Below are 42,149 nucleotides of genomic sequence, written 5' to 3'. Positions count from 1 at the left end.
AGGTTATTGCCTATAGACATTTGAGTGAGTGATTTCAGGAATTGATGAATTAGTTGTTCAAGCAGGGCAAGACTGGGATTCTTAGGAACCCGGATGACGATAATACCTCCCGATTTCTCCGGTGGGAAACGTGTAACATCGGCAAAATCCAGATCCAAAGTCACAAGACATCGCTGCTCAGAACAACATACTTCGTAAAGTCGGTCATCGGCACAACTCTGCAATTCCTGATCGCGAACTGTCAAGACATCATGTCCGCCGGCAAGGAAAATTTGCTGGGTTCGCCTTCCAAAATTCTCGTCGAGCTTGAATTTCATCAGGACGTTTCGGCAGGGACTTCAACATAACGTTCTCTGGACATCTCCGCGCCATAGGCGATAGCAGCCCGGATGTCTTCTTCTGTCAATTGGGGATATTCCTCAAGAAGTTCCTTAACCGTCATTCCGTTTGCAAGAAAATCGAGGATAAGAGATACCCAGATTCGCGTGCCTTTGATGCGGGGCTTGCCAAAACAGATATTCGGATCTATCGAAATACGCTGAAGAAGTGGATTTGCCATCACACATCTCCTAATGAACATATCATACCATATGCTCCCAGGTGGCATCCCCATGAATTTCCTGTACGCTAAAACACCCCTCTGTCTAGCGTCCTATACTGTATCGCCTCCGAGATATGATGCGGCAGGATATCCCCCGATGCTTCCAAATCCGCTATCGTCCGCGAGAGTTTGAGAATCCTTGCATAAGCCCGTGCCGACAACCCGAGTTTATGCATGGCGGTCTCGAGGAGGGAATGCGCCTCAGGATGCAATTTACAGTATTTCTTGATGTGCCTCGTCTTCATATGACCGTTCGCGTAAATCTTGTCGCCCGAAAATCTGTCGAGCTGCATCTTCCTCGCTCTGATCACCCTTTCCCGGATCGTCTCTGACTTCTCCCCTGCGTATTCTGTCGAGAGTTCCTTGTACGGCACCGCCGGCACCTCGATATGGATGTCGATGCGGTCGAGGAGAGGACCCGAGACTCTCCTGCGGTATCTGTGGATCTGACCTGCAGAGCATGTGCATTGATGGCGGGGATCGCCGAAGTATCCGCAGGGACAGGGGTTCATGGCGCTTACGAGCATGAATGAGGCCGGATAAGTAATTGAAGCCACCGCCCTCGATACGGTCACTTCACCATTCTCTATCGGCTGTCTTAAAACTTCGAGGACATTCCTCTTGAACTCGGGGAGTTCGTCAAGGAAGAGCACACCGTTATGGGCGAGACTCACCTCGCCGGGCTTCGGGATCTGTCCGCCTCCGATCAGCGCAACATCTGAAATCGTGTGGTGCGGAGACCGAAAGGATCGCGTGGCGAGCAGCGGCTGTCCGTCTTTCAGTATTCCCGCAACGCTGTGGATCCTTGTTGTTTCGAGGGCCTCGTCAAAGGTCATGGGAGGGAGGATGGAAGCGAGCCTCTTCGAAAGCATGGTCTTGCCCGAACCGGGCGGCCCGATCATGAGGACATTGTGGCCTCCCGCTGCCGCAACCTCGAGTGCCCTCTTCGCGTGCTCCTGGCCCTTGACATCGGAGAAATCATCCTCGTAAAGAGAGTTTTCCTGAAGGGCACGGGAGATATCGATTTCGAAGGGTCGTTTTGAATCCTGGGCAGCCAGAAATTCGAGGACTTCTGGAAGGCTCTCCATTCCAAAAACATTCACCCCTCCGACAACGGCTGCCTCAGGTGCGTTCTCTATGGGGAGGATCAGTCCCTTCAGTCCCATGCTTCTCGCCAAAATAGCCATAGACATTGCACCACGGACAGGCTTTATCCGGCCATCGAGAGAGAGCTCGCCGGTAAAGAGATAATCCCTGAAGAGCGCTGAATCAATGACTCCCTCGGCAGCAATGATGCCGGCGCCGATCGGCAGGTCAAAGGAAGAACCCTCTTTCTTCAAATCGGCAGGCGCAAGATTCACGGTGATCTGTTTGAGAGGGAAATTGAAACCGATGTTCTTCAAGGCCGCGCGGACCCTGTCACGGCTCTCTTTTACCGCAGCGTCGGGCAGCCCGACCATCGAGAAATGAGGCAGGCCCCTGGATGTGATATCGACCTCAACCTCGACTCCGTATGCATCGATACCGACGACACTTGCGCTGAGTATCTTCGCGAGCATGGAGATAATTATATTTTCAAGAGGGATTTAATGCAAGACTTATCTTTTTTGAAAGGAGCGCCTCCCCTTCACGGTACCTTGAAAGTTTGTCATCACAGGGTTAAGCTATTATTGTTGGAAACAGATTCAGCGTCGGCCTAAAGGGCTCTGGAGAAAGGATTACCGGAATGGAGAAATGTGATCTCATTATTATCGGCGCCGGCATCAGCGGCTTGAGTCTGGCTCATTACGCTGCCAGGGCCGGACTCAAGACCCTCGTACTCGAAAAGGCTGAAGAGGCAGGCGGCTGCCTCTCTTCTCACCGCTTCGAAGGGGCGGCCTCGGGCTTCTGGCTGGAACTTGGCGCTCATACCTGCTATAACTCTTACGGGAACCTCCTGGGGATCATGGAAGACTGTAAAATCCTCGACCGCATCATAAGGCGCGAGAAGGCCGGATTCAAGATGCTCGTTGATAACGAAATCAGATCGATCCCTTCGCAAATCGGATTTCTGGAGCTTCTTCTTTCGGCCCCGCGCATCCTTACCCTCAAAAAGGAAGGCCTGAGCATCGAGTCCTATTATTCAAAGATTGTGGGCCGCCGGAATTTCGAGCGGGTCTTTGGACCGGCTTTCAACGCCGTACTCTCTCAAAAGGCAGACGATTTCCCTGCCGAGATGCTTTTCAAGAAGAGGCCCCGCAGAAAGGATATCCTGAAGAGCTTTACCTTGAAAGGAGGGATCCGGACGATCACGGATTCGATCATCTCGCAACAAAAGTTCGTCTTGGAAAAGGGTGTTGATGTCCAGGGTGTAACGTTTGATGGCCACGTCTTCGGTGTCATGACTGCTGACGGGAAACAGTATGAATCACAGGGGCTGGCGCTGGCAACACCGCCCCATGTAGCTGCAAAACTCCTACAGTCTTCCTTTCCTGACGTCTCCTCTCACCTGGCGCAGATCAAGATTGAATCTGTCGACACCGTCGGCGTTGTCGTCAAAAAGAGGGTGCTCTCCGTGGGTCCCTTGGCAGGCATCATAGCCGTCCATGATTCCTTTTATTCTGCGGTATCGAGAGACACGGTCCCCCACGAGCATTGCCGGGGATTCAGCTTCCATTTTAAGGCGGGGCGCCTCGATCATGACGCAAAGATCAAGAGGATAGCTGAGGTCCTGCGAATAGGTAATGCGGAGATAGAAGGCGTCGTAACGAAAGAGAACCTTGTGCCCTCTCTCAGCGTTGGCCATGATAGACTGACTGAAGATACAGACCGCTTCATTGCCGGCAAGAGACTCTTCCTCACCGGCAATTATTTCAACGGACTGGCTATCGAAGACTGCGTTTCACGGTCGCTGTCCGAGTTTACAAGACTCAAGGATGTGTTCAAAGAGACCCGTCAAGGGCTTTCATGAATCTACATTGGCGGTTCAACGGCGTTCTCTGACATGAAGAACTCCTCTGGCCGGTCTATTTTCTGAAGATCACCTCAAGAAATTTCCTCAGATCTTCCCATGACTTCCTGTCGGCTTCCGCGTTATATCCGAGGGGGAGATTGAATTTCTTCGCGTACTCATCGGCATCAGGGTTGGTGAAGCTGTGGATCGCTCCAGGATACGTGATAAACTGAAAATCGGCCCCTGCATCTTTCATCTCCTTCTTGAAGGCCTCGATCTGCTCGGGTGTGACGAACTTGTCATCTGCTCCGTGGAGAACAAGGATCTTGGTTTTCACAGCTCCCGGCTGAGGAGGTTTGACTGCGGAAAGACCTCCGTGGAAACTTGCCACCCCCTTTAGATCGACACCCTGGCGCGCCATATTGAGCACCACTCCTCCGCCGAAGCAGTAACCAATCGCTGCAATCCGGCCAGGATCGACCGTTGGCTGTTTCTTAAGAAACTCCATTGCTCCCATGAACCGAGCTTTCGCAGTGTCGAAGTTCTTCATGAGCTCCGATGAGAACTTGCCGGCGTCATCAGGATGCACTGCCTGCTTCCCGTCTCCGTACATGTCTACGGCGAGGGCGGTATAGCCTATCTCTGCAAGCATTCTCGCACGCTTACGGTCATATTCATTAAGCCCCCACCATTCGTGGACGACAAGAACCCCGGGTCTTCTTCCCGTCATGCTCTTATCATAGGCGAGATAGCCCTTCATAACCACACCCTCGGCGCTGTAGGTCACCTCCTTCCCTTCAACGTCCGGCTTCGCCGAAGCGAATCCCGTCAGTGCCAATACCAGTGAAACTGCAGCCAGCAGCATCATCGGCCTTTTCATCACATCCTCCTTCCTTCGCATGTTCTCCCTGACGTGACCTTCCCGTTGCACAAAACTATCTCCTTCGGGAAGGCAGGCTCGGTGAGAAGCCTTGTATGCGACACAGTTCATGGTTGCCGACCTCCGCTCTCTGCTCGATGCGGAAGGTCACATTCTTGCCTTCCGCTCCTCCACATAATACGCCGCAGCCAATGCGCCTATGCATCCGTCGGCAGCGGCGATCACGATCTGGTTGGCAAACTTCTGCCTGAGATCGCCGACTGCGAAGATACCCCGAATATTCGTCGCACACCTCTCATCGGTGATGACGAACCCCTGTTCGTTCATTCTAACACCGGAGGGGATCAATCGATTATTCGGAGAATACCCGATAAAGATGAAGACCCCCTCAACCTGCAATTCTCCCTTTTCCCTCGTCTCCGTATTGAGGAAAGAGACGCCGTTTACTCCGCCCCCCTTCCCTTTGATCTCTGTGATAACGGTGTTCCAGATTGTTTCGATCCGGGGCTCGCTCATGAGGCGGCTCTGGAGTATCTTGCTCGCCCTCAGCGTATCTCTCCTATGAACAAGGTACACCTTCTTCACGAGTCGTGAAAGGTACAGGGCCTCCTCGACGGCAGTGTCTCCCCCGCCGACAACAACGACGGTCTTATCTCTGAAGAAAAACCCATCGCAGGTGGCGCAGTAGGAAACGCCCGTCCCGAGGTATTCCGCTTCACCGGGGATACCGAGTTTCCGTACAGACCCGCCCGCAGCTAGGATCAGGGCAACAGTCTCGTAGAGATCGCCATTGGCAAGCCTGACCGAGTGGAGATCGGTTCCTGCATTCACTTCCACGACCTCCTGCTGGATTACCTCCAGGTCAAAGGATTGGATATGACGTATCATCTTCTCTGCCAGGTCAAAGCCGGTTATTCCCTCCAGGCCGGGGTAATTCTCCACGTCCTTTGATATCGCGATCTGTCCGCCGAGCAATCCCTTCTCAAAAAGGACGGTCTTCAGCGCAGCCCTCTTACAGTAGAGGCCGGCCGCCAGCCCCGCAGGCCCCCCTCCCACGATGATCACCTCATAGGGTTCATTGTTCGCCATAATCCCTTTTTTCAGATCCTGTACGGTCTGCAATTTGCTGCCCTGTCCACTTCGCAGGACTTTCCGCACTCCTCTGACCTGGGGTGGGGCAGCCTGTGAAAACACTTCGTGCCGGTACAGACGACCGAGTCCTCACAGATGACCTCATTTCCAACCAGGGCCTTTTCGACCCAAACCTCTCCGCTCGTCCGAATCTCGGTCTTGTCCTTTACGACTGTCCAGTAAGGCTGCGAAGCGTCAGGATATGTGACATAGTCTGGTTCACGGATCACCACAGTCTCACCATCCGGCTTCTTCAGGACCACGAGAATCTCTTTCAGATTTTCCATGGGATATCTCCTCTCTTGTTTATATCATACTATAGAATCTGAATCAGGCAACGCGCAGCACTATGAGGACCTTCCTCTGCCGTCATCTGAAGAAACGTATCCCCATCATGGAGAAATTCACCTTTCCCTTCCCATCAGGTACAATAAAGGCATAAGGAGGGCACATGGCGCGACGTGAAAGACAATCGGCCGTTTCCGATAGAAAACCTCTCGAAAAGGAAAGGACCGGCGAGGATCAAGGGGAAGAGGCCGGCGCAGACAGCTGCAGATGCAAGGAAGTTTCAAAAAAGACACCACTTGAGCTTCTCAAGCTCATGATAGACGATCTTGCTTTCTGGAAAAAAGGGAAGCACTCATAGGAAAAATGCTCAAACGGTGATTGAGAGACCTATGATCCTCTTCGGCGGAAAGGGCGGCGTCGGAAAGACTACCTGCTCTGCCGCTGTGGCCCTCCACTTCTCGTCCGCGGGCCAAAGGACCATTATTCTCACCTCTGACATGACGCCGTCGCTCTCTGATATCTTCGAGGAAGAGATCGGCGATACCATCAAGAAAATCGATCGGAATCTTGAGGCGGTCGAGATCAGTCAGGATGCGATCGTGAGCAGCTGGAAGAAGAAATTCGGTCCTGATTTTTCGGATATCCTCTCCCACCTTATCGACCTGGAAGCCCTTGACACTGAATCACGACATCAGCTCCTGGACTATATCGGCTCTGCACCTTCACTCCGGGAAGAGACCATGCTCGACCTGATCGTGGACATGGCCGAGTCGGGAGCCTATGATCGCATTGTCTGGGACACCGCACCGGCGGGTGAAACGTTAAACCTCGTGAACATCCCGAAGTATTTGAGGAGACATCTACGCGCAGGCGCAAGGGTCTTTGAGGGCCTCGACAAGATCGGGAAAAGGATCACCGGCAAGAGGTCTATCGCAGCGATTATGGACAGTTGGGTCCTCGCATCGGAGAGGATCTCCCGGTTTCTCCGTGACCGTTCAACCTTTATTCTCGTCGCGAACCCCGAGACCCTTGTGGTGAAGCAGGTATCGAGGGTCACGGAAACCCTGAAAGACTATGGTATCCCCATCCACGGCATGGTAATCAACCGGGTCATAGAAAGCCCTGACTCAGAATCTCTGAAGGCCCTGCAGAGGATCCAGCAGGAGCGCCTCAATGAACTGGAGAGAATGGCCGAAGGACTCCCCGTTGCGATACTGCCCTATTCCCTTAAAGAGATCAAGGGGAAGAGGGCATTGAGGGAGGCAGGAGAAAGGGTATCCGGACAACTCGGGTTTTGAAAGCGCCTATTTTATCCTAAATTCTTTTGAATCGGCAGGACAATTGTGATAAGATTTCAACAAGTGAGGACGCGAGAGCATAGGGTATGCCGGAAACTATTATAGAATCTTTCAAGGTAAAGCGGCTGGATATTCTCGACGAGTCGGGAAACATCGATGAATCTCTCAGACCACCGCTCTCTGATGATGATATCAGGAAGATGTATGAGTTGCTCGTACTCTCAAGAACCTTTGACCATCGCGCGCTGGACCTCCAACGAGAGGGCAGACTCGGGACTTATGCATCCATTCTCGGGCAGGAAGCGTCGCAGATCGCAAGTGCCTTCGCCTTCGAGAAATCAGACTGGGTCTTTCCTTCATTCAGGGAGATGGGCGTTTATATAACCCTGGGATATCCTCTCCATATGCTCTTCCAATATTGGAGCGGCGATGAGAGGGGACTCAAGACACCCAAGGACATGAACATCTTTCCGATCTGCATCGCTGTGGGGACGCACATCCCCCATGCCGTCGGAGCCGCCATGGCGGCACAATACCGGAGAGACACGATAGCGGCAGCAGCATACTTTGGCGATGGCGGGACGTCAAAAGGCGATTTTCATGAAGGCCTCAATATGGCGGGGACCTTCAGGCTCCCCGTCGTCTTCATCTGCCAGAACAATCAGTGGGCGATATCAGTGCCTCGGGAAAGGCAGAGCGCTTCGAAAACCCTCGCCCAAAAGGCTTACGCCTATGGCTTTGAGGGCATCCAGGTGGACGGAAATGATGTCTTTGCCGTCTATAAGGCCACAAAGGACAGCCTTGACAAGGCGAAGCGAGGAGGAGGTCCCACCCTCATTGAATGTTTCACATACCGAATGGCCGATCATACTACGGCTGATGATGCCGCACGGTACCGGCCAAAAGAACTCATCGAGGGATGGAAGGCGAAGGACCCTCTCCTAAGACTGGAACTATTCATGAAGAAGAGTGGCCTCTTGACCGATGAGTATCGAAAGCACGTCGATGAACAGTCAAAGAGAGCCGTTGATGAAGCGGTAAAGAATGAGGAATCGGCGGTGCGGCCGGATCCGAAGGATATGCTCACTTATACTTATGAGAAACTGACGCCTCGACAGGTGAGAGAGAGAGAGGATCTCTGACATGCCGAGGCTGAATATGGTCCAGGCAATAAACCTTGCATTAAAGGAAGAGATGGAACGGGACAGGGATGTCGTCATCCTGGGCGAAGACGTCGGAAAAGACGGCGGGGTCTTCAGGGTCTCTGAAGGGCTCTTCGAAGAATTCGGTCCTGACAGGGTGATTGATACTCCTCTTTCGGAATCTGCCATCGTAGGGACTGCGATAGGCATGGCAGTCTATGGGTTGAGGCCGATCGCCGAGATACAGTTCATGGGATTTACCTATGCGGCCCTTGACCAGATATTCACCCATGCATCGAGGATCCGTTCCCGTTCACGGGGGAGATACTCCTGCCCCCTCGTGATCAGGACACCCTATGGCGCGGGCATCAGGGCGCCTGAACTCCACTCAGAGAGCACAGAGGCCCTCTTCTGCCATATGCCGGGACTGAAGGTCGTGGTCCCTTCCACCCCCTATCATGCGAAGGGCCTCTTGATATCGTCCATAAGGGACCCCGATCCCGTGGTATACCTCGAATCGACAAGGCTTTACCGTCTCGTAAGAGAGGATGTCCCTGAAGGCGAATATACCGTTCCCCTTGGAAGGGCAAGGCTTGTCCGGGAGGGGAGTGGAGTCACGGTGATTGCGTGGGGAAGCATGCTCCACCGGGCAATCCAGGCGTCCGAAGGCTTTGACGCAGAGGTGATCGATCTTATGACCCTGAACCCCTTCGATGATGAGACCCTGTATCGATCAGTAAAGAAGACGGGGAGGGTCGTCGTCGTCCACGAAGCGCCCAAGACAGGGGGTTTCGGCGCAGAGATCTCTGCATCAATTGCAGAGGACGCCATGCTCTACCTCAAGGGTCCTATCATCAGGGTCACAGGGTATGACGCCGTCATTCCCCTTCCAAAACTTGAGGAGGAGTATATGCCGTCAGTCGGGAAGATCAGGAAGGGCATTGAAGAAGTCTTGAAGTATTAGCTCATACCCCGCGTTACCGTCGGACCATGTATAGATATTCTTCATGCCGCTGCTCTCCGGAGACCGACATCCGCTTCTTTATAGATAGAAGGGTCCAGCCTCCTTTCGCTCCCTTGGGCAATCACTTCGGTAGTTGTTGACAAGGAATCCCTTGGTGGTATCATGGAATTATCAACGACCAAAGCCGTCCCTGAAAAACGGTCTGGCTTTTGCGGGGGAGAGATATGCTGAACGAGTTCAAGGAATTTGCCGTGAAGGGAAACATGGTAGATATGGCCGTCGGCATCATCATCGGCGCAGCATTCGGTGCGATCGTCACCTCTCTCGTTGCCGATGTCATTATGCCGCCGATCGGCCTCCTTTTGGGCAATGTGGACTTTGCAAGCCTCTTCATACTCCTGAAAGAGGGCAAGGTTCCCGGACCTTACAATTCCGTGGCAGCAGCTAAGGCGGCGGGCGCCGTAACGCTCAATTACGGCCTCTTTTTCAATACGATCATCAGTTTCGTCATCGTCGCTTTTTCAGTCTTCCTGCTTGTACGGAACGTAAACAGATTGAGGAGAGAAGAGCCGGCACTGCCCGCAGCGCCCGCAACAAAAGACTGTCCCTTCTGTCTCTCGATTATCCCGATAAAGGCGGTCCGCTGCGGCCACTGTACCTCAGACCTCAAAGAAACGCAGAAAGTCGGCGGACACTAACAGCAACTCATCGAGGAGGAGGAGGAAGATGAAAAAGGCACTTTTTATAGCTCTCACGATTCTTGTCAGTTCTCTGGACCTTGCTCGCGCCGCAGGACTCGATGAGATCATGAAGAATATCGGCGGGGTTTCCAGGGGAGCACCCGATGAACAGACCACGGCTTCAGGCCTTAAGGAGGCCCTGGAGATCGGGACAGAGAATGCGGTCAAGAGTGTTTCGAAGACCGATGGCTATTTCGGGAATCAGACGATCAAGATCCTCATGCCCGAAAAGATCCAGAAGGCCGCCGATGTCCTGAAGAAATTCGGTTATCAAAAAGAGGTTGATGATTTCATCCTCAGCATGAACCGGGCAGCAGAAAAGGCAGCGCCCAAGGCCGCGTCCATCTTCGGAGACGCCATCAAGAAGATGACGGTGGACGACGCGAGGAAGATACTCGGTGGGGGCGACACCGCAGCCACTGACTATTTCAAGGTTAAAACCCATGACCAGATTTATGACGCCTTTAAGCCCATCATCTCATCGAGTATGAATGAAGTGGGTGTAACCCATTCCTACAAGACGATGATGTCGAAGTATGAGTCAATCCCTTTCATGAGCAAGGAATCGGTGGACCTGGACCACCACGTCACGACGAAGGCAATGGATGGCCTCTATTACATGGTGGGACAAGAGGAGAAGAAGATCAGGACCGATCCTGCTGCAAGGACAACAGACCTCCTGAAGACCGTTTTCGGTAAATAACCGCCCTCTCCATGGAGATATCGCAACGGATGAGGCCTTCGCCGCTCCTGAGAAAGATCCTTATCGGGGTCCTCGTTTTTCTTGTTCTTTTCTCCGTCAGCGGTTTCTTCGTCCTCCCACCGGTTCTGAAATCGGTCCTGGTAGGGAAGCTCTCAGAAGGTCTTCACCGTGAAGTCTCTATCGGGCAGATAAAGATCAATCCCTTCGTCCTCTCCCTGGACGTAAAAGGCCTAGCCATAAAAGACCGCAAGAAGTCGGAAACCTTTTTCTCCTTTGACGAGTTGTATTTGAACATTGAGGCCGCTTCCCTTGTGAAGAGAGGACTGATCATCAGCGAGATACGGCTTGAAAGGCCCTTCCTCAACATCGTTCTCAATGAAGACCTCTCCTACAATTTCTCCGACATCATCGAAGAGTTCACCTCGACGTCAAAGCCTTCATCGAAACCGCTGAGGTTTTCGCTGAATGACATCCACGTACGAAACGGGAGCCTGGACTTCTGGGACGGACCGAGACAGACGAAGCATACCGTAAGGGACATGAACATAGCGATCCCTTTTCTCTCAAATCTGCCGTACGCTGTCGAAACCTACACCCAGCCGAAGTTTGAGGCAAAGATCAACAATGTCCCCCTCTTGCTGCAAGGCATGACCAAGCCCTTTGCCGATTCACTCGAGACATCTTTCGATCTCAATATCAAAGGACTCGATATCCCTTACTATCTGGCCTATGTCCCCTTCGGAATGGATTTCAAGATCCTCTCTGGCTCCGTCGACACGGCAGCGGTTCTTTCCTACACACAATACAAAGACCGGTCTCCGGCCATTACCCTCGCCGGCAGCATCGGTTTCAAGAACATACGGCTTGTCGAAAAGAATGACAGCCCTCTCATCGGTCTTCCGTTAGTCGATATCTCGATCTCTTCTGCCGATCTCCTCTCAAGGAAGGTTCGCCTGTCAAAGGTCTTTTTGCAATCACCTGAGATAGACCTGGTGCTCGATAAGGCAGGGAGACCAAACTTAGAGTCACTCATTCCTGAGAAGGGATACGTCCTGAAACGGGGAGAAGAGTCGCCTGCTCTCGTCGTTGACGCTGATGAGGTGATTATGGCCGACGGAAGGCTTAGCTTTTCAGACCTATCGGGGAAAAGATCCTTCAAGACAACCTTGGAAAACATCGAGATGAAGATCGATCACTTCAGCAACGGCCGGGACAAGAAATCAGCTCTTTCCTTTTCTCTCAGGACGGAGGCAGGCGAGGGCATGAAGGTCACCGGCGATTTTAGTGTTGATCCCCTCACCTCAGCAGGGACCGCAGAGTTCAGGCAGCTCGTGCTGAAAAAATATTCCCCCTATTACCGGGACAGTATCCTCTTTGAGATCACCCGGGGCGATCTCGACATTATGACCATGTATGAATATGCAAAGGCCGAACCTGATCCAGAGATACGGTTTTCGAGGATGGCAGCGACGCTCCGTTCCCTCATGCTGAAAAGAAGAGATGAAGAGAGGGAGTTTCTCCGGATACCCGTCGTTACCATCGCAGACACCGCCATCGATCTGAAGAAGAGGGAGATCACCGTCGGTCAGCTTTCAACGGACGGAGGGGTATTGTCCCTGAAACGTTATCCCGACGGAAGAGTGAATGTCGGAGACCTTCTCCCCTCTTCACCCCCGGCAACGGGAAAACCCCAGCCCGGTAAAAAGGAGAATCCTGGAAAACCTTGGCTCCTCGTATTGAGAAATATTGCGGCGGAGAACTACGCAATAAAGGGAGAAGACCTTGTTCCCGCCCAGGAGGTGATAATTAACGCCGAGCGGATCAGGTTCAGGGGAGAGGGGATATCAACGGCAAAAGGGGCGAAGGCAAAGGCCGCCCTCTCCTTTACGGTGGACAAGAAAGGTTCTGTCTCAGCAAACGGAGCGTTTAGCATTGATCCTCTTTCCATGGCCCTCGCCGTAGACGTAAAGGACGTGAGTATCGTACCGGTACAGCCCTATTTTACCGATAAGGTTAAAGTCATCGTGACTGACGGCGCCGTCTCGTCAAAGGGAAACTTCTCCTTTGCCTATACCGAAGCGAAGGGGATCGCTGTCGCCTACAAGGGAGAAGCATCCCTTTCACACTTCGCAACGGTCGACAAGCTTAACGCAGAGGATTTTCTGAAGTGGACCTCCCTCTATCTGAGCGGAGTGGACATCGGATATCGTCCTCTCTCTGTTGGGATCAATGAGGTTGCGTTGAGCGATTTCTATTCCCGCCTCATCATCAACGCTGACGGCTCACTGAACGTGCAGGGGATTATTGAAGACTCAGGAGGGAGTCCCGAAAGTCCCGGACCAGCCCGGGAAGAGGAGAGGCCCTCGTCAGTCCAGAAAGACCTATCGCCAAAGATGGTAAAGATCGAGAAGGTGACCCTTCAGGGAGGCACGATCAATTTTTCCGACAGGTTCGTGAAACGGAACTATTCGGCAACCTTACTCGAAATCGGGGGAAGAATCTCCGGCCTCTCCTCGGAAGAGAGCAAACTCGCCGACGTTCATCTCATGGGGAAGCTCGAAGGCTATGCGCCCCTCGAGATAACAGGCAGGATCAACCCCCTGAGGGAAGATCTCTATGTCGATCTGAAGGTCGACTTCAGGGACATGGACTTAAGTCCCATAACACCTTATTCCGGCAAGTATATCGGGTACACCATACAAAAAGGTAAGCTCGACCTTAATCTCCAGTACCTGATTGTGAAGAAGAAACTTGATTCCCAGAACAGAGTCTTTCTTGATCAGCTCGAACTCGGGGAGAAAGTCGAAAGTCCGGACGCGACAAAGCTGCCTGTTCGGCTCGCAATAGCCCTCCTCAAGAACAGGAAGGGAGAGATCCGCCTCGACATTCCGGTTTCCGGTCAGACCGATGACCCGAAGTTCAGTCTTGGCAGGATCATCATCAAGATACTCATCAACCTCCTCGTAAAGGCCGCGACATCACCCTTCGCACTTCTCGGGGCGATCTTCGGAGGGGGAGGCGAAGAGCTGAGCTATCTCGATTTTGATTATGGCAGTTCAGCAATCAATGAGCAGGGAGAAAAGAAGCTGAGCAACCTCGTCAAGGCGCTCTATGACCGACCGGCCCTGAAGCTCGAGATAGAAGGTCACGTCGATACCGAAAGGGACAGGGAGGGGTTGAGACAGTATCTTTTCAACAAAAAAATAAAGGCCCAGAAATTGAAGGATATGGTAAAGAAAGAGGCGCCTGCCTTTTCTGTTGATGAGGTCAGGGTCGAAGAGAAGGAATATCCGCTTTATCTCAAGATGGCCTATAAGGAAGAGAAGTTCCCGAAGCCGAGGAACATCATCGGGATTGCAAAGGATCTTCCTGTGGCTGAGATGGAGAAGCTGATGCTCACCCATATAGAAGTGAAGGACGATGATTTGCGGCATCTTGCATCCCTTCGGGCCCTGAACGTGAAAGAGTATATCTTAAAATCCAAACAGATTGAACAGGAACGAATTTTTCTTCTGGAACCGAAATCCCTCCAGCCGGAAAAGAAGGAGAACTTAAGGTACAGCCGGGTCGATTTCAGACTGAAGTAATTCTCAGTACTGATAAGACTTCCAATAGATCTCTCGCGCTGCGTTGAAGGGCAGGCAATAATCGACGGGCTTTCACAGACCGAGGCCATGGCGGGGATATTGCAGATAGCCCGGATAGTGCGTGGAACGGGGATGTGGATGGCTGAAGAGTCTCTTGCAGCGACACCCTATTCATGGCGTGATGAAATTCTTGATTCTGATATACTGTGCGGCAGAGCATTGTCGAGGCAGAGAATCATCTCCTGTCTTCGAAGAGAATTTCCGAGAGTGCCTTCCCTTTGATTTTGACGGGAGCACTGCTTCCCGACGGTTTGCCGCCTTTCCAGCGGGCGAATCCTTCATTGACGAGAGCAATAAGCTTCGAGTCCTTCCTAGCCAGTTCCAGGGGAACGATCCTTGCTATGACCTTCTCCCTTTCGGTGATGAGAATCTTTTCTCCCTTCTTGCCTTCACCACGGCCGCTTTGTACGAAGAAAGGCGAGAGCAGGGAGACTTCGATTATCTTACGCTGCTACGGTTTTTGCAAGCTTCTTCTTTGCCGCTTCCTCGAACACCTGTCGGGCATTGAAGGTCCCGTCGATCGCCTGTACCGGACACTTGGCCGTGCAGATGCCGCAGCCGATACATGCCTTCTGATCGATGACGTGTCTCTTCTTGGGTTCACCCGATGCCGCATTCACCGGACAGACCTTTGAGCATATCTGGCAGCCGATGCAGTTGTCCATGACAAAGGCCTTCGCTCTCTTCGGGATGAAATCAACGATAGCATCGGTCGGACAAGGGGCGACGCATAAGCCGCAGACCTTGCATTTTTCGAGGTAGATCCTCGAAAGATTGTTCGAAATTGATGGGGCATCAAAGGGGCATACCTTCACGCATTTTCCGCATGCAATGCACCCGATCTGGCAGTTCTTTTTTGTCTCAACGCCCTTGTCCTTTGAGTGGCAGGCTACAAGCACCTGTCTTGATGCAGGGAGAACCTCGATCACCCTCTTCGGACATGCCTGCTCACACTTTCTGCAACCCGTACACTTCACAATATCCACAACGGGGAGCGAGTCCTCATTCATCGTTATAGCGCCAAAGGGACATACCCTTGCGCAGGTACCGTAACCGAGGCAGCCATAGGCACAGGACTTGTCGCCCCCGCCTGCCAGCACGGCTGCCCGGCAGTCCTGCACACCTTCATACTTGAATTTCTTGATAGCCTCAGAACTCCCTCCCTGACACATGATCCGTGCGTAAATCGGCTCTCTTGCCTCGGCCTTCTTCCCGGTAATCAAGGCCACTGCCTCTGCCCCACGAGCCCCAGCAGGCGTGCAGAGATTCGGCGGGACATCGGGGTTATTGACCACAGCCTCGGCATACTGCTCGCATCCTGCATAGCCGCAGGCGCCGCAATGAGCATGGGCGAGGACGTCCTTCACCTGTTCGACCTTCGGATTAATCTCTACAGAGAACCTCTTTGCTGCAAAGGCGAGACCGAGACCGAAAATCGCTCCAACGCCGGCCAGGAACACGACAGTAAACTTCATGAGGGGGATGAGATCAACATGCTCCTTGGCTTCGACGCCGCCGCCGACCCCGACATGAGGGATAATAAAATGGTATATATCACCAAGCTGAGAGAGCCCGGTGAGATTGCCCAGGATATCAACAATGGTATGGTGCAGATCAAGCATCTTTATTCACCTCTTTGATAGGTACTTATTTAGTATAAGTTAAATCTCTTTTCGGGCGCCAGTCTCTGCCTTTCACTTCGGAAAGAAGTCAACAGAAGACTGAAAACCGCTACAGTGTTATCAAACCGGAGAAGCCGGTAAAAGCCAAGGCGATCAGTCCCGTAACGACAAAGGCCATGGGCAATCCTCTGAAGGGCGTCGGTACATCGGCCAGCTCAAGTTTTTCCCGGATGGAAGCCATGATGATGAGGGCGATGGCAAAGCCTATGCCCGAGCCGAGGCCGAAGACGAGGCTCTGGATAAAGGTGTAGTGCTCACCGGCATTGATGAGAGGAACGGCGAGAATGATACAGTTCGTAGAAATAAGAGCCAGGTAGATCCCAAGCTTGTAGTAGAGGCCCGGCGCAACTTTTCTCATAATAGTATCGGAAGCCTGCACAAAACCGGCGACGACGCCGATGAAGACGATAATCTTCAGAAAGGTAATGCCGAGCGGTACCATCAGGTACGTGAAGATAACCCAGCTCAATGACGCGCTTATCATCATGACAGCAGTGAAGGTGATGCTCATGCCTACCGCCGTCTCCATCTTCTTCGAGACACCAAAGAAGATGCAGAGGCCGAGGAACCTCGTAAAGACAAAATTATTTATCAGGGAAGCCGCGATAAAAAGCTCAAAGAGTTTTGTGAATTCGGCGCTCATCTCCATCCTCCTTCAAGGTCAGGGCTACGTTCCTCAGTGGTGCGATACCGCCGCACTTTTCTTGAAAAACCGTATATCGATCCAGTTAAAAAAGGCCATCAAAATCCCGACGGCAAAAAACCCGCCTGCCGGTAGGATCATCATGAGGAGGGGCTTGGTATGCACAATGGCGACCCCCCATAACGAACCCTTGCCGAGGAGCTCCCTGAAAAAACTGATCACAGTAAGGGCGAAGAGGAACCCGAGTCCCATGCCTATACCGTCAACCATGGAGGGAGTAACCTTGTTCTTGCTCGCAAACATCTCAGCCCGGGCGAGAATTGATGCGAAGGCAACGATGAGCTGGATATAGAGGCCCATCTGCTTGTACACATCGGGAAAGACCGCTGCCATCGACATATCGGTGACCGTCACCCATCCCGAAATGACAAGCATAAAGATCGGCAGTCGTATCTTTGGATGGATCACCTTTCTCATGAGGGCGATGGTGACGTTCACCATGGTCTGGACGAAGAGCACCGCGACGCCCATCAAGACACCGTTTTTGAGGTTATTCGTCACCGCGATTGACGGGCAGAGGCTAAGGGCCAGTTTAAATATCGTATTCTCGGCAATGATCCCGTTCTTGATAAGGTCCCAGTAACTAACCGTTCCTATGTTCGCCATTCCCTGTGCCCCCTTCTTTTATCGTCTTGATCAGAAAGCTGACGCCGTTTTTCACCGCATCCTCCGTGACCGCCCTGCTCGAGATGGTTGCCCCGGAGATGGCCTGAATATAGTCGGTCGTCTCTGTCTTCAGGACCTTGAGATGTTCGGTATCCTTGTTCTTGAATTGGGCCTTGAAGGAGTCCGACTCGATTTCATCTCCGAGGCCCGGTGTTTCTGCGTGGCCGAGGATGCTTATCTTCTGGACCTTGAAATCTTTGTCCGTGGCAATCAGCGTATTGATGTAACTCGAATATCCCTTGCCAAAGGACTGCACAATGTAACCGATCACCTTGCCGTCCTTGGTCGCAACAAAATACTCGGCATGTTTTTCATGGACCGTCCAGTCCCCGATCTTCTTGATCTCGTCGGCCTCAGGGATGAGCTGTTTCAGGGCCTGTTTCTTTGCCTCCTCGGCGTTCTTGAACATGATGGGAGAGGTCTTGGCATAGACCGCTGCGAGGATGAGCCCTCCTATAACGTAGATGACGACAAGATTAAGGGCTATCTTAACAATTTCCTTGGCGGTCATCTCTTCATCTCCTTCACCGATACGGCTCCAAAGACCTTTGTCCTGAATCCCCTGTCGAGGAGAGGCGCGAGGCAGTTCATGATGAGGATCGCGAACATGACTCCTTCGGGATAGCCGCCCTTCAATCGTATGAGCATGGTCAGTGCGCCGCAGCCGATGCCGAAGACTATCTGTCCCATCTTCACCGTCGGGCAGGTCACATAGTCCGTCGCCATGAAAAAGGCCCCCAAAAGCATACCGCCGCTCAAAAGATGCACAACAGGGTCGCCTGCCAGGAGGATCATCTTGCCCGTATGGGGGTCTTTGCCGCCGAATACCCAGGCCAGGAGGGCTGCAGTCCCAAGAAAGGAGAAAGGGATGTGCCATGTGATATATCTCTTATAAAGGAGAAAGGCTGCACCAATCAGCAGGGCAATTGCAGATGTCTCGCCGAGGGACCCTGCCCTGTGCCCCAGGAAGAGCTGGCTGTAGAGGTTCGTCTTGTCACCGAAGACCTCCAGGAGTTTCCCGACACCCTCTTCCTTCAGGATTCCGAGGGGTGTGGCTGTTGTCTTTGCGTCAAGGGCCGCAAACGCTGCTGTCGGCGCTGTCCATATGGTCATTGCCTTCGGGAAGGATATCAGAAGAAACGCCCTGCCGATAAGGGCGGGGTTAAAGACGTTGTATCCAAGTCCGCCGAACAACTGTTTTGCTATCACGACTGCAACAAAGGAACCGATAACCGGCACATGAGCGGTGAAGGGGCTGAAGGACCAGAGGGAAGGCGGAAGATTCATGCCGAGGAGAAGGCCTGTGAGAAAGGCGCTGCCATCGCTTATCGTCACTTTCCGGTTCAGCGACCTCTCGACAATATATTCTGAAAAAACGGCGGTAATGACGCAAAGGGCCGTGACAAAGAGGGCCTTTGGGCCGAAGAAATAGAGACCCATGAAAAAGGCAGGGAGCAGGCTGACGGTAACGCTCCACATGATCCTGCTCACGGTCTCTTCGCTCTTGATGTGAGGGCTGACCGTTACGATCAATTGCTCTTTCTTCGCTACCTCCATCTCTTCACCTCACGGCTCATGGTTTTGTCAGGGACTTTGCCAGCCTCACGAGCTGCACAATCGGTCTTTTCGAAGGGCATACGAAGGCGCAGGAACCGCATTCAAAACAGTCGAAGAGATTATATTCCTTTGCCTCTTCGTAGCGGCCTTTTTCCGAAAGCACGCTCAGCATGGATGGGGTAAGTCCCATAGGGCAAATATCGACGCACCTTCCGCACCTGATGCACGGCTCGAAATCCTCTGCATGTTCGATGGCCTCACCGGGAATGACAAGGACTCCTGAGGTACCTTTTGTCACCGGTATATCAAGGGAAGAGAGGGCAAAGCCCATCATGGGTCCGCCTGCAATGACCTTGCCCGTTTCGCCCTTGAGACCTCCGCATTCCTCTATAAGTGCAGAGATCAGTGTCCCTACACGCACCATGAGATTGGAAGGAGCGGTGATCCCTTCGCCAGTCACGGTGACGACCCTCTCTATGAGAGGCTTGCCGTAGCGTGCCGCTTCATAGATAGCGAGGGCGGTCCCTACGTTCTGCACGACCACCCCGACATCCATGGGAAGCCCTCTGGGCGGGACGTGCCTGCCGCTGGTCGCCTTTATGAGCATCTTCTCTGCGCCTTGGGGATATTTGACTTCGAGATCGCAGACCTCAATACTCGGTTCCCCCTTCGCGGCCTCTTTCATCTTCGCTATCGCTTCAGGCTTGTTATCTTCTATACCGACAAAGCCTTTCTTCACAGTGAGCGTCTTCATCAATATCTTGAGTCCCTCAATGATCTCATCCGGTTTTTCCACCATCAACCGGTAATCGGCGGTAAGGTAGGGTTCGCACTCAGCGCCATTGATGATGACCGTGTCGATCGGTTTTTCCTTCGGCGGCGAGAGCTTCACTGCCGTCGGAAAAGCCGCCCCGCCAAGACCGACGATCCCCGCAGCCTTAACCTTCTCCTTCAACTCATCAGGCAGGAGGTTCATGTAATCGGGGTTATCCCTTAATATCGCCCACTCTTCTTTTCCGTCGTTCTCTATGACAACGGAACTCACCATTCTGCCCATGGCATTAGGGAACTCTCCGATCGCGATCACCTTGCCTGAGACCGACGAGTGGACGGGGGCAGAGACAAAGCCTCCGGGCTCACCGATCAACTCACCCTTCTTCACCTCCTGGTTGATCGAAACGACCGGCTTGCAGGGTGCTCCCGTATGCTGGCTCAAAGGAATCACTACTCTCTGTGGGATTCTTGACTGCTTTATGGGAACATCTTTTGCTAGGTCTTTCTTGTCAGGAGGGTGTATTCCCCCTTTGAACGTCAACAGACCCATTACGGGTTCCTCCTCTCAGCGGCAAATTACGTTGGAGACAGACGACAAAAAAGTCAATAACTAATAACATTATGCCTCAGCAGATGTCAAGATGCAAACCCTCATGCTTACCTCACACATACCTGCTCTTTAGCTCTCTCGAGAGAAGATCCGCCCTCCTCAGAGGTTCAGGTATCCTGTAGGTCTTTAAGCACGAGAGAACGATCTGAATCGTCTCCCTCAGCGTAATCCTGTGGCCGGGAGAGACAAAGACCGGCTTCACATTCTCCCTTGTCCTGAGCACTGCTCCGACAATCTTGCCCTTGTACAGCAAGGGAGACCACGCTCCCTTCTTCGTGCCAGGCTCCTCATACTCTCCGACAAGTCTCGACTTGGCGCAGCCAATGGAAGGGACATTGAGGAGCACGCCCAGATGAGATGCAATCCCTACCCCCTTAGGATGGGCAATCCCCTGGCCGTCAAAGATGATAACGTCAGGTCTCGTTCTCAAAGCCTTGACCGCATCGATAATGGCAGGGCCTTCACGGAAGGACAGAAAACCTGGGACATAAGGGAAGAGGACCTCAAGGACAGCATGAGCGTCTTCCAGAGGGACCATCGCAGGATATCGATAGAGACTGGCGACCCCGATGACCAAACCTCCGGAGAAGGCCGCATCAACGCCCGCAATCAGCAGCGGCCTTCTTGTCAGGGCCACTATTTTTACTTCTTCCCCGAGGCTCTCCTGAATCCTCTTTGCATCGCCGAGGTCTCCGGGCCAGCGCATAGCCTAAGGATAGCACAGAAAAGGTCTTCCCTGGGGCGATTTCAAAACCATAAGGGAACTTTGACTTATAAACTCCCTCGGAGATATAATCGAAAAGACAGACTTGAAGAAAAGATTCTGAAATCTCCCTTCGTCCCTCCTCGCAAGGCAGGATGGTATTTCCCCTATTGACTGCCTGGAGTAGATTGTTGAGAAGAGTGAAGGGAGAGGAAAGAGGATTCCTTTATCGTCGAAGGTATCATGAATAAGGAGAGACAGGAAGCCAGTGGGTAAGAAACGCCGAAAGGTCTTTTGGGCTGCGATACTGATAACCGCCGCAATCCTCACAGGTATCCTGACAGGAGGGTATATTGCCGTTGCCAAAGGTATCCCATCCATCGCCGAACTTAAGCAGTATAAGGCAATCCCCGGGACAAAGGTCTATGCCGACGATGACGCTCTCATCGGAGAACTCAAGATCGAAAAGGGCATCTTTGTCCCCCTTGACAGGATGCCCCGGCATTTGATCAATGCAGTGGTTGCTGTTGAGGACTCCCGCTTCTGGAAGCATAAGGGGATTGATTACCTTGCAATCCTCAGAGCGGCGATCAAAGACGTAATCCATGCGGGAATCAGGGAGGGAGGGAGTACCATCACTCAGCAGCTTACTAAAATCACTTTTCTGACATCCGAAAGGACAGTCCAAAGGAAGCTCAGGGAAGTGGCCCTGGCAACGAAGATAGAGAAGAACATGACCAAGAACGAGATCCTCGAACTCTATCTCAACAAGGTCTATCTCGGCCACGGGGCCTACGGGATGGAGATGGCTTCAAGGGTCTATTTCGGGAAATCCGTCACCCAGGTCACTCTCGCGGAAGCAGCCCTTCTCGCCGGGCTTATCAGGGCGCCTTCGATCTATTCCCCTTACAATAACCTGATGAAGGCCAAGGACAGGCAGGATACGGTCCTTACCCGTATGGAAGAGGAAGGGTTTATAAAGCGGGGGGAGAAAGAGAAGGCATTAAAACAGCCGCTCAATCTCTCGACGCTCCGCAGGGGACTCGAATCAAATAACTATTTTATTGAATACGTCAGGAAATACCTTGAAGACAGGTACGGCACGGAGACGGTGTACAAAGGCGGCCTTCATGTCTATACAACCCTTGACAGGAAGGCCCAGGTTGCGGCTGCACGGTCACTGCAGGAAGGTCTGCGGGAACTGGACAAGAGAAGGGGATGGAGAGGCCCCTTTGAGCACCGGGAGGTCAACGCTGAAAAGGAGCTGAAAAAGAGAGAAGGGGGACAGTTCGTCACAAGCACAGGAGATATTGCAACAGGTCTTGTTCTCAAAGTCACGGCAAAGGAGGCGATAATAAAGGCCAGAGGCGTTATGGGGAAATTGCCCGTCGACAATGCCCAGTGGGCAAGCAAGATGATCGACCCGAAGACAGGCAAGACAGCCCAGATAAAGAACCTTTCTCTTGATAAAATTTTGAAAGTCGGAGACGTCGTCAAGGTGGGTTTCAAATCAGTGCAGGGCAGCACCGTTGAGCTGACCCTCGAACAGGAACCCGAGGTCGAGGGTGCCGTTGTCGGCATAGATCCCGGCACAGGCTTCATCAGGGCGATGGTCGGCGGCTACGATTATTCGAGGAGCGAATTCAACAGGGCTGCCTATGCCAAGCGTCAGCCAGGATCTGCATTCAAGCCGGTAATATATGCCGCGGCCATGGACAATGGTTTCACGCCGGCCAGCATGATCAATGACGAGGAGGTAACGTATAAAGGCGGACCAAGAGGGGACTGGACCCCTGAGAACTATGACCATAAGCATTACGGTCCGACAAGGCTGAGGGACGCTCTGGCCTATTCGAGGAACGTGGTCACGGTAAAACTTGTCGACACGATCGGCGTTGACAAGATTATCAATTTCGCCCGGGAGATAGGGTTTCAGGGAGATATGCCCCGCAATTTGAGCATCGCCCTCGGCAGTATCAGCGTCACCCCCCTTGAACTTGCAATGAGCTACAGTGTATTTGACAACAGCGGGGTCAGGATGACACCCATAGCGATCAAATACATGACGGACTCCCAGGGGAGAGTCCTGGAGAGCAATGAACCTGAGGGAGAACAGGTGATAGACCCTGACACCGCCTTCCTGATAACATCGATGATGCAGGATGTCGTGAACTACGGGACCGGCTGGAGGGCCAAGGCCCTGGGAAGGCCTGTTGCCGGGAAAACCGGCACCACAAACGATTACCGGGACGCATGGTTTGTCGGCTTCACCCCTGATATGGTCGCCTGCGTCTGGGTCGGCTTCGATGATATGAGGCCCCTTGGTAATCAGGAGACAGGGGCAAGGGCCGCGTCGCCTGTATGGGTAAACTTTATGAAGACCCTTGGTACGGCGGAACCTTCGGGGTTTGCGGTGCCTGAAGGAATTGTCAGCTATCCCATTGACCCTGCGAACGGGCTCCTCGCGAGGGACGAGTCAGCCGGCATAAAAGAATATTTCAAAATCGGGACCCAGCCGAGGGAATACTCACAAAATAAGCCCTCTGTCTGGGAGACAAGAGAACCATTCAGACTGGACGTTGATTAGGAGGTGCGCTATGACGATGAAGGGTGTCACATCAAGGATGAAGGGTCTTGGGATCTTGGTTGTGCTCGTTGTTCTGCTGGAAATAATCTTGCCGCCATCCCTCCATGCGCAGGAAGAGGCTTATGACAAGGCTCTCCAGGCCTATCTCAAGAAGGACTTCAAGAAGACCGTCAGATATCTCAAGGAATATGTCGCTGTCTGGCCCGATGCCGGCGCTTACTATCTCATGGGCTACGCGAATTACAAACTCAAGAACAGGAAGGAAGCGGCCGAGTGCTTTAGGGAGGCCTATCTTATCGACCCGAATTTCACGCCAACGTCAATCGGCTTTGGGAAAGAAGGGAAGAAGAGATAGGGCATGACGATCGCACCGAAGATATTCCGCGAATATGACATACGAGGTGTCTGGGGAAAGGACCTGTCGCCGGAAAGCGTCTCTGCAATCGGCCGGGCTTTTGCCTGGTATCTGAAGAAGAATCTCTCGAAGGATGCGCTTACTGTCACCGTGGGGCGCGATGTCCGGTTGAGTTCTCCTGCCATGTTTGACCATCTCGCCGAGGGGCTCACAACAAGCGGCATCGACGTTGTTGACATTGGCTCGTGCCCGACACCACTCCAGTATTTTTCGCTCTACCATCTCAACGTCGACGGTGGGATCATGATTACCGGCAGCCACAATCCTCCGGAGTTCAATGGGATGAAATTAAGCATGGGGAAAGACACCCTCTATGGGAAGAGCATTCAGGAGCTGAAGAGAATCATCGAAGCTGGTGAGGGAACGGAGGGTTCCGGAGATCTCAGGACATACGACATCATCCCTGCATACACCGATCATCTCAGAAAACTTTTCGGACGATTTGAACGGATCAAGGTGGTGGTGGACGCAGGAAACGGGACAGGAGGACTTGTTGCTCCTTCCCTTTTACGGTTCCTCGGGTGCGAAGTGACCGAGCTCTATTGCGAACCTGACGGCACCTTCCCGAATCATCATCCCGACCCTGTTGTTCCTGAAAATGTCTTGGACCTGATAGCAAAGGTGAAGTCGGAAAAGGCTCATCTCGGGATCGGCTATGACGGTGATTCAGACCGTATCGGGGTGGTGGACGAGGATGGCGAGATCGTCTGGGGTGACCGGCTGATGGTCATTTTCGCGCGAGACATACTCGAGCAGAACCCCGGCGCAACGGTAATCGGAGAGGTGAAATGTTCTCAGACCCTCTTTGATGATATCAAGGAGCACGGCGGGAATCCCATCATGTGGAAGGTAGGCCATTCTCTGATCAAGTCCAAGATGAAGGAAACATCCGCGCTCCTTGCGGGAGAGATGAGTGGCCACCTTTTTTTTGCCGACCGCTACTTCGGATATGACGACGCGATCTATGCGAGCCTCAGACTCATTGAGATCCTTTCAAGAAGAGGTAAACCCTATTCCCTCAAGGGCCTCCTCTCCGGCGTCCCTTCTACGGTCTCGACACCGGAGATACGGCTGGACTGCCCCGACGAGCTAAAATTTATGGTGATGGAAAAGGCGAAGGCGGAGTTTTGTGATTATCCCCTTTTCGATATCGACGGGATCAGAATCAACTTCGGCAAAGGGTGGGGGCTCATCAGGGCTTCGAACACCCAGCCGGCCCTCGTCATGAGATTCGAAGCAGAAGACCGTGAATCACTTGAGAAGATACAGAGACTCGTTGAGGAGCGTCTGAAGAACTTCTTTTAACCCCTCCCCTTTTTGCGCCGTGAGAGAAATACGACGCAGTCGTCGCAGTCCTTGCCAGCTTCCTTGTTGCAGATCATCCTGCTGAGTTCCCAGCAGGGTTTACTTCTGTCGATAAAGGCGGAACACTCTTCCTTCCTCTCGTTAGGGCAGGCGGTAATCTCCCAGCACGGGGCATAATCAAGAAGTTTCTTTATCCCCTCTATGCTTATCTTCCTTACGTGGATAAGGTCCCTCACGCACCTGAGCCACTTGATATCATTCTCAGAGTAGAACCTGTTCTTGTTTCGCCGCGCAGGGATGATGAGGCCGTGTTTTTCGTAGAGTCTGAGTGTCTGGTCCGTTGTCCCGAGGAGTTCTGAAACGATCCCAATGGGATAGAGAGGCATCCCCTTTTTCTCTTCTTCTGTTAATTCCTTTACCAGTTTCCTTTTAGCCATGTCTTCAGTTCAACTTATAATTAAAAATTTATGTATTATAAAACATTCCCACTCCGAAAAGACAACAACATTCTTCTTCCCTGCCATGCTCAAGAGGCCGTCGGCAGACGATACGGATTTATTGCTTTTTGCGGTATTCCTGCGTTATCGTACAGGGTGGATATGAAAGCTCTCTTCAATAACTTCAGGGACGCCAGGATACTGGTGGTAGGGGACATTATCCTCGACCAGTATATCTGGGGGAAGGTGAGCAGGATATCTCCGGAAGCCCCCGTCCCCATCGTCGAAGTTACCGACGACACCTTCAGGCTCGGCGGGGCCGCCAACGTCGCAAACAATATTGCGTCAATGGGGGGGAAAGCGACGGTGGCGGGGATTGTCGGCAGGGACAGGGCCGGTGACATCTTCCGGGAGCTTGCCGAGGAAAGGGGAGTCGCATCAGCGCTCTTTGAGGATTCCAGGCCTACGATCATGAAGACGAGGGTCATCGCCCATAACCAGCAGGTCGTCAGGTTCGATAGGGAAGAGAAGAGCAGAATCAGCGGGAAGGCCCGCGTCGATCTTCTTGCGTTCATGAGACATGCGATCCATGAACACGATGCCGTCATCGTTTCGGACTACAAGAAGGGATTGGTCTCCCCCGAACTGATACGGGAAATTTTGAAGCACGCAAGGGCCAGGAAGAAGCTCGTCGCCGTTGACCCCAAGGTCGGCCACTTCCCTTGCTACAGGGGGGTATCCCTCATAACGCCGAATCTCGTGGAGGCGTCGAGCGGTTCGGGGATTGAAATCAAGGATGAAAGGTCCCTTATACGGGCAGGCAAGACCCTTATGAAGAGACTCTCTTGTGCCTCGGTCCTGATCACACGGGGGGAAGAAGGGATGAGCCTTTTCGAGCGGGAGACGGTCACCCATATACCGACGGTGGCACGACGTGTTTATGATGTTACCGGCGCCGGGGATACCGTGATCGCCACTGTGGCCCTTGCCTTTGCCTCTGGCGCCACCCTGCAGGAAGCGGCTTCTATTGCGAACCATGCGGCGGGAATCGTCGTAGGAGAAGTGGGGACCGCAGTCGTGACCCAGGAAAAATTGCGCAAGTCCCTCAAGTCCCTCATGACAAACCAGGGTCAGGCGTCAGTCAGAACCATTTGACGTTAGTCGTTCAACTATGGCAAAGGCAATAGCTCTCCTATCGGGCGGACTTGACAGCACCCTTGCAATACTCGTCATGCTGAGACAGGGGGTGGAAATCACTGCCGTCACCTTTCTCACACACTTTGGCTGCGACATCAGTGACAGCTCCTCCTGTTCGAAGAACCCCTTTCCCGCAGCTGAAAAATTCGGGTTTACCGTGAAGCTCAGCCACCTGGCCGATCAGTTCGTTGAGATCGTGAAGAATCCGGTTTTCGGACACGGCAAGAATATGAACCCCTGCATCGACTGCAGGATCCTCATGCTCAGGGAGGCGAGAGACCTCATGGAGATGACAGGTGCCCATTTTGTTGTTACCGGTGAGGTTGTCGGCCAGAGGCCCATGAGCCAGAGACGTGACACGCTCAATATGATTGACAGGGAGGCGGGGTTGAAAGGCTCTGTGCTCCGTCCCCTGAGCGCAAAGCTCCTCGCCGTCACCGCTCCTGAGAAGGAAGGGCTTGTGAAGCGTGAGATGCTGTACGGCTTCAGCGGCAGGTCGCGAAAACCACAGATGGCCCTTGCCGAAGAGCTAGGACTGACAGACTATCCGGCCCCTGCCGGAGGCTGCCTCCTGACCGAACCGAACTACTCATACCGGTTAAGAGAACTCCTTGGCCACACCCCCAACCCCTCCCTCAACGACCTCCATCTCTTGAGGGTAGGGAGACACTTCAGGCTCTCTCAGACATGCAAGACTATCGTCGGGAGGGATGAAAAAGAGAACGCGGCCATAGAGTCTTATGCGGGGAACGAGGATTATCTGTTACGGGTGGAAGGGTCTGGAAGCCCGACAGTGCTGCTGTCGGGAGAAGACTCGGCAGACTTCATAAGCCTGGCGGCCTCGCTCTGTGCTCGGTACTCCGACGCAAAGCATCTTCCCGAAGTGGACGTGACCGTCGTCAGGGGTAACGGTTCCAGCAAGGCACGCGTCGTTCCTGCAGGAGACGAGGTTCTCATCAACCGCAGGATAGGAAGACCTGAGAAGAAGCACGTTGTGAGTCGTGCCTGATCGGAACCCTCCCGAAAGATCTCAATAGCTTGGACAAGCTCCGGAGAGGATGTCCTATTCGAAAGGGCTCTTCTCTTGCCGAGAAGCGGATGTCCTCTCAGAAGAGAAGACTGGTTTAAAGCCTCACCAGGACACCCTTCGATCTCAGATACTCCTTGGCCTCTCTGACCGTGTATTCTCTGAAATGAAATATTGACGCCGCAAGAACTGCGTCGGCCTTTCCATAAACAAACCCTTCGAAGAGATGCTCAAGAGTGCCTGCGCCGCCCGAGGCGATGACAGGAATCGCAACGGCCTCCGATATCGCCCGTGTGAGCTCCAGGTCATAACCGTCTTTTGTGCCGTCCCTGTCCATGCTCGTCAGCATGATCTCCCCTGCCCCAAGGTCTTCCATCTTCTTTGCCCATCTGACTGCATTGATGAGCTTCATCCGTCTCCCGCCATGGGTTGAGATCGCCCATAATGTCTCTTCGCCAGCCTTCGGGAGTTCGATGCAGACATCCCTGAACTGCTCCATCTCGCACCATAGTTCACCGGTGGCATCGGACATCGTGCCGCCAACCCGCTTTGCGTCTATGGCGACAACGACGCACTGGCTCCCGAATCGCTCTGCCGCCCTGCTGATAAAGTAAGGGTCTTTCACGGCCGTCGTGTTGATAGAGACCTTATCGCAGCCCGCACGGAGAAGGTCTCTGATATCATCAAGGCTCTTTATCCCACCGCCAACGGTCAGTGGCATAAAGACATCCGTAGCAGTCTTTTCGACAACATCAAGAATGATCTTCCGCTTCTCATGGGATGCGGTGATATCGAGGAAGATGAGTTCATCAGCCCCCTGTCCGTCATAAAACTTTGCGTTCTCCACAGGATCACCGGCATCCCTCAGATTGACAAAGCTGACCCCTTTCACGACCCTGCCGTCTTTCACATCGAGGCAGGGAATGATCCGTTTAGCTAGCACAGGTTCCTCCAAAAGGGACAAGGCCGAAGCAACGCTGAGAATCTCTCTTCTTTCTTAACCTCAACCCTTTCCTCGATCCTCAGAAATTCGTATCGCCTCTCTCAAATCAAGGGCTCCCGAATAAATCGCCTTCCCCGTGATCACACCCCAGAGGTTTCTTACGGCAAGGAGCCTCCTTATATCCCCAAGGGAGGAGAGACCTCCCGATGCTATGACAGGTATATCGACCGTCATGACCATCTCCTCCACGGCGGGGACATTCGGACCGGTCATCATCCCGTCGGTCGATATGTCGGTATAGATAATCCCTGCCGCGCCCTTCCGGGCGGCATCCTTTGCAAGCGCCTTTGCATCCGCGGCTGTAACTTCAACCCATCCCTTTACCGCGACCTTTCCGTCCCGTGCGTCAATGCCAACCAATATCCGACCGGGATATCGCTGGCAGGCCTCGGCAACGAGCGAAGGTTTTTCGACGGCAACGGTGCCGAGGATGATCCTGGTGATCCCGATAGCGATGAGATCTTCGATCTTTCCCATGTCCCGTATGCCCCCCCCGACTTCGATCTCCATCGAGACAGTGTCGCGGATCTTCCTGATGGCTTCAAGGTTTTTCTGCTCTCCTGTGAAGGCGCCGTCAAGATCAACGACATGGAGGAGCGTCGCACCACATGATTCCCAGAGCTTCGCCGTAGACGAAGGATCGTCCGAATAGGTGGTGACCGCGTCCTTGTTCCCCTGAAGGAGCCTAACGCATTTCCCGTCCTTCAGGTCTATTGCAGGAATTATCAACATGTTTTAATATAGCAAAATATGCTCCCCTGTTGCCGAAGCAGAAATAAGTCTGGAAGGAGACGCAGGGTTTTCTTTTTCCTCTTCGCTGTTGGGGCCCCGATGCTTCTCACAATTCCAGCCGGAGCCTTTTCTCTCCACATCCCTGAGACCTTCCGCTACGACCTCACATGGACAGGGATAAAGGCGGGCGAGGCGACGCTCGATGTGAGAGACGGCGGGGACAGGGTCATCATCACCTCCACCACGAGATCGGCCAAGTGGGTCTCGATCTTCTATACCGTCGATGACAGGGTCGAAAGCAGCCTCCTGAAGAACATTGGGAACATCGGCATGGGACAGCCCGTCAATTATAGGATCAGGCTTCGCGAGGGAAGACACCGGAAGAACAAGGAAGTGATCTTTAACCATAACACCATGAAGGCTCTCTCTATCGATTACGTGAATAACGAGAGGAAGGAGATCGCTATCCCCCCACGGGTCTTCGATCCGCTCTCAAGTTTTTACTATCTCCGAGGGCTGAAGCTCGAGATCGGCAAACCTGTTTATGTCACGGTCTTTGACAGCAAGAAGGTCTGGAGCGTTGAGATACAGGTGATAAGCAAAGAGAGGATACGTGTTCCTGTAGGACAGTTCGACACGGTCCTTATCAAACCGCTCATCAAATCCGAAGGGATATTCTTCAGGAAAGGTGATATCTACATCTGGCTCACGAATGATGAAAAGAGAATCCCGGTGAGGTTGAAGACAAGGATCAAGATCGGCTCCATAACTGCCAATCTTGCCGGCGGGAACTATTGAAACTCTCCCTGATCATTACAACCTACAATACCCCTCTGGCCCTGGGGAAAGTCACGGACAGTGTTATGGACCAGATCAGGCAACCCGACGAAGTCCTGATCGCAGACGATGGCTCCGGTGACGATACCGCTGTTGTCGTTCAAGGCTTTTCCGAACGTGCCCCGGTTCCGGTCTTCCACGTCTGGCAGGAGAACAGGGGATTCAGGGCAGCGAAGATCCGCAATGAGGCGATAAAGAGGTCATCCGGTGACTACCTTGTCCTTCTGGACGGCGATTGTGTCGTAAACAGGCATTTTCTCTCAGACCACCTGGCACTCGCAGAAAAGGGATGTTTTATTCAGGGGAAGAGGGTGCATGTGCACAGGAAAATGGTGGCGGCCTTTGGTCACGGGCATGCCAATTCAGCCTCTGAGCTCATGAAAATGGCCCTGCTCTTTCATATCTCCAATATCCATCACCTCATTCGTCTTCCCTTGTTTCGGTCCGTCAGGAATACGAAACTTAAGGGTATCAAGTCGTGCAATATGAGTTTCTTCAGGGATGATATCATGGCAGTAAACGGCTTTAACGAAGATTTCGTCGGATGGGGCAACGAAGATTCCGAACTCGCCTGCAGATTTTTCAAATACGGCCTTAAAAAGAAGGTCCACCCGTTCATGGCCATCTGCTTCCACCTCTGGCATCCGACGAACAAGACCACGCTGAACGGGAACAAAGACCTCCTCCAGGCGACCATCGAATCAAAGGGATATTTTTGCCGGAATGGACTCTTTAAGAACCGCCAGTAGCAGAGACCTGCTGACCGCAGGCTTCGGAGGGATGTTTTTCTGCCTGTCTATAGGGACGTCCCCTCTTTTTATTTTCGGCGGCCTTGTTCTTGCTGTGTGGATACTGTCGGGAAGGTTTCTCAAGGACTTGGGGACCTGGCCTTCCACGGGCATGATGATTCCCGTCCTCCTCCTTCTCGTCCTTCCATGGATCGGGCTTCTCTATACCCCACTCCCCTCGGACGGAATGAGTATCGCGGTGAAATCGTACTACTGGCTCTTCAGCATCGCCTTCCTTTCAATTGCCAGAGATTCAAAACGGGATGATGTTGTCCTCAAGATGTTTCTCGCCGGTCTCTCACTGAACAGCGCAGTTGCCATCCTGCAATACATCGGAGTCCTCCCTCTGAAGAACGGCCATCCTGTGGGGCTCTTCCCGGGAAGTTCCCCCTGGATCGCCTTCTCGATCCTCCTTGCGGCAGGCACGATCATCGCCTCCTTTTATTTTTCAAGGGAATGTGATGCACGGAAGAGGCTCATCTATCTCTCCCTCATCGTAGAGTATCTTTCGACCATCGCGTTTGTTGGGGGAAGAAGCGGGTACCTCGCAATCATCCTCCTTTTCCCCATCCTCCTCCATCATATCCTGAAACAGGGTAAGATCGTTAAACTCATCTTTTTCGGTATCCTTTTTTGTTCGCTCCTTGCCACCTTTCCCGTTATAAAAAAGAGGGTCTTGAAGGGGAAGGAAGACATCGAGCTCTACCGGCAGGGAATCGTAAATACATCCATCGGCCTGCGTATCCACATGTGGGAGATCGCCCTGTCTGAGATAGAGAAGAATCCTCTCACCGGATCAGGCACAGGCAGTTTCAGAAGATCGTGGGAGGTGCAGAAGAGGGACCCTTCCCTGCCGTTCTATGATCATCCCCATAACAGTTTCCTTTACATGATGGTCAGTTTTGGCATACCGGGGCTGATTGCCCTCTCCTGGCTCCTGCTCGTCATGATCAGAAAAGGGTGGAGGGCACGGGACAGATCTCCCGGATTCTCGGTTTTCGCCTTTACCGTCGTCTTCGTCGTCGGCAGCCTCACCGACACCCAGATTCTCCCGACACCGACAACGATGGCTCTGTCCCTTTTTTCGGGTATAGCCGGGGGGATGAATGACGGCTGAAAAATCCCCTCTCTCCGTCGCCCTGATCACGAAGAATGAGGAGGCTCGCCTTCCCGAGTGTCTGAAGAGCGTCTCCTTCGCAGAGGAGATCGTCCTCGTCGATTCAGGCAGCACCGACCGGACAGTCGAGATTGCCGAGACCCATGGATGCAGGGTCTTTCTTGAAGACTGGAAAGGCTACGGTCCTCAGAAGAACAGCGCCGTCGAAAAGTGCAGCCACGATTGGGTCCTTCTCTTGGATGCCGACGAGAGGATTCCGGCAGAGACCCGTAACAAAATCCTGAAGACCCTGAAGAAACCCGATGCGGATGCCTACCGTCTCAAGAGGAAGAATTACCTCCATGGCAGATGGCTGAGACACTCCGGCTATTGGCCTGACAGGCATATTCGCCTCGTCAACAGGAGACGGGGCTCCTTCCAATCGGTCGTTCACGAACGGTGGATAACCGAGGGGCGGGTCGGGGACCTCGACGCCTATATCGACCACCATGCCTTCTCGAACTATTCCGATATGCTGAAGACCCTCAATGATTACTCTAGCGTCATCGCAAGGGAGCTCTTCGCCTCAGGAAAAAGAGCCAACCCCCTAACGCCCGTTTTTCACGGTATCGCCATGTTCCTCAAGATCTACCTCCTTGAAAGGGGCCTCCTCGACGGGATGGACGGTCTTGTTACGGCAATCACAAAGGCTGGCGGGTCCTTCTTCAAGTATGCGAAACTCCTCGAACTCCAGAACGATAGAGAGAACCAAAGGCACCATAAGAAAGATCGTTGACCATAGCGTCATTTTGTTCGTGTGTTTTATGAGCAGCGCGCCCGGCAAATATCCACGCCTCTTGCCTCTGAAGCGACAGCCAGTCCCCAACGTTTATGAATTATCAGGGGTAGGTATGATAAAATTGAGTGTTTCCTGCGCACCCTTGAAGGGGATATGAGAAAGAAGCCCGTACATGGTATCTGAGGAATATTATAGCCTTCTCCGGTCCGAGATCATAGCAATGATTCCACAGACGTGCTCTTCCGTTCTTGACGTTGGATGCGGAACGGGTGTGCTCGGCAGGCACTTGAAAGAAAAGGGGTCCGTTGAAGTCTGCGGGATCGAGTTGTCGCATACCGCCGCATCGTCAGCGACGCAGGCCCTTGATCGAGTTGTCGAAGGCAATGTCGAACATATCGAGATCCCTTTTTCACCCGGGCATTTTGATTGCGTTGTCTGTGCAGACGTTCTCGAACATCTTGTCGATCCATGGTCCGTGATGTTGAAGCTTCATGCAGTGCTGAAACCAGGCGGATGTATCGTTGCGAGCATTCCTAACGTGGGTTTCCATAGAGTCGTAAGGGGCCTCGTAAGGGGAAATTGGCGCTATACAGACTCGGGAGTCCTTGATAAGAGTCATCTGAGATTCTTCACATGGCCCGGTATCCGTGCCCTTTTTCAGGACAGCGGATTCACTATTGAGAAGGTGTATCGCAAGGTGGATTCCGGTTTGAATATGAAACTGCTCAATGTTGTCTTACTCAACAAGATAAAGGAAGCGCTTGTTATTCAGTACATACTACGGGCAAGAAAAGGCGGGTGAGTGTTCTCTCCGCAGCAACCTCGATGAACTGAATGCGTATACGCAGACTATTTGACAGAGCGGCTAGACTGTTCTCAAGAAAGAGAGAAAGTCTACAAGAACAGTATCAGCACTATGCAATCGGCAAGGGAACCTATGGGGATCCACAGATTCTTACATGGAACGAAGGGGCTGCTCTTAAGATTGGCGCATTTTGCTCGATAGCCGAAGGCGTCAAGATTTTTCTTGGTGGTGAGCATAGGATTGATTGGGTAACAACCTATCCATTCAGCGTGGTATGGGAAAAAGGGCGTCACATTGCCGGCCACCCGAGAACGAGAGGAGACGTTGTTATCGGCAATGACGTCTGGATTGGCAGCGAAGCGGTCATCCTGTCGGGTGTTACCATCGGTGACGGTGCGGTAATAGGAACGCGATCTGTTGTAAGAAGGGATGTGGCGCCCTATGCGATTGTCGTGGGTAACCCCGCCCGTCTCGTAATGAAGCGCTTTGATGATGCAACCATTCACCAGCTCCTAGAGTTGAAGTGGTGGAATTGGCCGGATGAAGAAATAGCAGACATGCTTCCTTTCCTTCTCAGTTCTGATGTAGACGCCTTTCTTGCCAGGGCAAAAGAGAGGGACGAGAAAGGCTAGCGAGCAGCTAAGAGGCTTGGGCATGGGCGAAACGCCTGAAAGGCTTGAAGTCGCGGGCACCAACGTTCCATCGCGGTACGACTCGTAGGGCTTATTAATAGACTCACAATAGTATGAACTCTATTTGTAAAATCCCTCCTAACCTCCCTTTTCCAAAGGGAGGGAAATCCCCTCTTTGGCAAAGAGGGGCGAGGGAGATTTTCTGATTATGTGTATTCTATTTTGAAGCTCTTTATACGTCACTTCATTGTGGGGTTACAGATGGGAAAGGGCACGGCAAAAATCAACAAACAAGGGAAAAGCGATAAACAACGATGGCTCATCATAGCGAATGCTTTCAACATGGACGGACGGGCGGTCAGTCAGACAATTTCGGATAAAATTCCGCACCTTCTGAAATTAGGGATAGAGCCTATCGTGCTGAGCACCTTTACCGGCAAGAAAGATGAGAGAATCGAGCATCATCAGATCTTCCCGCCGACTCCTGTAGGTTTGCGTTTCGATCTGCGCCATTTTTTGCGCCAACGGTTGCGAAACCGATTTTTGTATCGCCTGCTGTCAGGTCTCCTTTCCCTTCTTATCCTCCCTTTTTATCTTCTCGAGAAGGCATTTATTCGGCAGGAGTCTCAGTGGTCATGGTTTATCAGTGCTTACCTTGCCGGAATCCGTATCATAAAGAAACGTCGGCCGATAGTAATTTACTCAACAGGCGGTCCTAACGCTGCCCACTTTGCTGCCTATATGCTGACAAGGTCTTATGAGTTACCCTGGATCGCGGAGATTCATGATCCTATGGTTACATACAGCCAATTGCCGACAACACAGCGAGAGCGTTTTGCATACTGGTTGGAAGAAAGAATCTGTAAACATGCCGATGTTGTTTGGTGGTTTACCGAGGAGGCTCTATCTCGCGCAAGGATGCGTCATCCTGAGTTGGGTGACCGTGGCCATTGCCTGATTCCCGGTGTCGAACCCCCTCCGGCGTATCCTATTCCTTACCATCAGGGGAAGGAACTGACCATAAGCCATTTCGGATCATTGTCCAAAACACGCAACCTCACCATATTTCTTGCGGCTCTGAAGAAGGCCATAGATCGGGATCCCGGGCGGAGGAACGTTTTTCGCCTCCATATTTATGGTGCTGAATTAGATACCCTTTCGGCAGAAACGGTAAAAGAATTTCCCTATAGGGAAGCCATCATAGTGCATGGAAGGATTGAATACAATGCAGCAACAAACGAAAGCGGCAGAGAACAGGTGCTCAGATTGATGAGTCAGTCCGACTGTCTTTTGCTCCTTCATGGGAACGATGATTATTGCGAGGAGTATATACCTTCCAAGGTATACGAGTACTTTTTTGCGAAGCGCCCTATTCTTGCACTGGTGTGGCATAATAGGCAATTAGAGCACATGGTTCGGGCCATGGGGCACTGGGCTTTACCGTCCGACGATGTTGATGCGATTTCGGGTGCTTTGGATGAGCTTTACTCGAGGTGGCTCAGAAATGATCTCCCCTCTTCCGAGACGGCATCTCCGTATACGGCGGAAGCCGCGGTGAGAACCTTATACGAGTGGGTCTGCCAGGCGATGAACCGACGTGAAACTCTTCAACAGTGCATGCCGAAATAGACGGCGATATCACGTTGTGAATAACTGCTATCGATGAAGATCAGTATTGTGTTGTTGAGCTTCAAGTACTTCGATGAAACAACGAAATTATGTTTCGAGAGTCTTGTTCGAGACCGTAATTTCAACCATTGGGAGTTGATCGTGGTTGATAATGGTTCCGATGATGATACGCCTGAGCACCTCAGAGCGCTTCAAGAGGCATATCCTTCCGTGCGTTTCATCTTCAGCGAGAAGAATCTTGGTTTTGCCGGAGGAATGAACACGGGCATCCGCGAGGCACAGGGTGAGGTCATTATTCTCCTGAACAGCGATACCATTTGTCCCGAGGGTATGATCAATCGCCTTGCAGAGCATTGTGCCATCGATGAGTCCCTGGGCATGATCGGTCCGGTCACGAATGCTGCCGGTAACGAGCAAGCCATCTATACGAGCGCCCCTGACGTTGAGGGTATCATCATGCAAGGGCTGCAGTATGCAAATAGCGGCGTGCGAACCTCCTTGGATGCCTATCGCCTTGATTTTTGCTGCGTCGCCATTACCGAAAACGCCCTTGGAAAGACCGGACTTCTCGATGAAGGTTTCGGCCGGGGATATTTTGAAGACTTTGATTATTCCCTCCGCATGAAGGAGCAAGGCTTTCGCTTGTTTGTGGCCGAGGATGTTTTCATTTACCATCGTGGCAGCACAGCCTTCGGGAGGTTAGGCAGCGAATCGAGGGCATTACTCAAGCGAAACAAGCGCCGGATTATCGATAAACATGGAGTGGCGATCGGATTCCCTCATACACGGGAATGTAACCTTTCCATCCTTGCACAGTACGTGCAGAAGAAGGAGAGCGGAGACACGGTGTCGCAATACCGGGTAACGAACAGACTGCAGCTTGCAACACACGACAGGCCGAGAAACTGGCTTAAGAGACGGAGATATTTGCACAAGGTTCGTGCCGTTGCGCAGCAACTTGGCGTCGGGTTCTGATCAATGGAAGGGATTACCCTTTTTTGCAAGAGCTACCGCAATGATCTCACGCGCACTAAAGAGCTGACAGAGAGTGTTCGGCGTTTCAATAATGACTCCCTGCCCTTTTATATTTCCGTACCCGAAAATGATTTGGGTCTCTTTAGAAATCATATCGGTACAGGGGACATAGAGTGGCTGCGTGACCAGGATATTATTGGATCAAATCGAAACATATCTCATGATGCATACGGTTCGCTGCCGGGGCGCCTTTCACAACAAATCGTCAAGGCTGACTTTTGGAGAGTAAATCCCCTGCCCTCTTATTTGTGCATTGATTCTGATTCAATTTTTATCAGAGCGTTTCGGCGATCGGATTTCATGGCTTCCGGAACTATCCCTTATACCCTTATGCATGAAGGAAAATCTTTCCATGAATTCTGTCTCAGGAATGGGTTAGAAAAGGATATGGAACAGTTCGAAATTATGAAAAGCAAGTTCAGGGACATTTTTAACCGCCAGGGGCCTTCATACAATTTTGGTCCGCTCCCTGCCACCTGGCATCGTTCCGTATGGCAAGACCTTGAAAAGAATTATCTCATCCCCCGAGAAATGACGATTGTGGATGCCATTACGTTTCTTCCAAGTGAGGCTTTCTGGTATGGCGAGGCACTGGTGAAATATCGTTCCATAGATATCGTCCCTCGTGAACCTTTCTTTAAGGCATATCTATTTCTTGAAGAGTACGAGCATGACAGAAGGATTGGCGTTACACACAGCATATTAAGCAAATTATATTGCGGCATCGTCTATCAATCGAATTGGCATCCTAAGAGATTAGAGCTTACGAAGAACTATGCATATCATTTCAAGAAGACGTTCAAGAAATTCCTGACAGGTTTTTGCCTCTAACACATGTCAACGCTTATCCTGATGTATCATAACATTGCTCATCCACCGAAAAGGGGCAGGCTGAAGGGACTTTACGTCTCTCCGTCGATGTTCAGATTCCAAATGTGGTATCTCAAAGCGGCGGGTTTTGTAGTGGTACCCCTCCATGAAATTATGGATTTCGGTGGGACCGATGCCCGGCGCAAGAAGGTAGTTGCACTGACCTTCGACGACGGATATGAAGACTTTTACGTCAATGCCTTCCCGGTCCTTGAAAAATACGGCTACCCTGCAACCGTGTTCGTCGTTTCTGATCTCGTTGGCACAACAAATGCCTGGGACGAGAATTCACTTGGTATTCGAAAGCAGCTCATGGCATGGGATCGGATCAGAGCGCTGTCGTCACGGAATGTTTTTTTCGGTTCACATACGAGAACTCACCCCTTTCTCACGAGAATTGAGGAACAGCGCGCAAGAGAAGAAATTGATTCTTCAAAAAAAATCATAGAGGAACAAACGCGCCATGTTGTTGAAACCTTTTGTTACCCATATGGAGACCGTAATAATGCCGTGAAAAGGATGGTAAGGGAAGCAGGTTACAAGGTTGCAGTTACTACAGATCGCGGTTCAGTTCACAGAGAAGACGATCCGCTCACCCTAAGACGTGCGTTCATCCGTTATAACACTCACCCGATACATTTCTTGCAAAAATTGCACACGGGTTACGAAGACCGGAAGGGTCGGAGGACATGAACGTCCTCCTCTTAAATATCAACTTGGGAACGGCGCGTTGTTGCGGCGGGATAGAGACGCATTCCGATATTCTCATCTCAGCTCTTCTCAGTAAGGGATATAACGTTATTGTCGGTTGCTGGGTGGACGGAACGTTGGTGACCAATACAGCCGGCAGGACGGTACCTGCAAGAAGAATCACCATACGGAACTCGGGAGACATTGGGGCCATCAAGAAATTGGTCGAGATATCTCGGAAAGAGAATATAGAGGTGATCATAGCAAATTCCGGCCGCGAATACTGGCCGGCTGCGATCGCTGCTCGGATTGCGCACGTGCGCGTTGTGCTTATCCGGCACATGAGCACCCGGCTGAAAATCACCACAACCTGGATGATCAACCGTATGGTCGATAGAATCATAGCAGTAAGTTCCTCGGTAAGAGATGTTTTGACCGGGTGCGGCGTATCGCCTGAAAAAGTTGAGGTTATCCATAATAGCGTCCTCCTCAGGAAACTGGACCCACAGACGGTAGACCGGAGGGGAGCAAGGGAAGAACTCTCAATAGATGAGGCAGATATGGTGATCGGCGCGGTCGGCGCGCTCCACAAGGGCAAAGGCGTCTACGAATTGCTCAATGCCGTGAAGAAATTGTCTCAAGACCGTCATAACCTGAAACTGCTCTTCGTAGGCGACGGTCCTGAAAGAAATCGCCTCGAAGAGGAGGCGAGGCATCTATCGCTGCTCGACAGGGTGATCTTTACCGGGATAAGAAGAGACATTGAAAGGATGTATGCCGCTATGGACATCTTTGCCTTGCCTTCCTCCTGTGACGAGGCCTTCGGCATGGTGATCATCGAGGCGATGGCCATGGGCAGACCGGTCATTGGGACGAAGGTAGGCGGCATCCCGGATATCATAACGGATGGGAGCAATGGGCTCCTCGTGCCGCCTGGCAACGAAGACGCTTTGGCTGCTGCACTTTCACGTTACCTCGATGACGGCAGATTCAGAGATCAGATGGCCTATGGGGGCAGAAGGATCGTTGAGGAGCGGTTCTCAGATAGGATCATGGCGGAGAGGTTCGACCGGTTGCTCAAAGAGGTGGCAAAATGAGCATGACCACCAAATCAATGCCGGGACCTTCGAGATGAGGAGATCCTTCATCAGGTTGAATACCCACACCCTCTCATTCATCTATAGGCTTCATTCAGGTTATGAAGACAGAAGGGGAATGGGCAAGGGTCCCTCTCATACGGGCCACAGGTGATCATGGGCTGCCGCAAGAGGAAGCTCCGGCAACCGTAGGTGACTGCATCCTGCCTGCAAGAGATTGTCTGAACGATTTACAACAGAAAAGGCTTCTGACATAATAGAAGCATTCTCAAAGGACTGCATAAGGAGGAAGACACGTGCATATCGGGATCATCGGAACAGGTTACGTCGGTCTTGTGACGGGCGCATGCTTTGCTGAGTTCGGCGTCTTTGTTACCTGCGTTGACAAGGATGAGAAAAAGATAAAATCCCTGAGAAAAGGGAAAGTACCCTTTTACGAGCCGGGACTTGCAGACCTCGTAGAGAGGAATGTGAAGCAGGGGAGGCTCATGTTCACGACGAAGATAGGAGAAGCTGTCGATTCCTCCCTGGTCATCTTTATCGCCGTCGGCACCCCTCCGAGGGGGGACGGCTCTGCTGATATGAAGTATGTTGATGACGTGGCGAAGGAAATAGCGGGACATATGAACGGCTATAAGGTGATCGTCACGAAGAGCACGGTCCCTGTGGGGACAGGGAAACGGATTGCGCAGATAATCGCAAAGAACCTCAAAGAAGAGAGCAGCTTCGACATCGTATCCAATCCCGAGTTCCTTAGAGAGGGTGCAGCGGTCGAGGACTTCATGAGGCCCAACAGGGTCGTTATCGGTGCGAGCAGCCAGCAGGCGATAGCCATCCTGAAGGATCTCTACAAGCCCCTCTATCTCATCGAGACACCCTTTGTCATCACAAACAATGAGACAGCGGAACTGATCAAGTACGCATCCAATTCCTTTCTCGCCACAAAGATCTCCTTCATCAACGAGATCTCGAATCTCTGTGAAAAGGTCGGCGCCGACGTCAATATGGTAGCCAAAGGTATGGGCCTTGACCAGCGGATAGGCGGGAAGTTCCTCCACGCCGGTCCCGGCTTCGGCGGCTCCTGCTTCCCGAAGGACACGAAGGCCCTTCTCAAGATCGGAGAAGAGCACAACGTTAACCTCGGGATCGTGAAGGCAGCCGTTCTGGCGAACGAACATCAGCGAAAGCTCGTCTTCGAGAAGATGAAGGATGTTGTCGGAGACTTGAAGGGAAAGGTTGTGACGGTGCTTGGCCTCTCCTTCAAACCGAATACCGATGATCTGCGGGACGCCCCTTCTCTCTATATCATCGAGAGGCTCTTAAAGGACAAGGCAAAGGTGAAGACCTACGACCCCGTGGCGATGGAGAATGCCAAAGCGCTCTTCCCCGCAATTACCTATTGCAAAGACCCCTATGATGCTGCCAAGGGCGCTGATGTCCTGGTGATTGTGACCGAATGGAACCAGTTCAGGAATCTTGATCTTGAAAGGTTAAAAGGAGTTATCAGACAGCCTTTCTTCTTCGATCTCAGGAATATCTACGACCCCCAGAAGATGAAGAATCTCGGTTTTCAGTACTTCGCCGTCGGAAGGTCCTAGAAGCAGGCTAAGGTAAAGGTTGAGACCGGTCTGGCCGTGAGCCTTTACCTCAACCTCGCTCCTGTTTTATAATTATTCCGGTTGGGCGATTAGCTCAGCGGGAGAGCGCTGCCTTCACACGGCAGAGGTCGCTGGTTCGAAACCAGCATCGCCTACCATTTTTCCTTTAGAATCGGTAAGTTATCAGATCAGGTAAAATCAATGGGTTGCGGGATTTGAGCTTTGTAAGTACTCGTCGATAAAGGATAATAATAGATTGTCACTGTAATGTCACTGCGAGGCAGATAAGCCAATCTGTTTTCCGGCCCGCCTAAGTCTCTATTAAGATTGCAGTGGTTTGCATCTCGGCTAAATTGTTTCTTACGAGGATTGGACCTGTTGCTATGGTTTCTTGATAATGGAAAAGGTGTGTTTGCGAGTAAGCGTCATTCATCTGCGCGAGTTGATGAATGACGCGTGAAGAGCTAAGCCGCTGCGCCGATTATGGCGCTTCGATAAGAATCTTCCGGTCTTCTTACAGGATATAGGGATATTTTTTCGGGGGTATAG

At 52.2% G+C, this 42,149-nt stretch carries 41 protein-coding genes and 1 tRNA gene; 26 read left to right on the top strand and 16 right to left on the bottom strand.

The annotated features are described in order from the left end of the window. From VFG09_09250 to VFG09_09240, 3 genes are all read right to left on the bottom strand, one after another. Positions 1-317 (bottom strand): DUF5615 family PIN-like protein (locus VFG09_09250; protein HET6515330.1); only part of this gene is annotated, 317 nt, incomplete at its 3' end. Continuing rightward, entirely contained in the window at positions 317-559 is a 243-nt protein-coding gene (locus tag VFG09_09245; protein HET6515329.1) for a DUF433 domain-containing protein, read from the bottom strand. The genes VFG09_09245 and VFG09_09250, both read right to left, overlap by 1 nt. A gap of 68 nt (positions 560-627) precedes the next feature. Next, positions 628-2,160, bottom strand: coding sequence for a YifB family Mg chelatase-like AAA ATPase (locus VFG09_09240; protein HET6515328.1), 1,533 nt, complete (start codon positions 2,158-2,160; stop codon positions 628-630). Positions 2,161-2,327: 167 nt separating this feature from the next. On the opposite strand from VFG09_09240, the gene VFG09_09235 reads away from it, so the two are divergent. Next, positions 2,328-3,551, top strand: coding sequence for an FAD-dependent oxidoreductase (locus tag VFG09_09235; GenBank protein ID HET6515327.1), 1,224 nt, complete (start codon positions 2,328-2,330; stop codon positions 3,549-3,551). A 55-nt stretch (positions 3,552-3,606) separates the two neighbouring features. On the opposite strand, the gene VFG09_09230 is transcribed toward VFG09_09235, so the two are convergent. The 3 genes from VFG09_09230 to VFG09_09220 all read right to left on the bottom strand — a co-directional run bounded on the left by VFG09_09230 (position 3,607) and on the right by VFG09_09220 (position 5,831). Beyond that, a complete protein-coding gene (locus VFG09_09230; GenBank protein ID HET6515326.1) occupies positions 3,607-4,413 on the bottom strand; it encodes a dienelactone hydrolase family protein in 807 nt (268 codons plus the stop codon). A gap of 147 nt (positions 4,414-4,560) precedes the next feature. After that, on the bottom strand, positions 4,561-5,502 hold the full coding sequence (gene trxB, locus VFG09_09225) for a thioredoxin-disulfide reductase (protein HET6515325.1): 942 nt from the start codon (positions 5,500-5,502) through the stop codon (positions 4,561-4,563). An 11-nt stretch (positions 5,503-5,513) separates the two neighbouring features. After that, complete coding sequence (locus VFG09_09220) at positions 5,514-5,831, bottom strand: hypothetical protein (GenBank protein HET6515324.1); 318 nt, start codon at positions 5,829-5,831, stop codon at positions 5,514-5,516. Between the two features lie 164 nt (positions 5,832-5,995). On the opposite strand from VFG09_09220, the gene VFG09_09215 reads away from it, so the two are divergent. The 7 genes from VFG09_09215 (at position 5,996) to VFG09_09185 (ending at position 14,266) form a co-directional block, all read left to right on the top strand. Next, the gene (locus VFG09_09215; GenBank protein ID HET6515323.1) at positions 5,996-6,190 is read left to right on the top strand and encodes a hypothetical protein; all 195 of its coding nucleotides are present in this window, start codon (positions 5,996-5,998) and stop codon (positions 6,188-6,190) included. A gap of 16 nt (positions 6,191-6,206) precedes the next feature. Continuing rightward, positions 6,207-7,130 carry an ArsA family ATPase gene (locus VFG09_09210; GenBank protein ID HET6515322.1) on the top strand — a complete coding sequence of 308 codons (924 nt, stop codon included), beginning with the start codon at positions 6,207-6,209 and terminating at the stop codon, positions 7,128-7,130. An 86-nt stretch (positions 7,131-7,216) separates the two neighbouring features. Next, a complete protein-coding gene (gene pdhA, locus VFG09_09205) occupies positions 7,217-8,272 on the top strand; it encodes a pyruvate dehydrogenase (acetyl-transferring) E1 component subunit alpha (protein HET6515321.1) in 1,056 nt (351 codons plus the stop codon). Position 8,273: 1 nt separating this feature from the next. After that, positions 8,274-9,236 carry an alpha-ketoacid dehydrogenase subunit beta gene (locus tag VFG09_09200; GenBank protein HET6515320.1) on the top strand — a complete coding sequence of 321 codons (963 nt, stop codon included), beginning with the start codon at positions 8,274-8,276 and terminating at the stop codon, positions 9,234-9,236. Between the two features lie 224 nt (positions 9,237-9,460). Next, positions 9,461-9,934 (top strand): large-conductance mechanosensitive channel protein MscL, encoded by a 474-nt coding sequence (gene mscL, locus VFG09_09195; protein HET6515319.1) that lies wholly within the window; start codon positions 9,461-9,463, stop codon positions 9,932-9,934. Between the two features lie 28 nt (positions 9,935-9,962). Beyond that, complete coding sequence (locus VFG09_09190; protein ID HET6515318.1) at positions 9,963-10,679, top strand: DUF4197 domain-containing protein; 717 nt, start codon at positions 9,963-9,965, stop codon at positions 10,677-10,679. 29 nt (positions 10,680-10,708) lie between these two features. Then, positions 10,709-14,266: a DUF748 domain-containing protein gene (locus VFG09_09185; protein ID HET6515317.1), complete on the top strand. Its 3,558-nt coding sequence runs from the start codon at positions 10,709-10,711 to the stop codon at positions 14,264-14,266. Positions 14,267-14,769: 503 nt separating this feature from the next. Here VFG09_09185 and VFG09_09180 read toward each other — a convergent pair. The 7 genes from VFG09_09180 to nfi form a co-directional block, all read right to left on the bottom strand. Continuing rightward, complete coding sequence (locus tag VFG09_09180; protein HET6515316.1) at positions 14,770-15,948, bottom strand: Fe-S cluster domain-containing protein; 1,179 nt, start codon at positions 15,946-15,948, stop codon at positions 14,770-14,772. A 109-nt stretch (positions 15,949-16,057) separates the two neighbouring features. Then, positions 16,058-16,651 (bottom strand): Rnf-Nqr domain containing protein, encoded by a 594-nt coding sequence (locus VFG09_09175; GenBank protein ID HET6515315.1) that lies wholly within the window; start codon positions 16,649-16,651, stop codon positions 16,058-16,060. A gap of 33 nt (positions 16,652-16,684) precedes the next feature. Continuing rightward, the gene (gene rsxE / locus VFG09_09170; protein ID HET6515314.1) at positions 16,685-17,317 is read right to left on the bottom strand and encodes an electron transport complex subunit RsxE; all 633 of its coding nucleotides are present in this window, start codon (positions 17,315-17,317) and stop codon (positions 16,685-16,687) included. Then, the gene (locus tag VFG09_09165) at positions 17,295-17,888 is read right to left on the bottom strand and encodes an RnfABCDGE type electron transport complex subunit G (GenBank protein HET6515313.1); all 594 of its coding nucleotides are present in this window, start codon (positions 17,886-17,888) and stop codon (positions 17,295-17,297) included. Before VFG09_09165 ends, rsxE begins: the two co-directional genes overlap by 23 nt. Next, complete coding sequence (locus VFG09_09160; protein ID HET6515312.1) at positions 17,885-18,934, bottom strand: RnfABCDGE type electron transport complex subunit D; 1,050 nt, start codon at positions 18,932-18,934, stop codon at positions 17,885-17,887. The genes VFG09_09165 and VFG09_09160 overlap by 4 nt, the downstream gene beginning before the upstream one ends. A 16-nt stretch (positions 18,935-18,950) precedes the next feature. Next, complete coding sequence (gene rsxC / locus VFG09_09155; protein ID HET6515311.1) at positions 18,951-20,258, bottom strand: electron transport complex subunit RsxC; 1,308 nt, start codon at positions 20,256-20,258, stop codon at positions 18,951-18,953. A 112-nt stretch (positions 20,259-20,370) separates the two neighbouring features. Next, positions 20,371-21,024, bottom strand: a complete 654-nt coding sequence (gene nfi / locus VFG09_09150) for a deoxyribonuclease V (GenBank protein HET6515310.1) — start codon at positions 21,022-21,024, stop codon at positions 20,371-20,373. A 265-nt stretch (positions 21,025-21,289) separates the two neighbouring features. Between nfi and VFG09_09145 the strand changes: the two genes are divergently transcribed. From VFG09_09145 to VFG09_09135, 3 genes are read left to right on the top strand one after another with little or no spacing between them, the layout of a single operon-like run. Further along, complete coding sequence (locus tag VFG09_09145; protein ID HET6515309.1) at positions 21,290-23,608, top strand: PBP1A family penicillin-binding protein; 2,319 nt, start codon at positions 21,290-21,292, stop codon at positions 23,606-23,608. Between the two features lie 10 nt (positions 23,609-23,618). After that, positions 23,619-23,963 (top strand): tetratricopeptide repeat protein, encoded by a 345-nt coding sequence (locus VFG09_09140; protein HET6515308.1) that lies wholly within the window; start codon positions 23,619-23,621, stop codon positions 23,961-23,963. A gap of 3 nt (positions 23,964-23,966) precedes the next feature. After that, positions 23,967-25,328, top strand: a complete 1,362-nt coding sequence (locus VFG09_09135) for a phosphomannomutase/phosphoglucomutase (protein HET6515307.1) — start codon at positions 23,967-23,969, stop codon at positions 25,326-25,328. On the opposite strand, the gene VFG09_09130 is transcribed toward VFG09_09135, so the two are convergent. After that, positions 25,325-25,765 (bottom strand): MerR family transcriptional regulator, encoded by a 441-nt coding sequence (locus tag VFG09_09130; protein HET6515306.1) that lies wholly within the window; start codon positions 25,763-25,765, stop codon positions 25,325-25,327. The genes VFG09_09135 and VFG09_09130 overlap by 4 nt on opposite strands. 162 nt (positions 25,766-25,927) lie before the next feature. Between VFG09_09130 and rfaE1 the strand changes: the two genes are divergently transcribed. Beyond that, positions 25,928-26,920, top strand: a complete 993-nt coding sequence (rfaE1, locus tag VFG09_09125; protein ID HET6515305.1) for a D-glycero-beta-D-manno-heptose-7-phosphate kinase — start codon at positions 25,928-25,930, stop codon at positions 26,918-26,920. A gap of 16 nt (positions 26,921-26,936) precedes the next feature. Next, the gene (locus VFG09_09120) at positions 26,937-27,971 is read left to right on the top strand and encodes a 7-cyano-7-deazaguanine synthase (GenBank protein HET6515304.1); all 1,035 of its coding nucleotides are present in this window, start codon (positions 26,937-26,939) and stop codon (positions 27,969-27,971) included. 115 nt (positions 27,972-28,086) lie between these two features. On the opposite strand, the gene hisF is transcribed toward VFG09_09120, so the two are convergent. Then, positions 28,087-28,932, bottom strand: coding sequence for an imidazole glycerol phosphate synthase subunit HisF (gene hisF, locus VFG09_09115; GenBank protein HET6515303.1), 846 nt, complete (start codon positions 28,930-28,932; stop codon positions 28,087-28,089). A gap of 60 nt (positions 28,933-28,992) precedes the next feature. Further along, the gene (gene hisA / locus VFG09_09110; protein ID HET6515302.1) at positions 28,993-29,724 is read right to left on the bottom strand and encodes a 1-(5-phosphoribosyl)-5-[(5-phosphoribosylamino)methylideneamino]imidazole-4-carboxamide isomerase; all 732 of its coding nucleotides are present in this window, start codon (positions 29,722-29,724) and stop codon (positions 28,993-28,995) included. Positions 29,725-29,823: 99 nt separating this feature from the next. Here hisA and VFG09_09105 point away from each other — a divergent pair, with 99 nt between their 5' ends. From VFG09_09105 to VFG09_09045, 13 genes are all read left to right on the top strand, one after another. Further along, complete coding sequence (locus VFG09_09105) at positions 29,824-30,522, top strand: DUF3108 domain-containing protein (protein ID HET6515301.1); 699 nt, start codon at positions 29,824-29,826, stop codon at positions 30,520-30,522. Further along, positions 30,519-31,310 carry a glycosyltransferase family 2 protein gene (locus VFG09_09100; GenBank protein ID HET6515300.1) on the top strand — a complete coding sequence of 264 codons (792 nt, stop codon included), beginning with the start codon at positions 30,519-30,521 and terminating at the stop codon, positions 31,308-31,310. Before VFG09_09105 ends, VFG09_09100 begins: the two co-directional genes overlap by 4 nt. Positions 31,311-31,341: 31 nt before the next feature. Then, positions 31,342-32,466 (top strand): O-antigen ligase family protein, encoded by a 1,125-nt coding sequence (locus VFG09_09095; protein HET6515299.1) that lies wholly within the window; start codon positions 31,342-31,344, stop codon positions 32,464-32,466. Beyond that, positions 32,456-33,241, top strand: a complete 786-nt coding sequence (locus tag VFG09_09090) for a glycosyltransferase family 2 protein (protein HET6515298.1) — start codon at positions 32,456-32,458, stop codon at positions 33,239-33,241. The genes VFG09_09095 and VFG09_09090 overlap by 11 nt, the downstream gene beginning before the upstream one ends. Positions 33,242-33,416: 175 nt before the next feature. Further along, on the top strand, positions 33,417-34,046 hold the full coding sequence (locus tag VFG09_09085) for a class I SAM-dependent methyltransferase (protein ID HET6515297.1): 630 nt from the start codon (positions 33,417-33,419) through the stop codon (positions 34,044-34,046). A 32-nt stretch (positions 34,047-34,078) separates the two neighbouring features. Next, a complete protein-coding gene (locus VFG09_09080) occupies positions 34,079-34,681 on the top strand; it encodes a CatB-related O-acetyltransferase (protein HET6515296.1) in 603 nt (200 codons plus the stop codon). Between the two features lie 261 nt (positions 34,682-34,942). After that, positions 34,943-36,310 carry a hypothetical protein gene (locus VFG09_09075; GenBank protein HET6515295.1) on the top strand — a complete coding sequence of 456 codons (1,368 nt, stop codon included), beginning with the start codon at positions 34,943-34,945 and terminating at the stop codon, positions 36,308-36,310. Positions 36,311-36,343: 33 nt separating this feature from the next. Further along, positions 36,344-37,285 (top strand): glycosyltransferase family 2 protein, encoded by a 942-nt coding sequence (locus tag VFG09_09070; GenBank protein HET6515294.1) that lies wholly within the window; start codon positions 36,344-36,346, stop codon positions 37,283-37,285. Positions 37,286-37,288: 3 nt separating this feature from the next. Then, the gene (locus VFG09_09065; GenBank protein HET6515293.1) at positions 37,289-38,176 is read left to right on the top strand and encodes a DUF6492 family protein; all 888 of its coding nucleotides are present in this window, start codon (positions 37,289-37,291) and stop codon (positions 38,174-38,176) included. A 102-nt stretch (positions 38,177-38,278) separates the two neighbouring features. Then, positions 38,279-38,908, top strand: a complete 630-nt coding sequence (locus VFG09_09060; protein ID HET6515292.1) for a polysaccharide deacetylase family protein — start codon at positions 38,279-38,281, stop codon at positions 38,906-38,908. Then, positions 38,905-40,002 carry a glycosyltransferase family 4 protein gene (locus VFG09_09055; protein HET6515291.1) on the top strand — a complete coding sequence of 366 codons (1,098 nt, stop codon included), beginning with the start codon at positions 38,905-38,907 and terminating at the stop codon, positions 40,000-40,002. The genes VFG09_09060 and VFG09_09055 overlap by 4 nt, the downstream gene beginning before the upstream one ends. 296 nt (positions 40,003-40,298) lie before the next feature. Continuing rightward, entirely contained in the window at positions 40,299-41,600 is a 1,302-nt protein-coding gene (locus tag VFG09_09050; protein ID HET6515290.1) for a UDP-glucose/GDP-mannose dehydrogenase family protein, read from the top strand. A gap of 83 nt (positions 41,601-41,683) precedes the next feature. Beyond that, positions 41,684-41,758, top strand: a tRNA-Val gene (locus VFG09_09045). Positions 41,759-42,149: the final 391 nt, after the last annotated feature.

The organism is Thermodesulfovibrionales bacterium (genome assembly GCA_035686305.1).
Classification (GTDB): Bacteria; Nitrospirota; Thermodesulfovibrionia; order Thermodesulfovibrionales; family UBA9159; genus DASRZP01.
Note: the sequence above shows the minus strand (reverse complement) of the source record. Positions and strands in the feature narration are given on the sequence as shown.

What these genes read in the sequence shown, in the direction of transcription:
- pdhA (HET6515321.1), top strand. Translation starts at nt 7,217, where the DNA reads ATGCCGGAAACTATTATAGAATCTTTCAAGGTAAAGCGGCTGGATATT.
- VFG09_09060 (HET6515292.1), top strand. Translation starts at nt 38,279, where the DNA reads ATGTGGTATCTCAAAGCGGCGGGTTTTGTAGTGGTACCCCTCCATGAA.
- VFG09_09165 (HET6515313.1), bottom strand. Translation starts at nt 17,888, where the DNA reads ATGACCGCCAAGGAAATTGTTAAGATAGCCCTTAATCTTGTCGTCATC.
- VFG09_09245 (HET6515329.1), bottom strand. Translation starts at nt 559, where the DNA reads ATGGCAAATCCACTTCTTCAGCGTATTTCGATAGATCCGAATATCTGT.
- VFG09_09235 (HET6515327.1), top strand. Translation starts at nt 2,328, where the DNA reads ATGGAGAAATGTGATCTCATTATTATCGGCGCCGGCATCAGCGGCTTG.
- VFG09_09090 (HET6515298.1), top strand. Translation starts at nt 32,456, where the DNA reads ATGACGGCTGAAAAATCCCCTCTCTCCGTCGCCCTGATCACGAAGAAT.
- rfaE1 (HET6515305.1), top strand. Translation starts at nt 25,928, where the DNA reads ATGAAAGCTCTCTTCAATAACTTCAGGGACGCCAGGATACTGGTGGTA.
- VFG09_09120 (HET6515304.1), top strand. Translation starts at nt 26,937, where the DNA reads ATGGCAAAGGCAATAGCTCTCCTATCGGGCGGACTTGACAGCACCCTT.
- VFG09_09055 (HET6515291.1), top strand. Translation starts at nt 38,905, where the DNA reads ATGAACGTCCTCCTCTTAAATATCAACTTGGGAACGGCGCGTTGTTGC.
- VFG09_09215 (HET6515323.1), top strand. Translation starts at nt 5,996, where the DNA reads ATGGCGCGACGTGAAAGACAATCGGCCGTTTCCGATAGAAAACCTCTC.
- nfi (HET6515310.1), bottom strand. Translation starts at nt 21,024, where the DNA reads ATGCGCTGGCCCGGAGACCTCGGCGATGCAAAGAGGATTCAGGAGAGC.
- VFG09_09080 (HET6515296.1), top strand. Translation starts at nt 34,079, where the DNA reads ATGCGTATACGCAGACTATTTGACAGAGCGGCTAGACTGTTCTCAAGA.
- VFG09_09160 (HET6515312.1), bottom strand. Translation starts at nt 18,934, where the DNA reads ATGGAGGTAGCGAAGAAAGAGCAATTGATCGTAACGGTCAGCCCTCAC.
- VFG09_09230 (HET6515326.1), bottom strand. Translation starts at nt 4,413, where the DNA reads ATGAAAAGGCCGATGATGCTGCTGGCTGCAGTTTCACTGGTATTGGCA.
- hisA (HET6515302.1), bottom strand. Translation starts at nt 29,724, where the DNA reads ATGTTGATAATTCCTGCAATAGACCTGAAGGACGGGAAATGCGTTAGG.
- VFG09_09130 (HET6515306.1), bottom strand. Translation starts at nt 25,765, where the DNA reads ATGGCTAAAAGGAAACTGGTAAAGGAATTAACAGAAGAAGAGAAAAAG.
- VFG09_09085 (HET6515297.1), top strand. Translation starts at nt 33,417, where the DNA reads ATGGTATCTGAGGAATATTATAGCCTTCTCCGGTCCGAGATCATAGCA.
- trxB (HET6515325.1), bottom strand. Translation starts at nt 5,502, where the DNA reads ATGGCGAACAATGAACCCTATGAGGTGATCATCGTGGGAGGGGGGCCT.
- VFG09_09185 (HET6515317.1), top strand. Translation starts at nt 10,709, where the DNA reads ATGAGGCCTTCGCCGCTCCTGAGAAAGATCCTTATCGGGGTCCTCGTT.
- VFG09_09065 (HET6515293.1), top strand. Translation starts at nt 37,289, where the DNA reads ATGGAAGGGATTACCCTTTTTTGCAAGAGCTACCGCAATGATCTCACG.
- VFG09_09240 (HET6515328.1), bottom strand. Translation starts at nt 2,160, where the DNA reads ATGCTCGCGAAGATACTCAGCGCAAGTGTCGTCGGTATCGATGCATAC.
- VFG09_09175 (HET6515315.1), bottom strand. Translation starts at nt 16,651, where the DNA reads ATGAGCGCCGAATTCACAAAACTCTTTGAGCTTTTTATCGCGGCTTCC.
- VFG09_09200 (HET6515320.1), top strand. Translation starts at nt 8,274, where the DNA reads ATGCCGAGGCTGAATATGGTCCAGGCAATAAACCTTGCATTAAAGGAA.
- VFG09_09070 (HET6515294.1), top strand. Translation starts at nt 36,344, where the DNA reads ATGAAGATCAGTATTGTGTTGTTGAGCTTCAAGTACTTCGATGAAACA.
- rsxE (HET6515314.1), bottom strand. Translation starts at nt 17,317, where the DNA reads ATGGCGAACATAGGAACGGTTAGTTACTGGGACCTTATCAAGAACGGG.
- VFG09_09135 (HET6515307.1), top strand. Translation starts at nt 23,967, where the DNA reads ATGACGATCGCACCGAAGATATTCCGCGAATATGACATACGAGGTGTC.
- mscL (HET6515319.1), top strand. Translation starts at nt 9,461, where the DNA reads ATGCTGAACGAGTTCAAGGAATTTGCCGTGAAGGGAAACATGGTAGAT.
- rsxC (HET6515311.1), bottom strand. Translation starts at nt 20,258, where the DNA reads ATGGGTCTGTTGACGTTCAAAGGGGGAATACACCCTCCTGACAAGAAA.
- VFG09_09180 (HET6515316.1), bottom strand. Translation starts at nt 15,948, where the DNA reads ATGCTTGATCTGCACCATACCATTGTTGATATCCTGGGCAATCTCACC.
- VFG09_09095 (HET6515299.1), top strand. Translation starts at nt 31,342, where the DNA reads ATGTTTTTCTGCCTGTCTATAGGGACGTCCCCTCTTTTTATTTTCGGC.
- VFG09_09190 (HET6515318.1), top strand. Translation starts at nt 9,963, where the DNA reads ATGAAAAAGGCACTTTTTATAGCTCTCACGATTCTTGTCAGTTCTCTG.
- VFG09_09140 (HET6515308.1), top strand. Translation starts at nt 23,619, where the DNA reads ATGACGATGAAGGGTGTCACATCAAGGATGAAGGGTCTTGGGATCTTG.
- VFG09_09105 (HET6515301.1), top strand. Translation starts at nt 29,824, where the DNA reads ATGCTTCTCACAATTCCAGCCGGAGCCTTTTCTCTCCACATCCCTGAG.
- VFG09_09075 (HET6515295.1), top strand. Translation starts at nt 34,943, where the DNA reads ATGGGAAAGGGCACGGCAAAAATCAACAAACAAGGGAAAAGCGATAAA.
- VFG09_09220 (HET6515324.1), bottom strand. Translation starts at nt 5,831, where the DNA reads ATGGAAAATCTGAAAGAGATTCTCGTGGTCCTGAAGAAGCCGGATGGT.